At 69.4% G+C, this 56,252-nt stretch carries 54 protein-coding genes (1 of these 54 running past the window's edge); 34 read left to right on the top strand and 20 right to left on the bottom strand.

Features of this window, described 5'->3' with window-relative positions; genetic code table 11:
* The first annotated feature begins 58 nt into the window (after positions 1–58).
* Positions 59–688: a TrmH family RNA methyltransferase gene (locus tag QU603_RS14470; RefSeq protein WP_308492079.1), complete on the top strand. Its 630-nt coding sequence runs from the start codon at positions 59–61 to the stop codon at positions 686–688.
* 52 nt (positions 689–740) lie between these two features.
* Entirely contained in the window at positions 741–1,157 is a 417-nt protein-coding gene (locus QU603_RS14465; protein WP_308492078.1) for a nitroreductase/quinone reductase family protein, read from the top strand.
* A gap of 40 nt (positions 1,158–1,197) precedes the next feature.
* Here QU603_RS14465 and QU603_RS14460 read toward each other — a convergent pair whose 3' ends face one another.
* Positions 1,198–2,520, bottom strand: a complete 1,323-nt coding sequence (locus tag QU603_RS14460) for an MATE family efflux transporter (RefSeq protein WP_308492077.1) — start codon at positions 2,518–2,520, stop codon at positions 1,198–1,200.
* A gap of 334 nt (positions 2,521–2,854) precedes the next feature.
* Here QU603_RS14460 and QU603_RS14455 point away from each other — a divergent pair, with 334 nt between their 5' ends.
* Both QU603_RS14455 and QU603_RS14450 read left to right on the top strand, forming a co-directional pair.
* The gene (locus QU603_RS14455; protein ID WP_308492076.1) at positions 2,855–4,819 is read left to right on the top strand and encodes a M13 family metallopeptidase; all 1,965 of its coding nucleotides are present in this window, start codon (positions 2,855–2,857) and stop codon (positions 4,817–4,819) included.
* Positions 4,820–4,998: 179 nt separating this feature from the next.
* Positions 4,999–5,850 carry a serine hydrolase gene (locus QU603_RS14450; protein WP_308492075.1) on the top strand — a complete coding sequence of 284 codons (852 nt, stop codon included), beginning with the start codon at positions 4,999–5,001 and terminating at the stop codon, positions 5,848–5,850.
* Here QU603_RS14450 and purU (QU603_RS14445) read toward each other — a convergent pair.
* The gene (purU, locus tag QU603_RS14445; RefSeq protein ID WP_308492074.1) at positions 5,847–6,722 is read right to left on the bottom strand and encodes a formyltetrahydrofolate deformylase; all 876 of its coding nucleotides are present in this window, start codon (positions 6,720–6,722) and stop codon (positions 5,847–5,849) included. The two genes, QU603_RS14450 and purU (QU603_RS14445), sit on opposite strands and share 4 nt — an antisense overlap.
* A 225-nt stretch (positions 6,723–6,947) precedes the next feature.
* Here purU (QU603_RS14445) and QU603_RS14440 point away from each other — a divergent pair, with 225 nt between their 5' ends.
* Positions 6,948–8,435 carry an MFS transporter gene (locus tag QU603_RS14440; RefSeq protein ID WP_308492073.1) on the top strand — a complete coding sequence of 496 codons (1,488 nt, stop codon included), beginning with the start codon at positions 6,948–6,950 and terminating at the stop codon, positions 8,433–8,435.
* 45 nt (positions 8,436–8,480) lie between these two features.
* Here the strand turns inward: QU603_RS14440 and QU603_RS14435 are convergent, their stop codons facing one another.
* The 5 genes from QU603_RS14435 to QU603_RS14415 form a co-directional block, all read right to left on the bottom strand.
* Positions 8,481–9,068, bottom strand: coding sequence for a PadR family transcriptional regulator (locus QU603_RS14435; RefSeq protein ID WP_308492072.1), 588 nt, complete (start codon positions 9,066–9,068; stop codon positions 8,481–8,483).
* Positions 9,069–9,265: 197 nt separating this feature from the next.
* Positions 9,266–10,669, bottom strand: a complete 1,404-nt coding sequence (gene ligM, locus QU603_RS14430; RefSeq protein ID WP_308492071.1) for a vanillate/3-O-methylgallate O-demethylase — start codon at positions 10,667–10,669, stop codon at positions 9,266–9,268.
* Positions 10,670–10,739: 70 nt separating this feature from the next.
* Positions 10,740–11,615 carry a formyltetrahydrofolate deformylase gene (purU, locus tag QU603_RS14425; protein WP_308492070.1) on the bottom strand — a complete coding sequence of 292 codons (876 nt, stop codon included), beginning with the start codon at positions 11,613–11,615 and terminating at the stop codon, positions 10,740–10,742.
* A gap of 9 nt (positions 11,616–11,624) precedes the next feature.
* Positions 11,625–12,431: a methylenetetrahydrofolate reductase gene (locus QU603_RS14420; RefSeq protein ID WP_308494036.1), complete on the bottom strand. Its 807-nt coding sequence runs from the start codon at positions 12,429–12,431 to the stop codon at positions 11,625–11,627.
* Positions 12,432–12,663: 232 nt separating this feature from the next.
* Positions 12,664–14,052 carry an alpha/beta fold hydrolase gene (locus tag QU603_RS14415; protein WP_308492069.1) on the bottom strand — a complete coding sequence of 463 codons (1,389 nt, stop codon included), beginning with the start codon at positions 14,050–14,052 and terminating at the stop codon, positions 12,664–12,666.
* Between the two features lie 207 nt (positions 14,053–14,259).
* Here QU603_RS14415 and QU603_RS14410 point away from each other — a divergent pair, with 207 nt between their 5' ends.
* From QU603_RS14410 to QU603_RS14385, 6 genes are read left to right on the top strand one after another with little or no spacing between them, the layout of a single operon-like run.
* A complete protein-coding gene (locus tag QU603_RS14410) occupies positions 14,260–15,474 on the top strand; it encodes an ABC transporter substrate-binding protein (protein ID WP_308492068.1) in 1,215 nt (404 codons plus the stop codon).
* Between the two features lie 2 nt (positions 15,475–15,476).
* Complete coding sequence (locus tag QU603_RS14405; RefSeq protein ID WP_308492067.1) at positions 15,477–16,238, top strand: ABC transporter ATP-binding protein; 762 nt, start codon at positions 15,477–15,479, stop codon at positions 16,236–16,238.
* Positions 16,235–16,912 (top strand): ABC transporter ATP-binding protein, encoded by a 678-nt coding sequence (locus QU603_RS14400; RefSeq protein ID WP_308492066.1) that lies wholly within the window; start codon positions 16,235–16,237, stop codon positions 16,910–16,912. Before QU603_RS14405 ends, QU603_RS14400 begins: the two co-directional genes overlap by 4 nt.
* A gap of 1 nt (position 16,913) precedes the next feature.
* Entirely contained in the window at positions 16,914–17,771 is an 858-nt protein-coding gene (locus tag QU603_RS14395; protein WP_308492065.1) for a branched-chain amino acid ABC transporter permease, read from the top strand.
* On the top strand, positions 17,768–18,820 hold the full coding sequence (locus QU603_RS14390; protein ID WP_308492064.1) for a branched-chain amino acid ABC transporter permease: 1,053 nt from the start codon (positions 17,768–17,770) through the stop codon (positions 18,818–18,820). Before QU603_RS14395 ends, QU603_RS14390 begins: the two co-directional genes overlap by 4 nt.
* Positions 18,810–19,280, top strand: coding sequence for a MarR family winged helix-turn-helix transcriptional regulator (locus tag QU603_RS14385; RefSeq protein ID WP_308492063.1), 471 nt, complete (start codon positions 18,810–18,812; stop codon positions 19,278–19,280). The genes QU603_RS14390 and QU603_RS14385 overlap by 11 nt, the downstream gene beginning before the upstream one ends.
* Before the next feature lie 183 nt (positions 19,281–19,463).
* On the opposite strand, the gene menE is transcribed toward QU603_RS14385, so the two are convergent.
* The 5 genes from menE to QU603_RS14360 are packed head-to-tail and all read right to left on the bottom strand — an operon-like array spanning position 19,464 to position 24,515.
* Positions 19,464–20,984 carry an o-succinylbenzoate--CoA ligase gene (menE, locus tag QU603_RS14380; protein ID WP_308492062.1) on the bottom strand — a complete coding sequence of 507 codons (1,521 nt, stop codon included), beginning with the start codon at positions 20,982–20,984 and terminating at the stop codon, positions 19,464–19,466.
* Between the two features lie 45 nt (positions 20,985–21,029).
* On the bottom strand, positions 21,030–21,482 hold the full coding sequence (locus tag QU603_RS14375; protein WP_308492061.1) for a MaoC family dehydratase: 453 nt from the start codon (positions 21,480–21,482) through the stop codon (positions 21,030–21,032).
* Between the two features lie 39 nt (positions 21,483–21,521).
* Positions 21,522–22,712 (bottom strand): acyl-CoA dehydrogenase family protein, encoded by a 1,191-nt coding sequence (locus QU603_RS14370; RefSeq protein WP_308492060.1) that lies wholly within the window; start codon positions 22,710–22,712, stop codon positions 21,522–21,524.
* Position 22,713: 1 nt separating this feature from the next.
* Complete coding sequence (locus tag QU603_RS14365) at positions 22,714–23,601, bottom strand: amidohydrolase family protein (protein ID WP_308492059.1); 888 nt, start codon at positions 23,599–23,601, stop codon at positions 22,714–22,716.
* Complete coding sequence (locus tag QU603_RS14360) at positions 23,598–24,515, bottom strand: SDR family NAD(P)-dependent oxidoreductase (RefSeq protein WP_308492058.1); 918 nt, start codon at positions 24,513–24,515, stop codon at positions 23,598–23,600. Before QU603_RS14360 ends, QU603_RS14365 begins: the two co-directional genes overlap by 4 nt.
* A 97-nt stretch (positions 24,516–24,612) precedes the next feature.
* Here QU603_RS14360 and QU603_RS14355 point away from each other — a divergent pair, with 97 nt between their 5' ends.
* The 3 genes from QU603_RS14355 to QU603_RS14345 all read left to right on the top strand — a co-directional run bounded on the left by QU603_RS14355 (position 24,613) and on the right by QU603_RS14345 (position 28,283).
* A complete protein-coding gene (locus QU603_RS14355) occupies positions 24,613–25,059 on the top strand; it encodes a MarR family winged helix-turn-helix transcriptional regulator (RefSeq protein ID WP_308492057.1) in 447 nt (148 codons plus the stop codon).
* 74 nt (positions 25,060–25,133) lie between these two features.
* Positions 25,134–26,333: an MFS transporter gene (locus QU603_RS14350; RefSeq protein ID WP_308492056.1), complete on the top strand. Its 1,200-nt coding sequence runs from the start codon at positions 25,134–25,136 to the stop codon at positions 26,331–26,333.
* Positions 26,334–26,342: 9 nt separating this feature from the next.
* Positions 26,343–28,283: a M3 family metallopeptidase gene (locus tag QU603_RS14345; RefSeq protein ID WP_308492055.1), complete on the top strand. Its 1,941-nt coding sequence runs from the start codon at positions 26,343–26,345 to the stop codon at positions 28,281–28,283.
* A gap of 66 nt (positions 28,284–28,349) precedes the next feature.
* Here QU603_RS14345 and QU603_RS14340 read toward each other — a convergent pair whose 3' ends face one another.
* Together QU603_RS14340 and QU603_RS14335 are read right to left on the bottom strand one after the other, a co-directional pair.
* Positions 28,350–29,537, bottom strand: a complete 1,188-nt coding sequence (locus QU603_RS14340) for a 4-hydroxybenzoate 3-monooxygenase (RefSeq protein ID WP_308492054.1) — start codon at positions 29,535–29,537, stop codon at positions 28,350–28,352.
* Positions 29,538–29,652: 115 nt separating this feature from the next.
* Complete coding sequence (locus QU603_RS14335; RefSeq protein WP_308492053.1) at positions 29,653–30,396, bottom strand: IclR family transcriptional regulator; 744 nt, start codon at positions 30,394–30,396, stop codon at positions 29,653–29,655.
* An 89-nt stretch (positions 30,397–30,485) separates the two neighbouring features.
* On the opposite strand from QU603_RS14335, the gene QU603_RS14330 reads away from it, so the two are divergent.
* The 8 genes from QU603_RS14330 to pcaC all read left to right on the top strand — a co-directional run bounded on the left by QU603_RS14330 (position 30,486) and on the right by pcaC (position 37,808).
* Positions 30,486–32,402: an FAD-dependent monooxygenase gene (locus tag QU603_RS14330; RefSeq protein WP_308492052.1), complete on the top strand. Its 1,917-nt coding sequence runs from the start codon at positions 30,486–30,488 to the stop codon at positions 32,400–32,402.
* A gap of 8 nt (positions 32,403–32,410) precedes the next feature.
* The gene (locus tag QU603_RS14325; RefSeq protein ID WP_308492051.1) at positions 32,411–32,917 is read left to right on the top strand and encodes a MarR family winged helix-turn-helix transcriptional regulator; all 507 of its coding nucleotides are present in this window, start codon (positions 32,411–32,413) and stop codon (positions 32,915–32,917) included.
* Complete coding sequence (locus QU603_RS14320; protein ID WP_308492050.1) at positions 32,917–33,672, top strand: IclR family transcriptional regulator; 756 nt, start codon at positions 32,917–32,919, stop codon at positions 33,670–33,672. The genes QU603_RS14325 and QU603_RS14320 overlap by 1 nt, the downstream gene beginning before the upstream one ends.
* Before the next feature lie 105 nt (positions 33,673–33,777).
* On the top strand, positions 33,778–34,617 hold the full coding sequence (pcaH, locus tag QU603_RS14315) for a protocatechuate 3,4-dioxygenase subunit beta (protein WP_308492048.1): 840 nt from the start codon (positions 33,778–33,780) through the stop codon (positions 34,615–34,617).
* Positions 34,617–35,186 carry a protocatechuate 3,4-dioxygenase subunit alpha gene (gene pcaG / locus QU603_RS14310; protein ID WP_308492047.1) on the top strand — a complete coding sequence of 190 codons (570 nt, stop codon included), beginning with the start codon at positions 34,617–34,619 and terminating at the stop codon, positions 35,184–35,186. The genes pcaH and pcaG overlap by 1 nt, the downstream gene beginning before the upstream one ends.
* 36 nt (positions 35,187–35,222) lie before the next feature.
* Entirely contained in the window at positions 35,223–36,596 is a 1,374-nt protein-coding gene (locus QU603_RS14305) for a lyase family protein (protein WP_308492046.1), read from the top strand.
* Positions 36,593–37,369 carry an alpha/beta fold hydrolase gene (locus tag QU603_RS14300; RefSeq protein WP_308492045.1) on the top strand — a complete coding sequence of 259 codons (777 nt, stop codon included), beginning with the start codon at positions 36,593–36,595 and terminating at the stop codon, positions 37,367–37,369. Before QU603_RS14305 ends, QU603_RS14300 begins: the two co-directional genes overlap by 4 nt.
* 49 nt (positions 37,370–37,418) lie before the next feature.
* Positions 37,419–37,808, top strand: a complete 390-nt coding sequence (pcaC, locus tag QU603_RS14295) for a 4-carboxymuconolactone decarboxylase (RefSeq protein WP_308492044.1) — start codon at positions 37,419–37,421, stop codon at positions 37,806–37,808.
* 4 nt (positions 37,809–37,812) lie between these two features.
* Here the strand turns inward: pcaC and QU603_RS14290 are convergent, their stop codons facing one another.
* The gene (locus tag QU603_RS14290) at positions 37,813–39,036 is read right to left on the bottom strand and encodes a cobalamin-independent methionine synthase II family protein (RefSeq protein ID WP_308492043.1); all 1,224 of its coding nucleotides are present in this window, start codon (positions 39,034–39,036) and stop codon (positions 37,813–37,815) included.
* Positions 39,037–39,204: 168 nt separating this feature from the next.
* Here QU603_RS14290 and QU603_RS14285 point away from each other — a divergent pair, with 168 nt between their 5' ends.
* From QU603_RS14285 to QU603_RS14265, 5 genes are all read left to right on the top strand, one after another.
* A complete protein-coding gene (locus QU603_RS14285) occupies positions 39,205–39,966 on the top strand; it encodes a 3-oxoacid CoA-transferase subunit A (RefSeq protein WP_308492042.1) in 762 nt (253 codons plus the stop codon).
* Positions 39,963–40,628: a 3-oxoacid CoA-transferase subunit B gene (locus QU603_RS14280; protein ID WP_308492041.1), complete on the top strand. Its 666-nt coding sequence runs from the start codon at positions 39,963–39,965 to the stop codon at positions 40,626–40,628. The genes QU603_RS14285 and QU603_RS14280 overlap by 4 nt, the downstream gene beginning before the upstream one ends.
* Positions 40,625–41,800 (top strand): thiolase family protein, encoded by a 1,176-nt coding sequence (locus QU603_RS14275; protein ID WP_308492040.1) that lies wholly within the window; start codon positions 40,625–40,627, stop codon positions 41,798–41,800. The genes QU603_RS14280 and QU603_RS14275 overlap by 4 nt, the downstream gene beginning before the upstream one ends.
* Before the next feature lie 13 nt (positions 41,801–41,813).
* Positions 41,814–42,617, top strand: a complete 804-nt coding sequence (locus QU603_RS14270) for an IclR family transcriptional regulator domain-containing protein (protein WP_308492039.1) — start codon at positions 41,814–41,816, stop codon at positions 42,615–42,617.
* Positions 42,618–42,747: 130 nt separating this feature from the next.
* Complete coding sequence (locus tag QU603_RS14265; RefSeq protein WP_308492038.1) at positions 42,748–43,974, top strand: MFS transporter; 1,227 nt, start codon at positions 42,748–42,750, stop codon at positions 43,972–43,974.
* 13 nt (positions 43,975–43,987) lie between these two features.
* On the opposite strand, the gene QU603_RS14260 is transcribed toward QU603_RS14265, so the two are convergent.
* Positions 43,988–44,926, bottom strand: coding sequence for a LysR family transcriptional regulator (locus tag QU603_RS14260; protein ID WP_308492037.1), 939 nt, complete (start codon positions 44,924–44,926; stop codon positions 43,988–43,990).
* Positions 44,927–45,045: 119 nt separating this feature from the next.
* Between QU603_RS14260 and QU603_RS14255 the strand changes: the two genes are divergently transcribed.
* From QU603_RS14255 to QU603_RS14230, 6 genes are read left to right on the top strand one after another with little or no spacing between them, the layout of a single operon-like run.
* Positions 45,046–46,062 carry a VOC family protein gene (locus QU603_RS14255; protein ID WP_308492036.1) on the top strand — a complete coding sequence of 339 codons (1,017 nt, stop codon included), beginning with the start codon at positions 45,046–45,048 and terminating at the stop codon, positions 46,060–46,062.
* A gap of 1 nt (position 46,063) precedes the next feature.
* Positions 46,064–47,026 carry a fumarylacetoacetate hydrolase family protein gene (locus QU603_RS14250; RefSeq protein ID WP_308492035.1) on the top strand — a complete coding sequence of 321 codons (963 nt, stop codon included), beginning with the start codon at positions 46,064–46,066 and terminating at the stop codon, positions 47,024–47,026.
* 53 nt (positions 47,027–47,079) lie between these two features.
* Positions 47,080–48,213 carry an FAD-dependent monooxygenase gene (locus tag QU603_RS14245; RefSeq protein ID WP_308492034.1) on the top strand — a complete coding sequence of 378 codons (1,134 nt, stop codon included), beginning with the start codon at positions 47,080–47,082 and terminating at the stop codon, positions 48,211–48,213.
* A complete protein-coding gene (locus QU603_RS14240; protein WP_308492033.1) occupies positions 48,210–49,217 on the top strand; it encodes an amidohydrolase family protein in 1,008 nt (335 codons plus the stop codon). The genes QU603_RS14245 and QU603_RS14240 overlap by 4 nt, the downstream gene beginning before the upstream one ends.
* 31 nt (positions 49,218–49,248) lie before the next feature.
* Positions 49,249–50,145, top strand: coding sequence for an MBL fold metallo-hydrolase (locus tag QU603_RS14235; protein ID WP_308492032.1), 897 nt, complete (start codon positions 49,249–49,251; stop codon positions 50,143–50,145).
* Entirely contained in the window at positions 50,142–51,161 is a 1,020-nt protein-coding gene (locus QU603_RS14230; protein WP_308492031.1) for a fumarylacetoacetate hydrolase family protein, read from the top strand. Before QU603_RS14235 ends, QU603_RS14230 begins: the two co-directional genes overlap by 4 nt.
* Positions 51,162–51,167: 6 nt before the next feature.
* On the opposite strand, the gene QU603_RS14225 is transcribed toward QU603_RS14230, so the two are convergent.
* The 4 genes from QU603_RS14225 to QU603_RS14210 all read right to left on the bottom strand — a co-directional run bounded on the left by QU603_RS14225 (position 51,168) and on the right by QU603_RS14210 (position 55,379).
* A complete protein-coding gene (locus QU603_RS14225; RefSeq protein WP_308492030.1) occupies positions 51,168–51,350 on the bottom strand; it encodes a hypothetical protein in 183 nt (60 codons plus the stop codon).
* Positions 51,351–51,596: 246 nt separating this feature from the next.
* Positions 51,597–52,778 (bottom strand): ROK family protein, encoded by a 1,182-nt coding sequence (locus tag QU603_RS14220; protein ID WP_308492029.1) that lies wholly within the window; start codon positions 52,776–52,778, stop codon positions 51,597–51,599.
* Positions 52,779–52,869: 91 nt separating this feature from the next.
* Entirely contained in the window at positions 52,870–53,907 is a 1,038-nt protein-coding gene (locus QU603_RS14215) for an ABC transporter permease (protein ID WP_308492028.1), read from the bottom strand.
* Positions 53,904–55,379: a sugar ABC transporter ATP-binding protein gene (locus QU603_RS14210; protein ID WP_308494035.1), complete on the bottom strand. Its 1,476-nt coding sequence runs from the start codon at positions 55,377–55,379 to the stop codon at positions 53,904–53,906. The genes QU603_RS14215 and QU603_RS14210 overlap by 4 nt, the downstream gene beginning before the upstream one ends.
* Before the next feature lie 290 nt (positions 55,380–55,669).
* Here QU603_RS14210 and QU603_RS14205 point away from each other — a divergent pair, with 290 nt between their 5' ends.
* Positions 55,670–56,252: the 5' portion of a substrate-binding domain-containing protein gene (locus tag QU603_RS14205; protein WP_308492027.1), read on the top strand. 464 nt of this gene lie beyond the right edge of the window; the window shows 583 of its 1,047 coding nt (coding positions 1–583); its start codon is at positions 55,670–55,672; the stop codon falls past the right edge of the window.

Genomic DNA, 56,252 nt, shown 5'->3' with positions numbered 1-56,252 from the left:
AAAGATTGGTGGTCCTCGCCCGGGGCGAGGGGCAGCCGGGGGCGACTAGCCTGGATCGGTGACTGCTGAGCCCGACGCGCCCGAACCCGACTACGGCGTCGGGCCGTGGCCGGGCGGCAAGGCCGAGTGGCCGGACGACCCGCGATACGACCCCGATCTGCTCGCCCACGGCGACCGCCGCAACGTGATCGACCGCTACCGGTACTGGAGCATGGAGGCCATCGTCGCCGACCTCGACACGCGGCGCCACCCGTTCCACGTCGCGATCGAGAACTGGCAGCACGACATGAACATCGGCTCGATCGTGCGCAGCGCCAATGCGTTCGGCGCTGAGGCGGTGCACATCATCGGGCGCCGGCGGTGGAACCGGCGCGGTGCGATGGTGACCGACCGCTACCAGCACATCGAGCATCATGACGACATCGCCGCCTTCGCGCAGTGGGCGGATGCCGCATCCCTACCGATCGTCGCGGTCGACAACGTCACCGGGTCGCGGTCGCTGTACGACGCCGACCTGCCGGAGAAGTGCGTGCTGCTGTTCGGGCAGGAGGGCCCCGGGCTCTCGGACGAGGCGCTGGCCGCGGCATCCGGTCACGTCGAGATCATCCAGTACGGCTCGACGCGCTCGATCAATGCCGGGGCGGCCGCCGCGGTGATCATGTACGAGTGGTGCCGCCGCTGGGCTTGACCGGGAGCTCGGGTGAGATGCTCGAATCTGAGACGTGAACGAGAGGAATCCCATGAGCAGTCCGTACGCGGGACACAATGACGCGATCATCGAGGAGTTCCACCGCACCGGTGGAACCGTGGCGAACTTCGGTCGCAGCCTTGTGCTGCTGCACCACGTCGGGGCGCGCAGCGGCGCGTCGCGCGTGACGCCGGTCAGGGGCATCCGTGAACAGGGCGGCTGGCTGGTCGCCGCGTCCAAGGCGGGCGCCGACGACAATCCGGGGTGGTTCCACAATCTCGTCGCCCACCCCGACGTCGAGATCGAGACGGCCGACGACGGTACCGTCGCGGTGCACGCCACAGTGCTCGAGGGCGCCGAGCGCGATGCCGCCTGGAAGCAGTTCACCACCGCGTCCCCCGGCTTCGCAGAGTATGAGAAGCGCACGTCGCGGGTGATCCCCGTCGTACGGCTGAGGCCGCGCGACTGAGGCCGCGCGACTGAGTCCGCGGCAGCGCAGTCTCGCGCGGTCATGCTGGCTGGCGCATCCACTCCGGACGACGGATGCGCCACCCCAGTGTCACCAGCCGCGCGAGCATGTATACGCCGAAGAACGCGACGGCAAGCCACGTGAGTCCGGCCGCGCCGCCGGGATGCCACAGCCAGAGCGCGATCAGGGTCGGTACATATACGACGAGGTTCAGGCCGCCCGCGATTGCGAGGTAGCGAGCGTCGTTGGCGCCCATCAGCACGCCGTCGAGCACGAACACGACGCCGCACACCGGCTGGGCGACCGCCAGCACCATCAGCGCGGGCTGTGCGAGGGCGGCCAGGACAGGATCGCCGGTGAACAGCATCCCGATCCAGCCGGACAGGCCGCCGATGACGACCCCGACCACTACGCCGAAGCCCGCACCCCACGCGAGGGTGCGTCGCAGCACGAGGCGCACACTGGATGTCGCCCCGGCCCCCAGCTGCTTGCCGATCAGGGCCTGTGCGGCGATGGCCAGCGCGTCCAGCGCGAACGCCGCCGTCGAGAAGATCGTGAACGCGACCTGCCAGCCGGCGAGCTCCGGTGTGCCGAATGCGGTGGCCACCGCGACCGTGGCCAGCAGCGCGACGCGCAGCGACACTGTGCGCAGGAACAGCCAACCGCCCGCACGGGCGGTGTTGCGCACTCCTTCGCGTTGAGGACGCAGGGATGCCTCGTGCCGGCGTGCGAGCCTTCCCACTACGACTGCGTAGGCGGCGACCATGCCCCACTGGGCGACGACGGTTCCGGCGGCGGAGCCGGCGATGCCCCAGCGGAGTCCGTAGATGAACAGCGCGTTCAGGGCGGCGTTGGCGGCGAAGCCGATGCCGGCGATCCACAGGGGCGTCACCGTGTCTTGCATGCCGCGCAGCAGACCTGTCGCCGCGAACACGATGAGCATCGCCGGCAGCCCCCACATCGAGATGCCGAGGTAGATGCGGGCTTCGGCGGCCACCTCGGGCCCCGGCCCGAACAGCGCCACCAGCCCCGGTGCGGCGAGGTAACCGACGAGGGCGAGCAGGGCGCCCAGGCCCAGCGCCAGCCACATGCCGTCGATGCCCGCCGACACGGCGCGTGACCGATCGCCCGCACCGAACCGGCGGGCGACGGCGGGAGTCGTCGAATAGGCGAGGAACACCATGAGCCCGACGATCGTCTGCAAGACGGCCGAGGCGATGCCCAGCGCTGCCAGCGGCACGACGCCGAGGTGCCCGACCAGTGCGGAGTCGACGATCAGGAACATCGGCTCGGCGATCAGGGCACCCAGCGCCGGCACCGCGAGGCGCAGGATGTCGCGGTTCACGGCGCCGGGAGTGCTCACTGTTCGAGCCTAGGTGAGTCCTCAGACAGTCCTGGGTGAGTCCTGGGCACGTCCTGGGCACGTCCGGTGGAGCCATGGGGGCCGCCGCATCCGTTGCATCCGCAGCGCGCAGAGAGCCCCGGCGTCGAGCGAGCGCTACGACGAGTGCCGGCCCGGCAGCCAGCAGCAGACGGTGCCGCCGACGGCGGAGCACATGGTCGCGCACACGCACTCCCGCCCGCCGGCTGCCACCGGGAACGCGCATCGCCTGACGGCCGATCACGATGCGATCACGACCAGGATGCGGCATCCCGAGCGTGCATGGGCGGGTGCCCGGCGGCCTATCCTGGAGAGCATGACCGATTCCCCCCACTCGGGCCTCGAGGTCGACGCATTCGACCCGCAGATCCGGCCGCAGGATGACCTGTTCCGCCACGTGAACGGCACGTGGATCCAGAACACCGAGATCCCTGACGACAAGGCCCGCTGGGGCTCGTTCCACTTCTTGGCCGAGCAGGCCGAGAAAGACGTCCGGGCGATCGTCGAAGAGTCGCAGCAGGCCGAGGCCGGCAGTGAGGCCCGCAAGATCGGCGACCTGTACACGAGCTTCATGGACACCGAGCGCATCGCACAGCGGGGAATCGCGCCCATCGTCGAACAGCTCGCCGCCGTCGACGCGATCGACTCGGTGCCGTCGCTGCTGGCGACCATCGGCCGCCTCGAACGCGACGGCGTGGGCGGACTGATCGACGTGTACGTCGAGCCCGACCCGGGCAATCCCGAGCGGTACGTGCCGTTCCTCGTGCAGAGCGGCATCACGCTGCCCGACGAGAGCTACTTCCGGCTCGACGGCTTCGCCGAGGTGCGCGATCAGTATCGTGCGCACATCGCCACCATGCTCGACCTGGCCGGCATCGCCGGGGCGTCCGACGCCGCCGAGCGGATCTTCGCGCTCGAGACCGACGTCGCATCGCACCACTGGGACAACGTGCGCAGCCGCGATGCGGTGGCCACCTACAACCTCAAGACCTGGGACGAGCTGCAGCAGCTGGCAGGCCTGGACCTCGGGCCCTGGCGCGCGGCTCTCGCGCCCGGCCGCGAGAGCGCGTTCGACGAGGTCGATGTGACCCAGCCGAGCTTCTTCGAAGCACTCGGGGCGCTGGTGACCGAACAGCGCCTGGCCGACTGGAAGGACTGGCTGCGCTTCAAGATCGTGCACTCCGCCGCCCCGTTCCTGCCCGACGCGTTCATCGAGGCGAACTTCGCGTTCTATGGCACGGCCCTGACGGGCGTGCCGGTCAACCGCGAGCGGTGGAAGCGCGGTGTCGGCATCGTCCAGGCGGCGATGGGCGAAGGCGTCGGCAAGGTGTACGTCCAGCGGCACTTCCCGCCGGCGGCCAAAGAGGCGATGGACGCGCTGGTGGGCAACCTCATCGAGGCCTACCGCCAGTCGATCTCGCAGCTGGAGTGGATGAGCCCCGACACCCGTGAGCGCGCGCTGGCCAAGCTCGACTCGTTCACGCCCAAGATCGGCTACCCGGTCAGCTGGCGCGACTACTCGTCGCTGCAGATCGACGCGACCGATCTGGTGGGCAACGTGCGGCGCGCGCACGTGTTCGAGCACGACCGGCAGCTGGGGAAGGTCGGCGGACCCATCGACCGCGACGAGTGGTTCATGACGCCGCAGACGGTGAACGCGTACTACAACCCGCTCATGAACGAGATCGTGTTCCCGGCGGCGATCCTGCAGTACCCGTTCTTCGACGCCGAGCGCGATGCCGCGGCCAACTACGGCGGCATCGGCTCGGTCATCGGCCACGAGATCGGGCACGGCTTCGACGACCAGGGCAGCCGCTACGACGGCGACGGCAAGCTGCAGGACTGGTGGACCGACGAGGACCGGGCGGCGTTCGAAAAGCGCACGAAGAACCTCATCGCCCAGTACGACGCGCTCGTGCCGCAGGGTCTGTCCGACGAGCACCACGTCAACGGTGCGCTGACGATCGGCGAGAACATCGGCGACCTCGGCGGACTGGGCATCGCCCTCAAGGCCTACGCGCTGGCCACCGCCGGCGAACCGACGGGTGAGCTCGACGGCTACACGGCCCCGCAACGGCTGCTGCTGAGCTGGGGGCAGGTCTGGCGGCAGAAGAGCCGGGATGCCGAGACCATCCGCCTGCTGACGATCGACCCGCACTCGCCGAACGAGTTCCGGTGCAATCAGATCGTCCGCAACGTCGACGCGTTCTATGATGCATTCGATGTGACGGAGTCCGACGCGCTCTGGCTGCCAGAGCAGCAGCGCGTCACCATCTGGTGAGCGGATGCCGCAGTCCTCGTCTGGGACATCAGGTCGCGGCATCCTGCAGACACAACTGAATACTCGTGCGCGCGCCGTGCGCATGAGCCCTGCGCAGTGGAAGGAATGCCGTGGGCACGCCCCCAGAGCCCAAACGGGACACAGCGTCGCTTCGGGGGTCGCGACGCAGCAACAGGCGATTGCCGAGGAGGGCGGCGGTCGGCAGACGAACGTTCACATCCACGCTGAAGGCGCTGGATGACCTCGCCCAGGCCGGCGCGAAGGTCTCGGTGCGCATCAATGACCTCGACCGCGGCAGCACCGTCCTGCGCGGCGACGACTTCGTCACCCTGCCGGTGGCGGGCCTGGGCATGGTGCCGCTGCTGATCGAGGTGGCGGCCGCCATCGAGGCGGGAACCCTCGATCCGCTCGAGATCATCGACCGCTCCTCGATCGAGCGCGTCGAGGTCGGCGGTGTCTGGCAGCACCTGAAGGCGCCGGCGCTGCCGGTGGTCGATCTTGCCGTGCTCGCGGCCTCCTCGGGCGATGCCGCGGCATCCAACGCGCTGATCAATCGCGTCGGACTGCCCGCCGTGCGCGCGCGCATCGAACAGCTCGGGATGTCGCATTCCGCGCTGCTGGACCGCTTCCGCGATCACCGCGGGCCGGATGACGCGCCCCAGGTGGCCCTCGGATCCACACGGGAGCTCGCGCAGATGTTCGCCGCGCTGGTGAACTCCGAGGCGGTCACCGCCGGGGTCAGCGCCCAGGTCGCCGAGTGGCTCAGCCTCAATCAGGACCTGTCGCTGGTGGCATCGGCGACGGGCCTGGACCCGTTCGCACACTTCAACGACGAGCACGGGCTGCTGTTCATCAACAAGACCGGCCGGGACGACGGCATCCGTGTCGAAGCAGGGGTGCTCGCCGGACCTCGGGCGGGGGTCGCGTATGCGCTGATCGTGTGCTTCGACGACCTGTCGATCATGCACCGGCTGCGCGCGCACGAAGCGTTCCGCACGCTGGGCGTCGAGCTGATGGAGTACGTGTTCTAGAACACGATCGTGTGGTTGCCGTGGCGGATCACTCGGTCCTGCGCATGCCACAGCACAGCGCGTGAGAGCACCTGTCGCTCGACGTCGGCGCCGCGACGGGCCAATTCGGCGGCCGAGTCGGCGTGCGTGACGCGAACAGTGTCCTGCTCGATGATCGGTCCCTCGTCCAGGTCGCCGGTCACGTAGTGGCTGGTGGCGCCGATGAGCTTCACACCGCGCTCCTTGGCCCTGCGGTAGGGCTCTGCGCCCACGAACGCCGGCAGGAACGAGTGGTGGATGTTGATGACCGGCACCCCGAGCTTGTCGAGGAAGTCCTGCGAGAGGATCTGCATGTAGCGCGCCAGCACGACGAAGTCGACGTTGCCGACCAGCAGCTCGAGCAGCTCTGCCTCGGAGGCGGACTTGTCGGGGCCGGGCGTTGAGGCCACGTGGTGGAACGGGATGCCGAAACTGCGCACGTCGTCGGCCGCGTCGGTGTGGTTGGAGATGACCATGGGCACGGTCACCGGCAGGTCGCCCCGGCGATGCCGCCACAGCAGGTCGAGCAGGCAGTGGTCCTGCTGGGAGGCGAGGACCGCCATGCGCTTGGGCACCGACTGGTCTCTCAGCCGCCAGTTCAGGTCGAATCCGGCGCCCAGCGTGGCATCGAGGTCGGCTTCGATCTCGGGCGCCGCCGCCGCGAAGCCGGGCCGGTGAAACACCACCCGCTGGAAGTACGCGCCGCCGATCGGGTCGTCGCTGTACTGGTCCAGTGCGACGATGTTGCCGCCGTTGCGGGTGATCAGCGCCGAGACGGCGGCGACGATCCCCGGCCGGTCCCGGCCGTACACGATGAGGCAGGCGTGGTCGGAGGGGAGAGGGTGCAGGGGCATGGTTCGATTCTGCCGTGCCTGAGCGAACCGAGCGTTCTCGATGAATATCCTATGAGCCGATTTCCGCTGCGGGCCCGGTGGTAAGTTGCCAACCGCCAGGCGCGCGCTGTGTCGCCGGCGATGTCCGACTCGCATCCCTCACCGCCCTCGCCCCGCCGCACCGGACGGAACCGATCACAGAGCTGTGAAATGGGGCAAGGTCATGGTCTGTACACGGAGGGCATCATGAGCGGCATGGCGGCACAGCCGCCGAGCGCCGCAGACAATCGCCGGCGGGGCCGCGGCGAGCAGGGCGAGCCGATACCCGAGGAGTCGCGTCGGGTGATGGCGCGGCTGGACAGGATCCGCACCTGGTCGCTGTCGCCGGCGTTCCTGGTGATCATCGGGCTGGGGTTCCTGTTCACGTTCTACGACATCTTCGACATCAACGTGTCGTTCGTCCAGACGTGCACGCAGCTGGTGCCGGGGTGCACGCCGGAGACGGCGCTGAACTACCTGGCGCTGCCGACGATCCTCAACCTGCTCGGCTACGTCGTGGGCACGCTCGTGCTCAGCCCGCTGTCGGACCGCATCGGCCGGCGCAACATGCTGCTGATCACGATGCTGATCACCGGACTCGGCTCGCTGTACACGGCGCTCTCGCCCGACTACGCCAACTTCGTGGTCTCGCGGGCGGTCACCGGCATCGGCATCGGCGCCGACCTCGCGATCGTGAACACGTATGTCGGCGAGGTGGCGCCCAAGCAGTCGCGGGCGAAGTTCACGACCGTCGTGTTCATCATGTCGGCCGTGGGGGCGTTCGTGGGCATCTGGCTCGGGCTGATCCTCACTACCCCGCCCACACCGTGGCCCACCGGCCTGCCGTTCGCGGTGGGAGCCGAGAGCGGCTGGCGATGGATGTACGTGGTCGGCGCCGCCCTCGCCATCATCGCGATCATCCTGCGGTTCCAGCTGCCGGAGTCCGTGCGGTGGCTGCTGCAGAGGGGGCGTGCGACGGACGCCGCAGTCCTCGCGGACCAGATGGAGCAGCGCGCATTGCGCAGGGGCCCGCTCGCCGAGCTGAGCCTGGCCGGCACACCCACGCACTGGCCGCCGGCCCGGCGCGTGCCCTACGGCGACATCTTCCGCAACCCGGTGTACCTGCGCCGCGTGATCCTGCTGTTCTTCATGTGGTTCGTGGGCTACATCACCGTCTACGCCTACGCCGCCGGATTCACCACGGTGCTCACATCGCTGAAGTACAGCCCGCCCGAAGCGGGCATCATCGCCGCGGTCGGCTCGATCGGATTCATCATCGAAGCGGTCGTGATGTCGTTCATCGTCGAGAAGCTCGAACGGCGCTACTGGCTGCCGATCGGCACGGTGGTGACCTTCATCGGTGCGGTCGTGGTCGCGGTGGGCGGCGACTCGCTGCTGGTCGTGTTCCTGGGCGCGATGATCATCTTCGCCGGCTTCAACCTGTGGGTCTCGCCGAGCTACGCGATGACCGTCGAGAGCTTCCCCACCCGGGCGCGCTCGACGGGCTTCGCGATCGTCGACGGTGTCGGCCACATCGGCGGCGGGATCGGCATCCTGATCCTCGCCCCGCTGATTCCGCACCTGTCGGTCATTGGGGCGCTGCTGCTGATCTCGTCGTTCCTGATCATCGCGTCGATCCTGGCCCAGTTCGCCCCGCACACGCGCAACCGCGTGTTCGAGGAGGTCTCGCCCTGACCCGTCGCGGCGCTGAGTTCGGGATGCCGCGGCCGCGGCATCCCGTCAGCCCGCGGACTCGAGCCGGTCGACCAGCGCCAGACCCTGTTGCGCCCAGGCGATCTCGCCGCGGGCGCGTTCGGCCAGGCCTTCGTAGGAGAACTGCTTGTAGGCGATGGTGCGCTCGCGCGCCTCATCGGCGGTGACGGCCAGACGGCGATTGAGCATCGCGCTGTCCATGCGCTGGATATGGTCCAGTTCGCCCTGGAACTGCTCGAGCTCGCTCTGCCAGTAGGCGATGTGCCGGCGCAGGAAGTCGCGGGCGGCCTCCGGTGACGTGTTCTCGAGGTATGCGGCGCGCAGGTGTGCGGGATCGCGGACCCGTTGATAGTCCAGCGGGGTCCGCATCCACTCCTCGTACGCGGCATCCCCCGCGGCCGTCACGTGATACACGCGCCGCGTGCCGCGGGCGCCGCGCACCTGCTCTTCTCCTTCGATCAGGCCCGCCGTCTGCATCTTGCGCAGCTCGGGGTAGATCTGGGAGTCGGGTGCGTGCCAGACGTGCCCCACCGACTGCGAGAACTGCTTCTGCAGGTCGTAGCCCGACAGCGGTCCCACACGCAGGATGGCCAGCAGGGCATAGCGCAGACTCATGCATCTCCTTCTGTGTCGAGGCTACCGGGCGGCGGCACGACCGCCGTGTTCGCCGTCACCGGCCGTCACGGCCCACGTCCGCCGCACGCGCCGACCGTGTGGCACCGACCCCGAGAGAACAGCGGGCGGACGAGAGGATGGGAAAACCCCACGCTCTCGTCCGCCACATGTTCTCTCGCGGACGGGCCGCGGGCGGGTCAGGACTCGGTGTAGCCGGTGCGCCATCCTCCGTGGTAGCTCTGGCGCGCCACCGTCGAGTACGGCACGGGGCTCACGACGGCGCGCATCGGCACCTGCACGTGAGGCTCCACCGTCGCCTTCGAGGTGTTCGGGTCCTCGCCCCACAGCACCGTGACCTCGGCGCCCTCGGGCACATCGGGGTTCACCGTCGCCAGCGACAGGGCGCGGCGCTCGTTCGAGCTGTAGCCGGTGAACATCGAGTAGCCGACGGTGTTGCCCGCGGCATCCTGCACCGCGTCGTAGTTCGCCGAGCCGTAGTTGGCCAGCGGCAGGTCGAAGAACTTGTAGCTGGGGCCCTCGACATCGAACAGCGACGCGTACAGCTTGGCCATGTCGTCGGCGTTCCACGCCAGGGTGACCTTCTTGCGCTGCGAGGCCGGGTCGATCTTCTCCAGCGCGTCGCGGCCGATGAAGTCGTGGTCGAACTTGACGAACGAGCCGTAGCCCAGCTCCCACGGGGTCAGGTAGTAGTCCTCGATGTTGTCGGAGACGAACGACCCGGCCAGGGTTCCGGTGGCCTCATAGCTGTCGGTGCCGAGCCACTCGCGGTAGCCGCGCTCGCCCTCACCGGTGTAGATGGCCGGCAGCGGCGAGGGGATCCAGCCCGACTCGAGCGTGTTCGACGGGTAGGCGCGCGAGCCCACCGGCAGCATGCCGAACTCGGCGCCGGCCTCGACGATCGCAGCGGCGATGGCGTCGTGGTCCTCGTAGGGGCCCCAGACCTCCAGGCCCGGAGCGCCGGCCATGCCGTGCCGCAGCGTGCGCACGGTGCGCCCCGCGATGGTCATGGTCGACATGCTGAAGAAGCGCAGCTGCTCGAGCGGGCCGCCGTTGAGCTTCTCGATGACCTGCCAGGCGGCCGGTCCCTGGATCTGGAAGCGGTAGTACCCGCGTGAGACCGCGTGTCCATAGGGGCGCGAGGGCGAGCGACGGTCGACGGTGAGGTCGAGGTTGGCGTAACCGCCGGTCTCGCCCTGGTACATCAGCCAGTTCGACACGGGCGCACGGCCCACGTAGACGTATTCGTCCTCGGCCTCGTGGAAGAGGATGCCGTCACCGATGACGTAGCCCTGTGAGGTCGTGGGCACGTACTGCTTGGCGCGGTTGACGGGGAAGGTGGCGACCGAGTTGATGGCGGTGTCGCTGATGAGCTTGATCGCGTCAGAGCCCTTCAGGAACACGTTGTCCATGTGGTGGGTCTGGTCGTAGAGGACCGCGGTGTCGCGCCACGCCCTCTGCTCCTTGATCCAGTTCGTGAAGTCGGCCGGCACGACCGGGTAGATGTACGACCCGATCTGCGAGTTGCGCAGCAGGTCGACGGGGTTGGTCGCGTCGATGAGCTGCTGAAGGTTGTCAGCCATGGGAACCTCTCTGTTTCATGATGTTGGGTTGTGGTGGGAGGACGGGATGCCGCGGGCTGCGGCGTCCCGGTCACGAGAAGACGATGGTGTGGTTGCCCTGGCGGATCACCCGGTCTTCGGCGTGCCATTGCACAGCGCGCGAGAGCACGGCACGCTCGACGTAGGCGCCGCGGGCCTGCAGATCGGCGGCGGTCATCGAGTGGTCGACGCGGGCGACGTCCTGCTCGATGATCGGGCCCTCGTCCAGGTCCTTCGTGACGTAGTGGCTCGTGGCGCCGATGAGCTTCACCCCGCGCTCCTTGGCCTTGCGGTAAGGAGCGGCGCCGATGAAGGCCGGCAGGAACGAGTGATGGATGTTGATCACCGGCACGCCGACCGCCTCGAGGAAGTCCTCGCTGATGATCTGCATGTAGCGGGCCAGCACCAGGAAGTCGACGTTGCCGCGCACCAGTTCGATGATCTTGGCTTCGGCCTCGGCCTTGTCGGGCCCCTGCGAGGGCACGTGGAAGAAGGGGACCGAGAAGCTGCGCACGTCCTCGGCGGTGTTCGTGTGGTTGCTGATGACCATCGGGATGGTCACCGGCAGCTCACCCCGACGGTGCCGCCAGAGCAGTTCGAGCAGGCAATGGTCGCTCGTGGAGACGAGAATGCCCATGCGCTTGGGGATCGACTGGTCGGTCAGGCGCCACTGCATGCCGTACGGCGAGAGCGTCGTGTCGAGGTCGGCCTCGATGTCGCCGATCGCGGCCGCCAGATCTGCGCGGTGGAACACCACCCGCTGGAAGAACGCCCCGCCCTGCGGGTTGTCGGAGTACTGGTCCAGGCTGATGATATTGCCCTCGTTGCGGGTGATCAGCGATGTGATCGCGGCCACCAGGCCCGCCTGGTCGGGGCCGTGCACGATCAGGCAGGCGCGGTCGTGGTTCAACTCGATGTGTGGTGACATGTTCGGTCCTCAGGACTGTGCGAACCGGTATTCGTGCACCCATTCGGCGCTGGCTCGCAGCCCGCCGAACGTATAGAAGTGCAGCTTGACGGGCTCCCGGGCCGGGTCTGCGCCGGTCAGCGACGACAGGTCCGACACGAAGCGCTCGGGGCCGGCGGTGCCCATCAGGTTCGTCAGGCTGAAACCGTACTTCTTGACGATCATGGCGTTGGCGCCGATCCCGAACCGGCGGGCGAACCCCAGCAGGCGCTTGATGCCGGCCGGTCCCGGAGTGCCGATGCGGATCTCGCTGGCGATGCCGCGTGAGCGCACCTGGTCGATCCACGTCGTGACCGGGTCGGTGTCGAACGAGAACTGCGTGAGGACCACGGCATCCAGCCCGTGCTCTTTCAGCGCTTGCGACTTGTCTTCGAGGTGCCGCCACAGCACGTCGTCGGCGATGTCGGGGTGGCCCTCGGGGTAGCCGGCGATCGAGACCTCTTTGGCGCCGTACTTCTGCAGCAGGCCGGTGCGGATCACGCTCAGCGAGTCGGGGTAGGGGCCGGCGGGCTCACTCGGGTCGCCGCCCACGCTGAACACGTGCTCGGTGGCGCCGATCTGCTGAAGCCGGTCGAGGAACTCCTCGAGCTGGGCCTGGCTCTCCAGCCGCCGAGCCGAGATGTGCGGCACGGGCGTGAAGCCGAGATCCTTCACGGCCTTCGCGGCCGCGACCCGCATCTCGAGGTCTTCGTTGCCGAGGAATGTCACGTTGATCTTCGTCCCCGCGGGGATCGAGGATGCCGCATCCTGCAGGCTGGGAATGTCTTTGCCGGTCATCTCCAACGAGAAACCGTCGACCAGCCGCAGGGCTGCAGTCTGGTCGGGCGCGGGCGCGATGTGTGCCACGGAGGGTCCTTCCTCGGGTGGAGCGCTGCGTTGCGCTCCTGTGCCACACATTACCTATGCGCATAGGTAAAGGCAAGAGGGAAATTCGTCATGAACGGCGAAAGGGCTGTGGCAGGACCGAAGTCTGGCCACAGCCCTCACGCGTCGGCCGGTGTCGGAGGGGTCAGCGCACGAGCGTGGCGCCGGCTACCGTGTAGGTGCGGGCGTTGATGAACTTCGCCGGCTTGTAGTGGATGAAGCTGCTGTCGCCGAAGCCGGTGGCATCGGCCGCACGCGTGAGCGCCTGCGCGGTCGTGCTCGGCCAGTGGCCGCTGACCACCCGCTGGTGCACCGTGTTCAGCGCCCCGACGATCTCGGCCGGGGTGAAGTTGCAGTGCCCGATCGACTGGGTGAACGCCTGCCGCAGCAGGTGTCCGTTGCCGGTCTTGACGACCTGGTCGCGGTACAGGTTCTCGTACGTGATCGGGGCGAGCTGGTCGCTGATGGTGTGCATCGTCAGCTCAGGCACCGTGATCCGCCCGGTGAGGGTGGATGTCGCCGTCAACGACGCGAGGGCGTTTGTGTCGGGCGTGATGTCCGCGGTGCGGGTGAGCTTGGCGAGGTCCGCATCGAGGTTCAGTCCTGCCTCGCGGTAGAGCGCGCGGACCTGCGGGTAGTGCGCCGACTGGCGGATGAGCTGGGCATAGTCCACGCCCACGTTCCACGAGGCGTTGCCGCCCGCGGATGCCTCGATCCAGGGGCGTCCGGAGATGACGAACTGCAGCATCGGCGGCAGCCACGCGGCCTCCTGTGCCTCCTGCTCGGCGAACGACGTGGGCGGCTGGTCGCCGCGGAACCAGTCGGGCACCTGCAGGAGGGCGGCGGCCAAGGCGATGCGCGCGCGGCCTTCGGCGGTCTGCTGCCCGGCGGTCACGGCGTCTGACAGCGCCGCTGTGGCGGCCTGTGCCTCGTCGAAGTTGGCGTAGTCGACGAGCTTGATGTCGGGGTCGGTGGCCAGCAGCTGCGCGATGGCATGCTCGCCGTCCAGCTGATAGTTGTTCAGGTTGACGCCGCCGCCGAGCAGGCCGCAGGTGGTCAGCGCCCCGTCGATGCGGCCGTCGCCGCGCTCGGCCTCCTGTGCGCTGATGAGCCCGCCCATCGAGGTGCCGAGCGCCAGGACGTGCTCGGGTTGGCCGATGACCTTCTTCGCGGCGCTCAGCGAGGCGAACTGGTCGTCCACGGCGGATGCCAGAGCCCACAGGGACGGGCCGCTGTAGGAGGATCCGACCAGCGCGTAGCCGGAGTCCAGCAGCGCCTGCTTCGTCGTGGGGTCGGGGGCATCGACCGGAGCAAGCGGGCCGAAGCCGTGACTGTACAGCACCAGCACGCCGTTCCAATGTGCGGGCTTGTCGGCGATCCAGGTCGCGCCGTCGGAAAGGTCGCCGCTGTAGTGCGTCGCCGTCGGCGCACTCGGGGCTTGGAGGGGGGCTGCCTGGGCGGCCAGGCTTCCGGTGAGCACGAGGGCCGCCGAGGCGGTGATCGTGGTGAGGGCGCGTGCGATCCTTCTGGTCATGCGAACTCCTTCCGGGCGAGGTGATGCGGTTCAGGGATATCAGCCAGCCTGATGAATCCGCAAGGGGGGTGCGGTGATCAATGTCACATCCCGGCATCGTTCGCACATGGGGTATTGACGTGCCGGGTCTCGGCGGTGATACTTCCTGATAGTCAGGATTCCTGACAATTACCCGGCACCTGCATTCACCGATGAATCGGAGCGACGATGAAGTCCAAGACCCTGCATGCCCTCGCTGCCCTGGCGACGGTATCCGTCACAGTCCTCGCGCTGGCCGGCTGTTCCGGCGGCGGAGGCACGTCACCGTCCGGCAACGCCGGCGGCGTCATCAAGATCGGCGCGGTCATGCCGCTGACCGGGCCGCTCGCCGCGCTCGGCACCGGTGACAAAGAGGCCGCCGAACAGACGGTGGCCGACATCAACAAGGCCGGCGGCATCGACGGCAAGAAGATCGAGCTGACCGTCGCCGACGACAAGACCGACCCGACCGAGTCCGTCAAGCAGTTCAACCAGATGGCGGCCGACAAGAGCTACTCGGCGATGCTGGCAAGCTCGATGACCTCGGCGGCCGCCGCGGTCAGCTCGAGCATCCTGCAGTACAAGATCCCCACGATCGCGCTGAGCCCGGTCGACCAGTACGTCGACGGCAGCAACGCCTACGCGTTCACCTCACCCGGCAGCACCAAGATCTACGCCGCCGCGCTGGTGAACTACTGGAAGACGCAGGACGTGAAGAACGTCGCCGTCGCCTACACCGGCACCGACCTGTACGGACAGACCGGTGCGGCCTCGACCAAGCAGCTCGCCGAGGCTGCGGGCATGAAGATCGTGCTCAGCGAGGCGTATGACCCGGCGGCCACCGACTTCACGCCGCTGATCACCAAGGTGGTCGCCGCTCACCCCGACGCGTTCGTGCAGTGGGGATCGGGCCCGGCCCCCGTCATCATCACGAAGCAGATCGCCGGCAAGGGAGTGCCCTTCTATGTCACCGGCTCGCAGGCCTCGAACCTGTGGCTGCAGCCCTCGGGCGCGGCAGCCGAAGGCGTGATCGGTGCGACCACCGCAGCGCTGGACCCTGACGCACTGCCCGCCGGAGCGTACAAGGACCTCGTCGAGGCTGTGGCGACACCGTGGCGTGCGGCCAACAAGAACGTCAACCCGCCGGAGTTCGCCTACGGCGGCGCGACGGCCATCCAGCTGCTGAAGAACGCGATCGAGAAGGCCGGTTCGACCGACCGCGGCAAGATCCGGGATGCGCTGGAGCAGACCGATCTGCTCACCCCCAACGGGCACTACCACTACTCCAAGACCGACCACATGGGTCTGGACGCCAGCGCGATCGGCATCATGATCGTCAAGGACGGCGTGTGGAAGGCCACCGACTGGCAGATCGACAAGTTCAAGACGGACGCGCCGAAGTAGTCATGCTCGAGGTGGACCGGCTCTCCCGGGCGTTCGGCGGCGTGTACGCGAACCGGGATGTGACACTCAGCGTCGCCGACGGCGAACTGCGGGGTGTGATCGGCCCGAACGGTGCGGGCAAGTCGACGCTGTTCACGATGATCAGCGGACACTTGCACGCCAATTCGGGTCGCATCACCCTCGACGGCGAGCACATCGACCGGCTTGCCCCGCACCAGCGGGCCCGGTTGGGCGTCGCGATCGTGTTCCAGGGGGCGCGGCTGTTCCCCGGGATGTCGGTCCTGGCCAATGTCGCGGTGGGCGCGAATGCCCGCACCCGCGCGGGCGCGGTCAGCGCCGCCCTGCGCCTGCCGCGGCACCGGCGGGAGGAGCGCGAGATCTTCGCCGACGCGCACGAGGCACTCGCGCGCGTCGGGCTGAGCGACTGGGCCGACCGCGATGCCGAGCAGCTGCCCCTCGGACAGCAGCGCAGGCTTCAGCTGGCCCGTGCGCTGACCGCACGGCCGAAGCTGCTGCTGCTGGACGAGCCGGCCTCGGGGCTGAGATCGGGCGAGCGGCGCGAACTGTCGCACCTGATCCGCGAGCTGCACCGCGACGGGATGACGATCATGCTGATCGAGCACGACGTGTCGATGGTCACGAGTCTGGCCGATCGGATCACGGTGCTCGACCTCGGTGAGGTCATCGCCGACGGCACGCCCGACGAGATCCGGCGCAACCCGAAGGTGATCTCCGCATATCTGGGGACGGCGGCGGCGACATGATGCTCGACATCGCGGACCTCGTCGTCCGCTACGGCGCAGCGACAGCGCTCGACGGCGTGTCGCTGACCGTCGACGACTCCGAGCTGGTGGCTCTGGTCGGCCCCAACGGGGCCGGCAAGACCTCGCTGGTCAACGCGATCTCGGGCATCGTCAAGCCGGCATCGGGCCGCATCCAGGTCGGCGGCCGCGTCGCCCAGGTGCCCGAGGGCCGGCAGATGTTCGGTGAGCTCAGCGTCGAAGACAACCTGCGCCTGGGTGCCTGGCGGCACCGCCCGAAGGACACGGCCCCGGTCTACGAACTGCTGCCGGATCTGCAGCGCCTGCGCAAGCAGCGCGCCGACACGCTCTCGGGCGGGCAGCAGCAGATGGTCGCAGTGGGCCGGGCGCTGATGGCCCAGCCCGACCTGCTGGTCGTCGACGAGCTGTCGCTGGGGCTGGCGCCGATGGTGGCCGCCCAGCTCGTCGAGCACCTCGCAACGCTCAACCGCACCCGCGGCACCGCGGTGCTGCTCATCGAACAGGAGATCGGCTTGGCGTTCGAACTGTGCTCGCGCGCGTACGTGCTCGAGACGGGCCACATCAAGGCTCAGGGCCCCACCGGCGAACTGCGCAACGCACCCGAATTGCAGGACGCCTACTTCGGCGGCCTGGACCTGTCCGGGGCGGGGGAGTGACATGCAGGCCTTCCTGACGTATGTGATCTCCGGCCTCGCGCTGGCCGGTTCGTTCGCCCTCGTGGGCAGCGGCATGGTCGTGGTCTACCGGGTCACCCACGTGCTCAACTTCGCCCAGGGCATGCTGGCCGTCTTCGGTGCGATGATCTCGTTCTCGCTGCTGGGCGGCGGGCTGCTCCCGCACGGCGTCGCAGAACTGGTCGCCGTGCTGTGCTGCGGCGTGATCGGACTGATCATCGGCATCATCACGATCGGCAAGCCCGGCACGCCGCCGATGATCTCGCTGCTGATCACGCTGGGCCTGGGCATGATCGCCGAGGCCGTGGTCGTGGCGATCTGGGGGCAGAACCCCATCTCGCCGCCCGGTGTGACCGGCAGCATCCAGATCCTCGGCGTCAACCTCGCCACCCAGCGCATCCTCGTCTTCCTCGTGGCGCTGGTCACCTTCGCGCTGCTGAGCCTGTTCTTCGCGCGCACCGACATCGGCAAGGCGCTGACCGCGGCCGCATCCAACCCGCATGCGGCGCGGCTGGTCGGCATCAACACGCTCGCGATGGGCTTGGTCGCCTTCGCGATCGCGGGCGTGCTGGGAGGTCTGGCCGGCGTCCTCATCGCCCCGACCACGGCGGTGTCGGTCTCATCGGACCTGCCGCTGGTGCTCAGCGGGTTCGCCGCGGCCATCTTCGGCGGACTGCGAAGCCCATGGATGACCTTCCTCGGGGCGGTGATCCTCGGGGTGGTCGGGCAGCTCGTGGCCGCGTACGGCAACGGGTCGTACCAGACTCCGGTCGCGCTGCTGATGATGCTCATCATCATGATCGTGCGTGCGGGACGGATGACGACGGAGGAGGCGAAATGAGTACGACAGCCATTCGGGTGCGCCCGGTGCTGCGCCGCGCCCGCTGGATCGCGGCGATCGTCGTGTTCGTGATCCTCGGCGTGATCCCGCTGATGCTGAACGACCTGACGTTCTTCGTGCAGACAGTGCTGGCCGCGGTCGTGGTGACCGGTCTGTCGCTGTTCATGGGGTACGCCGGCCAGGTCTCACTCGGCCAGAGCGCGTTCGTCGCCGTCGGCGGGCTGACCGTCGCCGCCCTCACCGTCAACCTCGGTGTGCCGCCGCTGGTGACGCTGGTGCTCGCGCCGGTCCTCGGCGCGGCCGTGGCCGCGCTGATCGGCTGGCCGCTGCTGCGACTGCGCGGACACTACCTCGCCTTCGGCACCCTTGCGGTGCTGCTGATCATCCAGACCGTCATGGCGACGGTGCCCTTCCTCGGCGGCGGCATCGGGATCTTCGGCATTCCGCCGCTGTCGGTCGGGCCGATCGTCTTCAGCGGACAGCTGCCGTATGCGTACCTGGCGCTGGCCGTGCTGGCGGGAGCCATGGCGGTCGCGCACAACCTGGTGAACTCGCGGTTCGGCCGCGGCATCCGTGCCATCGCCGGCAGTGAGAGCGCTGCGGCCTCCAGCGGCGTGCCGGTGCTGCGCAGCAAGATCGTCGTCTTCGCCATCGCGGGCGCGTTCGCGGGCCTGGCCGGCGGGATCGGTGCGTTCTTCACGCCGTTCGTCAGCCAGGACACCTACCCGCCGCTGGCCTCGTTCGGCTACGTCATCATGGCGATGGTCGGCGGGCTGGGCACGCTCTGGGGCGGTGTGGTCGGCGCGGTCGTGCTGAGCCTGTGGCTGCAGCTGCTCAGCGCCCTGGCGGCGCTGCCCGGCCTGCCGCCGACGGCAGGTCCGATCCTGCAGTACGCCGGCTACGGCCTGGTGCTGGTCGTGGTCCTGCTGCTCCTGCCGCGTGGGATCGTGCCGTCGGTGTCGAGCGTGGTGGACCGATGGGCCCTCCGCCGCCAGATTCCGCCGCTCCCGGCCGACGAACATGAGGAGACGCCTGTCGATGCCCGATAGCGCACGGTCGACCGTCACCTCGGCGACCGACGCGCCACCGGTGACCCTGTTGTACCTCATCAAGCAGGTGGAGCTCGCGGTGCGCTCCCGACTGGACGAGCTGGCCACGGCCCATGGCATCACGACGATCCAGTACACGGCGCTGACCGTGCTCGAGCGGCACCCCGGAGTGATCGCGGCGCAGCTGGCGCGCACATCGTTCGTGCGCGCGCAGAGCATGACGCAGCTGCTGGACGCGCTTGAGCGCCGTGGGCTGGTCGAGCGCGTGCCCGATCCGTCGTCGCGGCGTCAGCAGCGCATCTTCTTGACACCGGCCGCCCACGACCTGCTGGACGAGATGCGCCAACCGGCCGCCGACATCGAGCACGAGATGACGGCGGCCCTCACCGGCGACGACGTCGAACTGCTGCGTGAGCTGCTGCACGCCTGCCGCGTCACGCTGGCGGCCGCCGCGTCCTGACGACAGGCCGGCTCGCTCACATCCGCGCCCGGTTCAGCAGTCGCGTTCTGCGGGTCGATCGCCGCCGTGCCCGCAGATCTTGACTGCTGATTCTCGCGCGCCGGGTTCAGCAGTCGCTTTCTGCGGTCGGGCCGTGGGCGCGCTTGCAGATACTGACTGCTGGACGGGAGGGTCTCGGTTCGGTCAGGAGGCGTATGCCTTGCGCAGCTCGGCCTTGCGGATCTTGCCGCTGGCCGTGCGCGGCAGCTCGTCGACGAACACGACCTCGCGCGGGATCTTGTATTTCGCGAGACGCCCCTGCAGCCGCGCGATCACGTCGGCCGGGGTGATCGTGGCGCCCGGGTCGAGCGTCGCGACCGCCAGCGGCACCTCGCCCCACTTGGCGTCGGGCACCCCGATCAGCGCGACCGCCGAGACCTCCGGGATCTGCATGATCGCGCCCTCCACCTCGGCGGAGTAGATGTTCTCGCCGCCGGAGATGATCATGTCCTTGAGGCGGTCCACCACGAACAGGTATCCGTCCTCGTCGAGGTAGCCGAGGTCTCCGGTGTGCAGCCAGCCGTCGACGATCGCCTCGGCCGTGGCCTCCGGCCGCAGCCAGTACTCGTGGATCACGTTCGGCCCGCTCACCAGGATCTCGCCGACCTCGCCGGGCGGCAGCATCCCGCCGTCTTCGTCGACGACCTTCACATCGGTGAAGAACTGCTTCAGACCCGAAGACCCCATCTTCTCGATGCTCATGTGCGGCGGCATCGCCGTCGCCCCGGGCGAGGTCTCGGTCATGCCGTACCCGCAGGAGAAGTGCAGTCCGCGCTTCTCGTAGGCCTCCAGCATCCGCTGCGGCATCGTCGAGCCGCCGCAGGTCAGGTGCCGCAGGCTCGACAGGTCGGTGGCGGCCCAGTCGGGGTGCTCCTCGATCATCTGGTACGTGGTGGGCACGCCCGAGAGCATCGTGACGCCCTCGCTCTCGATGGTGTGCAGCACATCGCCGGGATCGAACTTCTCGCGAAGGATGACGGTGCCGCCCTGCAGCAGGATCGGCAGCGCCCCCATCCCGAGCGAGGCGACGTGGAACATCGGCGAGATGAGCAGCACCACCTCACCCGAGCCCAGGCCGTAGTCCACGAGCGCGTTGAACGTGTTCCAGGTGAGGTTGCCGTGCGTGAGCACGGCGCCCTTCGGGTACCCGGTCGTCCCCGACGTGTACAGGATCAGCGCGGCATCGTCGAGCGACACCGCGTTGTCGCGGTATTCGGCGGCGCCCGAGGCGACCACTGCGTCGTAGTCCTCCACGCCCGGCAGATCGGTCTCGCCCACGCAGATGCGACGGGTGGCCGCCGTCGACCATGTGCCCGCGCGGGCGAGCTCGCCCAGAGTGTTCTGGAAGATCAGGGTCTCGGCGCCCGAGTTGTCCACGGCGAACTCGATCTCGGGGGCGGCCAGGCGCGTGTTCAGCGGCACGAAGATCGCCCCGAGCATGGTGGTCGCGAACAGCGCCTCCACGAACGAGGGGTGGTTGTTGCCCAGGTAGGCCACCCGGTCGCCGTGCTGCACGCCACGCGTGCGCAGGGCATCGGCGAGCCGCAGGATGCGCTCATCGAGTTCGTTGTAGCCGATCCGCTGGTCGCGGAACGCGATCGCCGCGTCTTCGCGCATGCGCTGCGCACGCCGATTCACCCAGGTGCCGATGCCGTAGTTGAGCATGTGTGTCCTTCGTCGTTGAAGAGTGGATGCCGGATCCGCCGTGGCTCAGGCGTACAGGCGCTGCAGACTGCGCGCGACGACGGCGGGCTTCGTGCCGCCCTCGGTCTCGATCGTCGCGTCGACCACCAGCTGGTAGCCGCCGGTGACCTCGTGCGCCTCGGCGATGGTCGCGGTCATCCGGATGCGCGCGCCGACCTTGACCGGCGAGACGAACCGCACCTTGTCGAGCCCGTAGTTGACCTTGGTGGACACCCCCTCGACCTCCAGCAGCTGGGTCCACAGCGGGATCAGCAGCGACAGGGTGAGGAAGCCGTGCGCGATCGCGCCGCCGAACGGTCCGTCCTTCGCGCGCTCGGGGTCGGTGTGGATCCACTGGTGGTCATCGGTCGCGTCGGCGAACGTGTTCACCTGCTCCTGCGTGATCTCGAGCCAATCGGTGTAGCCGAGGTCCTTCCCGACGAGGCTGGGCAGATCGGCGTAGTCGACGGTGGTGGTCATGTTCTCTCCTGATTCGAGCGGATGTGGGGATGTCTGACCTCAGACGAAGGCGGACGAGCCGGTCAGGGCCCGTCCCACGATGAGGGAATTGATCTCGTGCGTGCCCTCGTACGAGTACACGGCTTCGGCGTCGGCGAAGTAGCGCGCGACGTCGGAGGAGAGCAGGATGCCGTTGCCGCCGCAGACCTCCCGGCCCAGCGCCACCGTCTCGCGCGCCAGGCGAGCGGTCTGCATCTTGGCCAGCGCGGAGTTCTCGTCGCGGTAGTCGCCGGCATCCTGCCGAGCCGACAGCTGCACGGCCATCGCCAGCGACGCGGTGGCGTTGCCCAGCATGCGCGCGAGCTTCTCCTGCACGAGCTGGAACGCGGCGATGGGCCGTCCGAACTGCTCACGCTCGCGCACGTAGCGGGTCGCGGCCTCGACGGCTCCGGCCTGCAGGCCCGCCGCGATCCAGGCGACATCCGACCTCATCATGCGCAGGACTGCGGCAACGTCGCGCCAGCCGTTGATCTTCTGCAGGCGGGCGGATTCGGGCACCCGCACGCCTTCGAGGGTGATGTGCGCGTTCTGCATCGGGCGCAGCGACACCTTGCCGGTGATCGTGCGGATCGTCACGCCTTCTGCGTCGCGCGGCACGAGGAAGACCTTGACCGCGCGGTCGGCGTCGTCGCGGGCGAACACGGCCATGACGTCGGCAGTGATCGCGCCGCCGATCCAGCGCTTCGCGCCGTCCAGCACCCACTCCTCGCCTACCCGGCGGGCGCGGGTGGCAAGGCCTCCGGCGATGTCGGAGCCGTGGTCGGGCTCGGTGAGGGCGAACACGCCCCTCAGGTCGAACGAGCGAATGCGCGGCTCGAGCTCGGCGACCTGCGCGGCCGATCCGCCCTGCTCGACGATCGCCCGGAACAGCCCCGACTGCGCGTTGTACATCGTCGCCACCGATGCGTCCGTGCGCGCGAGCACGTAGGTGCGGAAGCCGGAGTACAGGGACGAGGTGGCTTCGGCCTCGTCGACCCCGTCGGGGTCCATCAGGTGCAGCGGCACCAGCGTCTGAAGCACCGCGTCGGGCATCGTCGCCGTCTCCCACGCCTCGGCCAGCAGGGGGTGGATGTCGCGCTCGAGCACCTCGCGCAGTCCGCCCAGCGCAGCCTGGGCGGGCTCGCTCAGTCGCGTCTGGGCGAAGCCGAACGGGTCGATGCCGATGGCGGAGTCCGCGTCGATCGAGGACATGTCAGCCTCGCAGCCCCAGCAGACGCACGGCGTTGCCCTTCATGATCCCCGGCAGCGCCTCCGGCTTGAACAGCTCGGTCTTCTCGGCGTCTGCGATCCACCGGTCGGGTGTGATCAGGGGGAAGTCGGAGCCGAACAGGATGCGATCGCGCAGATACGAGTTCGCCGCACGCACGAGGGGCGCGGGGAAGTACTTCGGGCTCCACCCCGACAGGTCGATCCACGTGTTGTGCTTGTGCGTGGCCACCGACAGCGCCTCGTCCTGCCAGGGCACCGAGGGGTGGGCCATGATGATCTGCAGCGTCGGGAAGTCAGCGGCGACACCGTCCAGCAGCATGGGGTTGGACAGCCCGAGGCGGAAGCCGTACCCGCCCGGCATGCCGGCGCCGATTCCCGTCTGGCCGGTGTGGAACAGGGCCGGGACCCCGGCATCCTGAACCGCGGCATAGACGGGGTAGTACCGCTCGTCGCTCGGGTCGAAGCCCTGCACCGTCGGGTGGAACTTGAATCCGCGCACGCCGCTGTCTTCGACCAGCCGGTGGATGCGGTCGACCGCATCCGTCCTGCGCGGATCGACCGACCCGAACGGGATCAGGATGTCGTTGTTGCGGGCGGCTCCCTCGGCGATGTCGGCGCTGTCGACGGGGGCGTGGTGCAGCTGCGTCTCGGCGTCGACCGTGAACACGACTGCGGCCGTCTTGCGCTGACGGTAGTACGCGGCGATCGAATCGAGATCGGGACGCGGACCGCTCGTGCTGAAGTACTTCGATGCGGCCTCGCTGAGCTCGGCAGGCATCGAGGAGTGTCCGTGCGCGTCGACCTCGATGTGCACGTGCGTGTCGATCGCGTCGAGCGCGTCGACGTCGATCGCGGGCTCGTAGTGGGTCACCGCTGCAGGTCCTCGGGCAGCGGCGGGAAGGTCTCGCCGACCGACTGCCGGTGCGCGTCGATGATGTCGCCGAACGCGTCCTCGAGCGATGCGACGTCCCAGCCGCCCTCGTGGTAGGCGCTGAAGACGGCCTCGGGGTGCGACCAGATCTGCAGCCGGTCCCCGCCGACGCCGACGGCCTGACCGGTGACGCCGGCTGCGGCATCCGATGCGAGGTAGGCGACCAGTCCTGCGACATCGCCGGCGGTGCCGAAGCCCAGGTCGTGGCGGAAGAACGCCGGCAGCTGCCGGCCGGACTGCTCGGCCTCGACCGCGGCGGCGAAGTAGGGGATCGTGGCGGTCATGGCGGTGGAGGCTACGGGGATGACGGCGTTCGCGGTGATCCCGGCCTTCTTCAGCTCCATCGACCACGTGCGCACCATGCCGACGATGGCGGCCTTCACGCCCGAGTAGTTCGTCTGGCCGAAGTTGCCGCGCTGGCCGGCCGGCGAGCCGATGCAGATGATCCGGCCGGCGATCTCATGCTCGCGCATGTAGGAGGCCGCTTCACGCACACACGTGAACGTTCCGCGCAGGTGCACATTCACGACGGTGTCGAAGTCGTCGTCGCTCATCTTCCACAGCACACGGTCGCGCAGCACGCCGGCGTTGGTCACCAGGATGTCCAGGCGCCCGTACGTGTCGACTGCGGTCTTCACGAGCAGCTGTGCGGTCTCGGTCGATCCCACCGGCGCGACGACGGCGGTCGCCTGGCCGCCGGCGGCGGTGATGGATGCCACGGCCTCGGTGGCCGTCACCTCGTCGACGTCGTTGACCACGACGTCGGCGCCCTGCCGGGCGAGTTCCTGCGCGTAGGCGAGCCCCAGCCCGCGGCCCGATCCGGTGACGATGGCGACTTTGCCGTGAAGTGACATCCCTGCTCCTTCGCTCTTGCGTTACTCAGATGAAATCGCACATCATTGAAAATGTCAATGATTGCCGTCTGGCAGTATTGGCCCAAGGGGAGGTGCCATGCAAGACACGACGACATCGCTGTGGGAGACGTCGGTGGGCAGCGATCCCGCGTTCCTGCTCGCGCGCGCCAACGCGCTCTCGCTCGCGGATGCCGCCGCCGCCCTCGCCTCGCACGGACTGAAGGTGCGCTCGTACTCGGTGCTCGCGCTCGCGTGCGGCGACCTGCGCCCCACCCAGCGTGAGCTCAGCGAGTTCCTGCGCCTGGATCCGAGCCAGGTCGTGAGCCTGCTCGATGACCTCGAGCGGCGCGGCTGGGTCAGCCGTGAGCCCGACCCCCGCGATCGCCGCGTGAACGTCGTGGTGGCAACCGCGGCGGGACGCACCGCCTGCGCACGGGCGCGCGAAGCTGTGGAGGCAGCTCAGCGCGCGCACTTCGCCGTGTTCGACGACGAGGAGTTCGACACCTTCACCGCATTGCTGCGTCGCCTCGCCATCGGTCCCTGAGCGGACGGGCCCGAACGGACCGGCATGGGCGACGTGGAGTGGTCGCCGCCTTAGCCGGGGTAGCGTTGTCGCCCATGGCCGACCGCACCGCAGCATCCCGTTCCCTGCCGCTGCTGGTCGTGGTCATCGTGCTGGCGGCGGCGATGCTGCGCGGACCGATCCTCGCGGTCGCGCCGGTCGCCGGAGAGATCGGCGACGACCTGCACGTGGGTGCCGGGGTGGTCGGACTGCTCACGACGATCCCGGTGCTGTGCTTCGCGGCGTGCGCGCCGCTGGCGATCGCGATCATCCGCCGGGCGGGGGCGGATGTCGCGCTCTCGCTGACCCTTACCGGCGTCGTGATCGGCAGCGTGCTGCGCTCGCTGGACGGCATCGTGCTCGCGCTGATCGGCACCGCGGTGCTGGGCGCGTTCGTCACGATCGGCAACGTCGTGCTGCCGATCATCATCGCCCGCGAGTTCAGCCCGCGCCGCGCGCACACCATGACGGGCGTCTACACCGCGGCACTGAACGTCGGCACGATGACCGTGACGTTGGGCACGGCTCCCTTCTCGGATGCGGTGGGCTGGCGCTGGGCGATCGCCTCGTGGTCGGTGTTCGCCCTGGTCGCACTGCTGGCATGGGTCGCGCTGCGAGGCGTGCGCGCGGCATTCGCTCCGACGCCCGGCACCCGCCCCGACGCCGACGCGCCGCGTGTCTCGGTCCTGCGGCACGGGCCGACCTGGCTGCTGGCGGCGGCGTTCTGCGGGCAGGCGTTCGCGTTCTATGCGATCACCGCCTGGTTGCCCACGATGCTGTCGGCCCAGGGGTTCGACACCACCGCCGCCGGAGCCATCGCGTCGCTCTTCCAGGTCGGCGGCATGATCGGCAGTCTGCTGCTGCCGATCGTCACGCTGCGCTCGTCGATCCTGGTGGGGACGCTCTACGTCGGCATCGGCTGGCTGGCGGTGCCGCTCGGGTTCCTGTTCGCGCCGTCACTGTGGCTGGCCTGGTGCATCGTCGGCGGCCTGGCGCAGGGCGGTGGCATCACGATCGTGTTCATCATGATCAACGCGTTCGGCGACGACGAGCACACCACCGCCGGCCGCTCGGGCGTCGTCCAGGGGTTCGGCTATGCCGTGGCGGCGACCGGTCCTCTCGTGCTGGGCGCCCTGCACGAGGCGACGGGCGCGTGGACCGTGCCGCTGCTGGTCGAACTCGTGGCCGTCCTGCTCTTCCTCGGCCCCGGCGTGGCGGTCGCCCGACACCTGCGTGCGGCGCGACCCGTGTCGTAGTCTCATCCGGTGACGACTCTCGAGCCCCTCCGCCTGCCCGCTGCCTCTTCGGCCCTCGCCTGGATCGGCGAGCGCTGCGACGGCGAACTCGCCCGCGCCGCCGAGCTGGTCGCACGCCTGCGCGCCGAGCCCCGGCGTGACGCGCGTGCCGTGCTGAATGCCTGGAACGAGATCGAGATCGCGTCGGCCAACGCCGCAGCTGCGGCATCCCTCTACGCGCAGACCCACCCCGACGCGGCCGTGCGCGACGCCGCCGACGAAGCTCTGCAGCGCGTTGAGGCGTTCGGCACCGACCTGGGTCTGGACCGCGAGCTCTACGAGATCGTGAGCGCCGTCGACGGCGCCGAGCTCGACGGCGACGCCGATGCCGCGCGGCTGCTGGCGAGGATACTGCGCGACTTCCGTCGCGCGGGCGTGGACCGCGACGAGGCCACGCGGGACCGGCTCCGCGAGCTCGCCCAGAGCGAGGTGCTGGCCGGCCAGGAGTTCAGCAAGAACATCCGCGCCGGGGTGCGCACGATGCACGTGCGTCCCGACGAGCTGGCGGGAATGCCCGAGGACTGGATGGCCTCCCATCGGCCCGGCGAGGACGGGCTGATCGCGGTGACCACCGACTACCCCGACTCGGTGCCGCTGAGCACGTACTGCACCGTGTCATCGACGCGCCGCACCATGACGCACGAGCGACTGAACATCGCCTGGCCCGAGAACGACGGCGTGCTGCACCGGCTGCTCACGCTGCGCGCCGAGCACGCGCGGCTGCTCGGCTATGCCGACTGGGCCGACTACGACGCCGAGGTCAAGATGATCGGCGACGGCGGGGCGATCGGCACGTTCATCGACAGGATCTCGGATGCCGCGGCCGACAGCGCGCTGCGCGACAAGGCCGTGCTGGTGCGCAGGCTGCAGCAGGATGTGCCTGAGGCCACCGACATCGACGCCGTCGATGTGCCGTACTACTCCGAACTCGTGCGCAAGGAGCAGTTCGCCGTCGACGCGCAGCGCATCCGCACGTTCTTCGCCTTCGAGAAGGTGCGTCAGGGGCTGCTCGATGTCACCGGGCGCCTGTTCGGCCTGACCTGGCAGCGCGTGGACGTGCCGGTCTGGCACGAGGCCGTCGCCTCGTACGACGTGCTGCGCGGAGGCGAGCGCATCGGCCGCATCCACCTCGACCTGCACCCGCGTGAGGGCAAGTACACGCACGCCGCGCAGTTCGACCTGGTGCCGGGCGTGCGCGGTCGCCAGCTGCCCGAGGGCGTGCTGGTGTGCAACTTCAGCACCGGGCTCATGGAGCACGACGAGGTCGTCACGCTGTTCCACGAGTTCGGTCATCTCATCCACCACGTGCTCGGCGGCGACCAGCAGTGGGTGCGCTTCTCGGGCGTTGCGACCGAGTGGGACTTCGTCGAGGCGCCGAGCCAGATGCTCGAAGAATGGGCGTGGGATGCCGCCGTTCTGGCGACCTTCGCGACCGACGCTGAGGGGCGCACGATCCCTGCCGATCTGGTCGCGCGCATGCGCACCGCCGACGACTTCGGCAAGGGCTTCCTCGCGCGCACCCAGATGTTCTATGCGGCGCTGTCGCTCGAGATCCATCGCGAGGTCCCCGACGATCTCACGCAGGCGGTGCGCGAGGCGCAGGCGCGCTACTCCGTGTTCCCGTACGTCGACGATACGCACTTCCACTGCGCATTCGGCCACCTCGACGGCTACGGCTCGGGCTACTACACCTACATGTGGTCGCTCGTGATCGCCAAGGACATGTTCAGCGCGTTCGACACCGCCGACCTGTTCGCCCTCGACGTCGCCGCGCGTTATCGCGACCGCGTGCTCGCGCCGGGAGGGTCGCAGGATGCCGCAGCCCTGGTCGCCGACTTCCTCGGCCGCCCGTACACCTTCGACGCGTACGCCGCCTGGCTGGCCACCGAGGGGGTCAGTGGCGCTCGGTGAGCATGCCGAGCGCGTCGCAGCGACGTTCGCGCGACTCATCCCGACTGGTCGGCTGCGCCGCCTCGCTCAACGAACGAGCGACTCCATCGGCCAACCCGTGTAGGCCTCGGCGAGGTAGGTGCGCCCGGCGTGCGAGTCGGTGACGCTGCGCAGCTCGCCGAGCTGGCGCATGTGGTCGAACTCGGAGGCTCCCGGCATCCGGTGCAGCATGCTCGTCATCCACCACGAGAAGTTCTGCGCCTTCCAGATGCGATGCAGCGCCGCCTGCTCGTAGCCCTCGAGCGGGCCGGCGTCCTGTGAGAGCAGGAAGGCTTCGAGCGCGCGGTGCAGCAGCAGCACATCGGCGATGGCCAGGTTCATCCCCTTCGCGCCCGTGGGCGGCACCGTGTGCGCGGCATCCCCCACCAGCACGATCCGGTCGCGGCGCAGCTCCCGGGCCACGAAGCTGCGGAACTGCAGCACGTCGCGCTGGAAGATCGGCCCCTCGTGCAGCGTCGTGCCCGGCACCCTCGACTGCAGGATCTCCCACAGCTGCTCCTGCGTGTACGCGTCGGGGTCGACGTCGGGGTCGCACTGGAAGTACATCCGCTGCACGGTGTCGCTGCGCTGGCTGATCAGGGCGAAGCCGTTCGGGGAGTTGCTGTAGATCAGCTCGGGGGCGCTGGGCGGTGCCTCGCACAGGATGCCGAACCAGGCGAACGGGTACTCGCGGTACAGGCCGGCGCGCGAGCCCGACATGGCCTTGCGCACGACCGAATGCGACCCGTCGGCGCCCACGACGATCTCGGCGCAGATCTCGACCTCGGCGCCCTCGGCGTCGGTGGCGATGACGCGCGGCCGGTCGCCGTCGATGTCTTCGATGCGCACGGCGGCGGTCTCGAAGCGGATGTCGGCGCCGGCCGGCACGAGGGTCGCCAGCAGGTCCTGCAGCACCAGGTGCTGCGGGTAGAGCCACACGCCGCGGCCGACGAGCTCGGCGAAGTCGATGCGGTGCCCGACCCCGTCGAAGCGCAGTTCGATGCCGTCGTGGCGTTGGCCGACCTGGTGCGCGTGCGTGTCGACACCGGCGGCCAGCAGCGCCTGCACTGTGCCCTCTTCGAGGATGCCGGCGCGGATGGTCTGCTCGATGTCGGCGCGCGAGCGGCTGTCGATCACGACCGATTCGATGCCGGCCTGTCGCAGCAGCTGCGCGAGCAGCAGCCCGGCGGGACCGGCGCCGACGATGGCAACGCGCGTACGGACGGTGGTGGTCATGGGCGTCTCCTTCGACGGGCACAGCGGGTGACTTCATTGTGGCCGACTCCCTGTGCCGTCGACTGCTGGTTGCCCATTCAATGGGAATCAAGATGGCCGCCGAGCAGCGGGCGGGTCAGCTGTCGAGGCGAGAGTGGATGTCGCGGGCCGCGCGATGCAGGGCATCCAGGCCGGGCTCCACCGGGGCGTGGCGCTCGATGATCACCGACAGTGCGGCCACGACGCCTACCCGGTCCCGCACCGGCACGGCCAGGCCGGTTGCCACGTCTTCGATGTAGCCGGGCGCGACCACGTGGCCCAGTCGGCGGATCTCGGCGAGCTTGCGCCGCAGCGCGGCCGGGTCGGTGATCGTCGCCCGGGTGAGAGCGACCAGGGGCCCCGCCAGCACGCGCTCCTGCAGTTCGGCGGCACCGAACGCCAGCAGCACCAAGCCGGAGCTCGACGCGTGCAGTGGCAGCCGGCCGGCGATCCGCGTCACGTTGGAGGTGGCATCCGGGCTCGACAGCCGCTCGAGGAACAGCGCCTCGTCCTGCTCGAGGATCGCGAGCTGGGTGTGCTCGCCGATCCGGGCCTGCACGCGCTCCATCGCCGGCATCGCCGCCTGCCGCAGTCGGAGCGCCGCCGAGGATCGGGTCGCCAGCTCCCAGAGGCGCATTCCCACCCGCACCCTCCGACCCTCGTCGATCTCGAGCAGGCCGGTCTGGACGAGCTCGCCGATGAACCGGTGCGCCGTCGACGAGGGAAGGCCCGCGCGGCGCCCGATCTCGGACGCGGTCTGCACGGTGCGCGTCGGGGTGAACGTCTCGAGCACCCGCAGCAGTCGTTCGGTGACCGATTCACCCGACGGGGAATTCGCCATGGGGCTACCTTCTCACGCGCATCCCGGCTACAATCGTTGGGGACCCAACTAATTCAGATCCGTTCCACACGCCGGTCGAAGGAGATCACGTGCAGTTCTACCGCGAGGGATACCGTCCGGGCGACCCCGACCTGCAGCAGCCCGCCGCCGAAGCGCTGGCCCGTGCCGCCGAGATCGGCGAGAGCGTGGATGTGCTCATCGTCGGCACCGGACCTGCCGGCACCGTGCTGGCCGCGCAGCTGGCGGCCTTCCCCGACATCGACACGCGCATCATCGAACGACGCGGCGGACCGCTGCAGGTCGGGCAGGCCGACGGCGTCGCGTGCCGCACGGTCGAGATGTTCCAGGCCTTCGGACTGGCCGAGAGACTGCTGCGCGAGGCGTACTGGGTGAACGAGGTGCGATTCTGGGGACCGGGAGAGACCGATCGCGACAGCATCGTGCGCACCGGATGGGTGCAGGACACCCCGCCCGGGCTCAGCGAGTTCCCGCATGTCATCGTCAATCAGGCGCGCATGCAGCAGTTCCTGCTCGAGCGCGCCGCGACCTCGGCCTCCCGGCTCGAGCCCGACTACGGCATCGAGTTCGTCGGGTACACGCGCGGCGACGGCGAGTATCCGCTGACGGTGACCCTGCGGCGCACCGGGGGAGACCATGCCGGTGACGAATTCACCGTCCGGGCGAAGTACGTCGTCGGGTGCGACGGCGCCCGCAGCGCCGTGCGGCACGCCCTGGGCCGCGAACTGCGCGGTGACACCGCCAATCACGCCTGGGGCGTCATGGATGTGCTGGCCGTCACCGACTTCCCGGACTGGCGCACCAAGAACGTCGTCCAGTCCGCAGGCAAAGGCTCGCTGCTGATGATCCCCCGTGAGGGCGGCAACATGGTGCGCTGCTACGTGGACCTGGGCACCGCGCCCGCCGGCGACAAGACGATCCGCGACACGACGGTCGAGCACATCACTGCGGTGGCAAGCGCCATCCTGCACCCGTACCGGATCGACGTGCGCTCGGTGGCATGGTCCAGCGTCTACGAGGTGGGCCAGAGACTGGCCGACCGGTTCGACGATCTGTCTGCCGACGCGCCTGCCGGTGCCTCGGCCCGGGTGTTCCTGGCCGGTGACGCGTGCCACACGCACAGCGCGAAGGCGGGCCAGGGGATGAACGTGTCGATGCAGGACGCGTTCAACCTGGGCTGGAAGCTCGCCGCCGTGCTGCAGGGGCGATCGGGAGAGGGGCTGCTGCGCACGTACTCCGAGGAGCGGCACGCGGTGGCCCACGACCTCATCGAGTTCGACAAGTTCTGGTCGGCGTTCATCGCGCAGCCGGCGCTGGATCCCGCCCACCCCGAGCGCGGAGGCGTGGCGAGCGTCGACATGCAGGCGGAATTCGCGCGGCAGGGGAGATACACGGCGGGGCTGGCCACGATGTACACGCCGTCGGTGCTCACCGGCACCGGAGAGCACCAGGCTGCGGCATCCGGATTCGCCATCGGCACCCGCTTCCACTCCGCGCCGGTGCAGCGTGTGGCCGACGCGCGGCGCACACAGCTCGGACACACCCACCTCGCCGACGGGCGCTGGCGGCTGTATGCCTTCGCCGATGCGGCCGGCACCGGGCTGCCGGCGCTCGCGCGATGGCTGGCGGATGCCGCAGGCTCGCCGATCCGCCGATTCACACCGGTCGGAGCCGACCTTGACAGCGTGATCGACGTGCACGGCGTGTTCCGCGGCTCGTGCCACGACCTCGAGGTCACCGACCTGCCCGAGATCCTGCTGCCGCGCACTGGGCCGCTCGGACTGCAGGACTGGGAGAAGGCCTGGGCGGCCGACCCCGACGTCGACGTCTTCGACCTGCGCGGCATCGCCGATGAGGGGGCGATCGTGATCGTGCGCCCCGACCAATACGTCGCGACGGTGCTGCCGCTGTCGGCGCGCGAAGAGCTCACTGCCTTCTTCGCCGGTTTCATGCTTCCGGTGCGGGTGCCGCAACCCGGTAGGAGATGATGGATGCCGTGTCCACCGCTGCGCCGCTGCCCGAGCCGCAGGCCCACGTCGGCAATCTCATCCGGCGCGCGCAGCAGCTGCACCTGGCGATGTGGGCGCAGCTGGTCTCGACCGAGACCACCAGCGCGCAGTACAGCATTCTGCTCGTGCTCGAACGGCGCGGAGAGGCGAGCCAGCGCGAGCTGTGCGATGACGTGGACCTGGATCGGTCGACGGTGGCCGACCTCGTGCGGCGCATGCAGCACGGCGGCCTGATCGAGCGCCGTCGCTCCGCCGAGGACGCGCGACGCAACGTGGTCACGCTCACCGCGGCGGGGGCGGCCGAGCGCACTCGGCTCGCTCCGCGGGTGGATGATCTGCAGCGTCGGTTGACGGCGCACATGGCGACCGGGGATGCGGAGGGACTGCACCGCGGTCTGCGCGGGCTGCTGGATCGGCCGGCGGACAGGTCTGCCGATGAGCCGCCGGTTTCGTCGGTCACCCCGCCGGCCGGGCCGATCGCTCGGGGGCGATGATGGCCGACGGCATGCTCGCGCGCACGATGAGCGTGCTGTCGTGCTTCACCGACGACGAGCCGGCGGTCGGCGCCGCCCGCATCGGGCAGCGCACCGGCATCCCGGACTCGACGCTGTACCGGCTGCTGTCCGACCTGGTCGCCGAGGGCTTATTGGCTCGCGCGCCCGGTCGCACTTACACGATCGGCGCGCGCCTGTGGGAGCTGGGCGAGCTCTCGCCGCTGTCGCTGCGGCTGCGCGAGACCGCGCTGCCGCACATGGCCCGGCTGTACGACGCCACCGGCGAGAACGTGCACCTCGCGGTGCTCGATGGTCCTGGACCCGAGGCATCCGTCGCCCTGTTCGTCGGGCGCGTCTCGGGCAGCGACTCCATTCCGACCCTCAGCCGCATGGGCGGGCGCCAGCCCCTGCACACCACGGGTGTCGGCAAGGCGCTGCTGTCCACGCGTGACGACGAGTGGCTGGACCGCTTCGTGAACGCGCCGCTGCAGCGCGAGACGACCCGGTCGATCACCGACCCGGCGGTCCTTCGGGCCGAGATCGTCCGCGCCCGTGCGCGCGGGTACGCGACCACCCGCGAAGAGATGACGCTCGGCAATGTGTCGGTGGCAGCCCCGGTCCCCCCGGTGCAGGGTCTGCCCCCGATCGCACTGGGAGTGGTCGTGCACCTCGATCACGCCGACGTGCGCAGGCTGTCTCCGCTGGTGGTGCAGGCGGCGCGCGATCTGCACCATGATCTGCGAGACTCTCACTGAGTGAGACTCGACGCGGCTGTGGATGCCGTGCCCTGCCACTCTGGGACACAGTGACGCCCACGATGGAGCTGCTTCATGACTCACGGGCGCGTCGAAGGAGACACCATGACCGATGCCGATACCGAGCGGCCCCGCGCGCAGAGCACCGCAGCAGCACCCGAGTCGCTGCTGGCTTCGCAGGACTTCCCGCCGCAGGCGCAGATCACCCGTGAGATCCAGGACCTGCACGCCGACTACGCGCGCCGCGAGGCGGCCGGTGAGCAGCTGCCCCTCACGATGCACGACTTCCCGCCGTACCGGTCGAGCCTGCTGCGCCACCCCACCAAGAACCCGAAGCTGGTCGACCCCGAGACCATCGAGCTGTACTCGCCGGCATTCGGGCAGCGCGATGTGGCCGCGATCGAATCCGACCTGACGCTGCAGCACTCCGGCGAGCCGCTGGGCGAGCGCATCACGGTGCGCGGACGCCTGCTCGACTCGTGGGGACGCCCGGTGCCCAATCAGCTGCTGGAGATCTGGCAGGCCAACTCGGCCGGCCGCTACATCCACCAGCGCGACCAGCATCCTGCCCCGCTCGACCCGAACTTCACCGGCGCCGGCCGCGTGATCACGAACGACAACGGCGAGTACCTGTTCACGACGATCAAGCCCGGCCCCTACCCGTGGAAGAACCACCAGAACGCCTGGCGTCCGGCCCACATCCACTTCTCGGTGTTCGGCAGTGCGTTCACGCAGCGGATCATCACGCAGATGTACTTCCCCGGCGACCCGCTGTTCGCGCTGGACCCGATCTACAACTCGATCCGTCGGCAGTCCGACCGCGAGCGACTGATCAGCACGTACGACCACGACCTGACCGTCCCGGAGTTCTCGATGGCGTACCGCTGGGACATCGTGATCGACGGCCCCGACGCCACCTGGAGCGAGCCCGAGGGGGAGCACTGATGACCGAGAACACGTCACCCGAGAAGGTGCTGACCAAGACCGCAGGCCAGACGATCGGCCCGTTCTACGCGTACGGCACGGTGTATCCGAAGATGCACGAGGTCGCCCACCCGCACAGCCCCGGCGCGGTCGTGCTCGGCGGCACCGTGTACGACGGCGCGGACGCTCCCGTACCGGACTCGATGGTCGAGATCTTCGGCGCCGACGGCGACGGCAGCGTGCCGCGGGCACGGGGGTCGTTCCACCGCGACGACCACACGTTCACAGGGTTCGGCCGCTCCTTCACGAACGATGAGGGTCACTACGAGTTCTGGACGCGCAACCCCGGCGCGGCCGCGGGCAAGGCGCCCTTCTTCGCTGTGGTCGTGTTCGCCCGAGGTCTGCCCGACAAGCTGCACACGCGCATCTACCTGCCCGATGATGAGGCGGCGCTGGCCGCCGACCCGCTGCTGGCGACGCTGTCACCGCAGGAGCGCGCTACGCTCATCGCGACGCGCCTGCCCGACGGGTCCCTGCAGCACGACATCCGTCTGCAGGGCGAGCGCGAGACGGTGTTCCTCACCTTCTAGCCGATGGCGGCGGGTGAGACGCAAGAGGGGACTGCCGTGGCGGTTGTGGATGCGGGGTTGCTCTCACCGGTGACGGTCGGCCACGACGAGGTCGTCTCCGACGCGATCGTCGTGGATGCGCTGGTCACGGCCGAGGCGGCGCTCTCGCGCGCCTGGCACACGGTGGGAGTGGCGCCGGATGCCGCAGCTGCGGCGATCTCGCAGGCGTTGGGGTGGCGACGCGCCGGCGCCCGGGTGCGCGGCCACGGCATCGAGGTCGATGCGCTGGCGGCGGCATCCCCCGCCGGTGGCAATCCCGTGATCCCGCTGGTCGGGCTCCTGCGCGAGCGCGTTGCCGACGAGGCCCGCATCTGGGTGCATCGCGGGGCGACCAGCCAAGACATCGTCGACACCGCGCTGATGATCGTCGCCCGCGGCGCGCTCACGCGCATCGCCCTCTCGCTCGAAGAGGTCGCGTGCGCGCTGGGCGGCATCGCACGCGAGCGCCGCGACGAGGTCGCCGCCGGCCGCACCCTGACCCAGCAGGCGGTGCCCACCACGGTCGGCCTGCGTGCGGCCGTGTGGCTGCGCGCAGTTCGCCGGGCCATGCAGCGGCTGCAAGAAGCCGTGCTGCCGGTGCAATTGGGGGGTGCGGCCGGAACCCTGGCCGCGTTCGTCGAGGTGGGAGGCGAGGATGCCGCCGCCGCGCTGCCGGCCGCATTCGCGAAAGAGCTGCGCCTTGCCGCGCCCGACGCCCCGTGGCACACCACCCGGTGGCCGATCACCGAACTCGGCGACGCGCTCGTGCAGTCGATCGACGCGGTCGGCACGATCGCCGCCGACATCGCCACCTACAGCCGCACCGAGATCGGCGAGATGGCCGAGGGTGAAGGCGGCGGCTCTTCTGCCATGCCGCAGAAGCACAACCCCGTGCGCTCCGTGCTCATCCGCTCGGCGGCTCTGCGCGCCCCGCAGCTGGGTGCGACGCTGCACCTGGCCGCCGCCCTCACCGTCGACGAGCGCCCCGACGGCGCCTGGCACGCCGAGTGGCCGACGCTGCGCGAACTGCTGCGGCTGGCACTGGGCACGAGCGCCCACGCCGAACAACTCGTGCGCGGACTGCAGATCGACTCCGCAGCCGTCGCCCGCAATGCGCAGGGGGTGGGCATGCTCGCCGAACGCCTGTCGATCGTGCTCGGCCCGCTCATCGGCCGCCCGCGGGTGGCCGAGCTCGTCGCGGCAGCCGCCGATCGCGCGCAGCTCGCCGAGGCCGTGCGTGCACTGCCCGAAGCGGCCGGACTCGACGTCGATGCCCTGCTCGACCCCGCCGGCTACACGGGGCTCGCCCGCCGTCTGGTCGACGAGGCAGCGCCTGTGACCGACTCCACCGAAGCCGACTCCGCCGCCGACACCGCCGAAGGATACGCATGACCCCCGCACTGGCCGTGACCGAACCGATCGGAGCAGTCGATGCCCCGCTGCTGCTGCTCGGTCCGTCGCTGGGCACCTCGACGATCCTGTGGGAGGCGGTGACTCCCGCCCTCACGGAGCGCTTCCGGGTCGCGGCGTGGGACCTGCCCGGGCACGGGGCATCGCCTGCGGCCGGCGCGGAGTTCAGCGTCGCCGAGCTGGCCGACGCCGTCGCCGAGGCCGCCGCGCGCTTGGGCGCGTCGCGCGTGCACTACGCCGGGGTGTCGCTGGGCGGTGCGGTCGGACTCGAGCTGCTGCTGCGGCATCCCGACCTCGTCGAGGCGGCGGCCGTCTTCGCATCGGGCGCAGTCATCGCCACCGCCCAGAGCTGGCATGAGCGTGCCGCGAAAGTGCGGGCCGAGAGCACGTCGTCGATGATCATCGGCTCGGCCCAGCGCTGGTTCGCCCCCGAGACCATGGCGCGGCATCCCGAACTGACTGGCCGGTTGCTGCACTCCCTGCAGGACGCCGACGACGAGAGCTATGCACTCTGCTGCGAAGCGCTCGCCGGCCATGACGTGCGCTCGCGCCTCGGCGAGATCGCCACCCCGCTGCTGGCGGTGTGGGGCGCGCACGACCTCGTCACGCCCGAGGCTTCGGCCCGCGAGATCGCCGACGGCGTGCAGCGAGGCAGCGCCACCGGGATCGAGGATGCCTCGCACCTCGCGCCCGTCGACGATCCCGACACCGTCATCCGTCTGCTGCTCGACTTCTTCACCCCCGCCGGTCGTTGAGCGCGCGCAGCGCGTGGGAACGACCTCCTCGAACGAACGGACATCGATCATGACCACCGAGCGCCTCACCGACCAGGAGCGATTCGACCAGGGCATGACCGTGCGTCGCGCGGTGCTCTCGGACGAGCATGTCGATCGCGCGAACGCGAACCTCACCGAGTTGACCGCCGACTTCCAGGACTTCATCACGCGCGTGGCGTGGGGCGACGTGTGGTCACGGCCCGGCCTTGACCGCCGGTCGCGCTCGGTGGCCGTCATCACGTCGCTGATCGCGCATGGCCATCACGAAGAGCTCGCGATGCACCTGCGTGCCGGTCTGCGCAACGGCCTCACCGTCGATGAGATCAAGGAGGTCATCCTGCAGTCCGCGATCTATTCGGGCGTGCCGGCCGCCAACACGGCGTTCCGCATCGCGCAGCAGGTCTTCACCGAGGGCTGAATGCTCAGCTCGCGCGGCGGGCGCCCTCGCCGAGTGAGGCCAGCTTCGCCCACGCGATGTCGGGGTGCACACGCCCGCCCAGCCCGCAGTCGGTCGAGGCGATCACCCGGTCCGGGCCGACGATGTCGGCGAAGCGGCGGATGCGCTCGGCCACCAGATCGGGGTGCTCGACCACGTTCGTCGCGTGGCTGACGACACCGGGCGCCAGCACCAGGTCGGCCGGGACGGCGGCATCCTTCCACACCGACCATTCGTGTTCGTGCCGCACGTTGCCCGCTTCGAACGAGATCGTGCCCACTTTCGCCTGCAGCACCACGGGGAGGATGTGGCGCAGCTCGATGTCGGTCGTGTGCGGACCGTGCCACGAGCCCCAGCACAGGTGCAGCCGCACCTGCTCCTTGGGCAGCCCCTCGATGGCGCGGTTGAGCGCGTCGATGCGGATCTGCGTGAACGCCTGATAGTCCTCGACGCTGGGCTCGGGGTTGATCTGGTCCCAGTTCTCGGCCAGCGACGGATCATCGATCTGCAGCACGAGTCCGGCGTCGGTGATGGCCCGGTACTCCTCACGCAGCGCGTCGGCCCACGCGGTGATGTGCTCGTGCTCGCTGCTGTAGAACGTGTTCACGACGCGGGCGGCGCTGCCCGGCGAGATCGCGGTGAGAAAGCCCTGCTCGCCCGGCTGCAGCGCGGCCTTCAGGTGCCGGATGTCGGCGGCGACCGCGTCCTGCCCGCGATACGAGATCGGCCCGGTCGTGGTCGGGAACCTGGTCGCGATCCGTCCGGCGGGCACCGTCTCGGCGTCGCGGTAGACGGCGGGGAAGCGCTGCCGATCGCGGCGGTCGACGAACGAGGTCAGTCGGATCTTGCCGGGCTCGGAGCGCACGGCGCGCTGGCCGGCCAGGTCTGTGCCCGCGTCGGGGGCGGCGGTGATGGGGTTCACGTCCGTCAAGGACAGACCGTTCACCCGCTGGAACGAGTACGACCACCATGCGCCGTAGTCCACGGCGCTGGACATGGCCTTGCCGAACTCACCATCGCCGACGAGGGTGATGCCGGCCTCGCGCTGGCGGCTGACGACGTCAGCGACGGCGGCGGTGACCAGCCGGTCGAACTCCGGCGTGACCTTCAGCGTGAACCCGTCGTCGGCGAGCTCGCGCGCGCCGTTCGCATCGATGAGCGCCTGCGTGCGCGGCAGGCTCCCGGCCGTCGTCGTGGCGATCTGTGACATGGTGCCTCTTTTCGTCCGCCGTGAGCCTATCCCGCCGCCGCGTGCGGCCGCATCGCGGATGACTCCGCGTGACGGGGAGGGATGACCTGCGCTCGTCGGCCGTTCGCGGTACAATGGTCGTAGTTCGCACACCTGTTCGCAGAGCGAACAACGCATCGAGGAGGATCTGTGATCGACAAGACCGTGGCGGATGTCGCATCCGCCGTGGCGGGAATCCCCGACGGGGCGACTGTCATGATCGGCGGGTTCGGCCGCGCAGGCCAGCCCGTCGAGCTCATCGATGCGCTCATCGGCTCCGGCGCCACCGGCCTGACCATCGTCAGCAACAACGCGGGCAACGGCGACGTAGGGCTGGCCGCCCTCTTAGCCGAGAAGCGGGTGCGCAAGATCATCTGCTCGTTCCCGCGGCAGTCCGACTCGTGGGTGTTCGACGGGCTCTACCGTGCCGGCGAGATCGAGCTCGAGCTTGTGCCGCAGGGCAACCTCGCCGAGCGCATCCGCGCCGCCGGCGCCGGCATCGGCGCGTTCTTCTCGCCGACCGGGGTGGGCACCCAGCTGGCCGAGGGCAAGGAGCACCGCACCATCGAGGGTCGCGACTACGTGCTCGAGTACCCGATCACCGCCGACGTCGCGCTCGTCAGCGCACTGAAGGCAGACAGGTGGGGCAACGTCGTCTACCGTGAGACGGCCCGCAACTTCGGTCCGGTGATGGCATCGGCCGCCGCCGTCACCGTCGTCCAGGTCGATGAGGTGGTGCCCTTGGGCGCGCTGGACCCCGAGGCCGTCGTCACCCCCGGCATCTTCGTCGACCGGGTCGTCTCGGTCGGCGAGCGGCGCTGGCTGCACAGGGGTGCATTCGTCGGCGGGGTCGATCTGGAGGGCGCGCCGCGAGAAGCGGATGCCGCGACCGGCGAGGAGGCAGTGCGATGACGTCGATCACCACGATCACCCGCAAACAGCTGGCTGCACGCATCGCCGCCGACATCCCCGAGGGTTCATATGTGAACCTCGGCATCGGCGCGCCGACCCTCGTGGCGAACTATCTGCCGGCCGATCAGGAGATCATCCTGCACACCGAAAACGGTCTGCTGGGCATGGGACCCGCTCCCGAAGCCGACAGCGTCGACCCCGACCTGATCAACGCCGGCAAGCAGGCTGTCACCGCCCTGCCCGGCGCCGCGTACTTCCACCACGCCGACTCGTTCGGCATGATGCGCGGCGGCCACCTCGACGTGTGTGTGCTCGGGGCGTTCCAGGTCTCGCAGACCGGCGATCTCGCCAACTGGTCCACCGGTGCGCCCGGCGCGATCCCCGCCGTCGGCGGTGCCATGGACCTGGCCATCGGCGCCAAGAGCGTCTACGTCATGACCGATCTACTCACCAAGACCGGCGAGGCCAAGCTTGTCGCGGCGTGCAGCTATCCGCTGACAGGTGTCGGCTGCGTCACCCGTGTCTACACCGACCACGCCGTCTTCGACGTCACCTCCGACGGCTTCGCGGTGCGCGAGGCGTTCGGCGAGAACACCGTCGCGGATCTGGAAGAGCTCACCGGCCTCACCCTGGCCGATGCCACGCAAGGAGAAGTGAAGTGACCGCCACCTATGTCTATGACGCCGTCCGCACGCCTTTCGGTCGTGCCGGGGGAGCACTGTCCGGGGTGCGCCCCGACGACCTCGCCGCCGTCGTCATGAAAGCGATCGTCGAGCGCACGGGGGTGGATGCCGCGGCCATCGACGATGTGGTCTTCGGCGATGCGAACCAGGCGGGGGAGGACAACCGCAACGTCGCCCGCATGGGCGCCCTGCTCGCGGGCTTTCCGACGAGCGTGACCGGGGTCACCGTCAACCGGCTGTGCGCGTCCTCGCTCGAGGCGATCGTGCAGGGCTCACGGGCCATCGAGGTCGGCGACTCGCGGTTCGTGCTCGCCGGCGGCGTCGAGTCGATGAGTCGCGCACCGTTCATCGTCGAGAAGTCGGCGAAGCCGTGGCCGGCAACCGGCAATCAGACGATGTGGAACACGTCGATCGGCTGGCGCATGGTCAACAAGAAGCTGCCCGCCGCATGGACGGTCTCCAACGGGCAGTCGGCCGAGAAGGTCGCCCGCGAGGCGGGCCTGTCCCGCCAGGAGCAGGACGCCTATGCGCTGCGCTCGCACCAGCTGGCGGCCAAGGCCTGGGCAGACGGCGTCTACGACGGCGAGATCGTGCAGGTGCCCGGAGCGGAGCTGGCCCGTGATGAGGGCATCCGCGACGACACGTCGATGGAGAAGCTCGGCAAGCTGCGCGCGCTGTTCGCGGACGACGACGCCGGCACCGTGACCGCCGGCAACTCGTCATCGATCAACGACGGCGCCTCGGCCGTGCTGCTGGGCGCGCAGGGTGCTCTGGACATCGAGCCGCTGGCCCGCATCACCGGTCGCGGCGTGCACGGCGTGGAGCCCGACGTCTTCCCGCTCGCGCCGATCGAGGCGGCCAACAAGGCTCTCGCCCGCGCCGGCCGCACGTGGGCCGATGTGGATGTCGTCGAGCTCAACGAGGCCTTCGCATCGCAGGCGCTCGCCGACCTCAAGGGGTGGCCCGAGCTCGACCCCGAGAAGGTCAACATCCACGGCGGGGCGCTTGCCATCGGGCATCCGCTGGGCGCCTCGGGCGGTCGCATCCTCGGCCACGCCGCGCACGAACTGGCCCGGCGGGGCTCCGGCGTCGCGGTCGCTGCGATCTGCATCGGCGTCGGGCAGGGCCTGGCCGTCGTCCTCGAGCGGTGAGGGCTCTCGTTCGTTGAGCGAGCGCAGCGAGCCGAAACGCCCGGCACCGCAGCCCGAACCGGCTTCGGCCGACTTCGTCCAGTCGCTCGCCCGCGGCCTGGCCGTCATCCGCGCGTTCGACGCCGATCACGCCCACCTGTCGCTGAGCGAGGTCGCCGCCCGGGCGGGCATCCCCCGCGCGGCGGCCCGACGATTCCTGCGCACGCTCGAGACGCTGGGCTATGTCCGCAGCGGCGACCGGTCGTTCGCGCTGACCCCGCGCGTGCTCGAGCTGGGGTTCAGCTACCTGTCCGGGCTGTCACTGCCCGAGATCGTGCAGCCGCACCTCGAGAGGCTCTCGCGCCGGGTGGACGAATCCGTGTCGGCCGCCGTGCTCGACGGCGGTGACATCGTCTATGTCGCCCGCGTGCACACCCGCCGCATCATGAGCGTGCGGATCACCATCGGCACGCGGTTCCCCGCTCACGCCACGAGCATGGGCCGGGTGCTGCTGGCGGGGATGACGGGGGCCGAGCGTGACGCGGCGGTTGCCGCGTCCTTGGAACATCACCTCGTCGAGGGGGCGCTGGTCGGCGATGCGCTGTCGGCAGAGCTCGATCGCGTGCGCGCGCAGGGGTGGGCGATGGTCGACGGCGAGCTGGAGCCGGGCCTGCGCTCCATCGCCGCGCCCGTGCGTGATCGCACCGGTGCGGTGGTGGCTGCGCTGAACGTGTCCACGAGCACGCACCGGATCACCGCCGAGCGCGTGCGGGGCGAGTTCCTCTCCGCGCTGCGTGAGACCGCCGCAGCGGCCACCGCCGAGCTGCGCCTGGTGTGATCGGTGGGGCAGGATGCGATGATCCTGCAGCGGTATCATCCAGGCTGATATCGCGAATAACAGATCTCAGCTTCGCTTATGGTTCTGCATGGAGTTGAATCAGGGCACCCATCCTGCCCGAGGAGATTCAATGTCGAATGTCACATCCGACGCGTCCGCACGCGTCACCCATCGAGCCGGCGTCTGGCAGGCAGTTCTGCTGCTGGCCGGCAGTTGCATGCCTGTGCTCGGCTCGGTGCTGATCACGCCGGTGCTCCCGCAGCTGTCCGAGCACTTCGCCGGCTTCCCCGGCGCCGAGGTGCTCGTGCCGATGATCGTCGCCATTCCGGCGCTGATGATCGCCATCTTCGCGCCGTTCGCCGGCCAGGTCGTCGACCGGCTCGGCCGCAAACCGCTGCTGATCATCGCCATGTTCGCCTACGCGGTGGTCGGTACCGCTCCGGGGTGGCTCGAGGCTCTGCCGGCGATCCTCGTCAGCCGGGTGCTGGTGGGCGTCTGCGAGGCCGCGATCATGACGGTGTGCACGGCCCTGATCATCGACTACTTCCATGAGGAGCGACGCCGCGACAAGTACCTCGGCCTGCAGACGGTCACCACGACGCTGGCGGCGACCGTGTTCATCATCGTCGGCGGCGCGCTGGGTGTCGGCGGATGGCACACCCCGTTCTGGGTGTACGCCCTGAGCCTCGTGATCGTGGTGCCGATGATCTTCTCGCTGTGGGAGCCGAAGGCGGCCGACAGCGGCGAGGAGCGCGTGCCGGCCGAGAAGGTGCGCACGCCGTGGCGGCGCATCTGGGTGCGACTGCTGGTGGGGCTGTTCGCGGGCTTCACGTTCTATGTGCTGGTCATCGAAGTCAGCTACCTCGTGGTCGGCACCGGAATCGATGCCGGCGACACGGCGGCCATCGGTGCCGTCGCGGCCGTCGCCTCGCTGTTCACCGCGTTCGGCGGTCTGACGTTCGCCCGCCTGGGGAAGATCGGCGCCGTCCGGCTGCTGCCCTACGCGTTCGGCCTCCAGGCGCTGGGCATGATCATCGTCTGGATCGTCCCCGCGCTGGCGGGTGTGATCATCGGCGCGGTGGTCGCCGGGTTCGGATCGGGCCTCCTCCTTCCCTCGCTGGTGGTGTGGGTGGTCGCCCCGAGCCGGTTCGCCGAACGCGGCCGGGTCACCGGCTGGTGGACGGCGGCGTTCTTCTTCGGCCAATTCCTGACGCCGATCCTGATGGGCGGCCTGGCCGCGGCGACCGGCCAGCTGGCGTTCGCGGTGGGAGTGGTCGGCATCGCCGCCGCGGTCATGGCGATCGTCTTGGCCCTGGTGCAGCGCCGCAGCGTCCCTGAAGTGGCCGCCGAGGCCTAGATCGAGACCGCCCTCACCTGGATGCGTGCTCTGCCCCGAGGACCTGACCGGCCTCGCGGAACAGGGCACGCATCCAGGCGTGCTCGGGGTCGTTGCGATGCGAGGGATGCCACCACAGCGCGTTCAGCAGCGGCGTCACGTCGAACGGCGGCTCGACCGCGATGACATCGCCGGATTCCGTGGCGAACGGCACGAGCGCCCCCTGCACCAGGCCCAGCCGGGCGGTGCCGACCAGATACCGCGGCAGGGCGAGGAAGCTCTCCACGACGGCATCCACCGTCGTCTCCAGGCCCAGCTGCTGCAGCTGCCGCGTGGCCGAGGTGAAGGAGGTCAGCGATTGGTAGGTGAACACCCAGTGCGCCATCGCGAGATCGTCCATCGTCAGCCCCGACTGCGCCCTCTCGTTCGAGGCCGCGGCCACGATCACCCAGCGGTCGCTCCACAGGTCCTCGTAGGGCAGGTCGCTGAGGAACCCATGCGGCATCAGCAGGCCGTCGACGGATCGCAGCCGGTTCGCGGCATCCTCCACCACCGGCGGCGTGTGCAGCATGAAGCGGAACCGCACGCCCGGCGCGCGCTGTGCTGCCAGCCGGGACGCCACCGCCCCGACGGTCGAGAACGCATAGTCCGAGCCGTAGAGCGTGAACTCGCGCGTGGAGCTGTCGGCCTGCCACTCGGACTGGCTGTCGAACACGCGGCGCGCCGTCTCCAGCGCCGTGGGCGTGTATTCGGCCAGCCGCTGTGCCAGCGGCGTCAGCTCATAGGTGTTGCCGCGCCGCGCGAGAATCGGGTCGTTGAAGTGCGTGCGCAGACGGGCCAGTGCGGCACTGAGCGCCGGCTGGCTCAGCCGCAGCCTCTCGGCCGCCCGCGTGACGCTGCGTTCGGTCAGCAGCGCGTCCAGCGGAACGAGCAGGTTCAGGTCGAGGCGCGCGAGCGAGGGCTTCTCTGCCATGACTCGAGCATAAGCCGCAGTGATGCACCATATCCAGGATGTCAGCTTCCCTGATGAGCAGTCACCGCTCAGACTGGGAGCACGGGGAGCGGTTCGCTCCGCACTCGAAAGGATCGAAGATGACCAACCTGCTGTCCCACCTCTCGTACATCGCGGTGACCAGCCCGGACGTCGAGGCATCCGTCCGCTTCTACGAAGAACGCGTCGGACTGACCGTCGTCGACCGCGTCGACGGCGCGGTCTACCTGCGCTGCTGGGGCGACTACTACGCCTATTCGGTGGTCGTGACCCCGGGCGACCAGCCGTCCCTCGCCACGATGGCGTGGCGCACATCGACCGCCGAAGCCCTCGATGAGGCAGCGCAGCGCATCGAGGCCGCAGGCGTGCACGGCGAGTGGATCGATGTGCACAAGATCGGTCGCGCATATCGGTTCACCGGCCCGTGGGGCCACAGCATGACCCTGCACTGGGATGTCACCCGATACGGTGCCGCGCCGGCCGAGGCATCCATCTACCCCGACCGTCCCTCCAAGCGCAGCAGCTTCGCCGGCGCACCGCGCCAGCTCGACCACGTGACGGTGGCCTGCAGCGACGTCGACGCGTTCGCGCAGTGGTACCGCGACGTGCTCGGCTTCAGGATCATGGCCCGCACGATCCTCGACGAGGCTCCCATCTCGGTGTTCTCGGTGCTGACCACCAACGAGAAGTCGCACGATCTCGGCGTCGTCCTGGACGGGTCGAGCGTCGCCGGCCGCATCAACCACTACGCGTTCTGGGTCGACACCCGCGAAGAGCTGCTCATCGCCGCCGACACCCTCATGGAGAACGGCGTGCCCATCGAGTACGGCCCGTCGATCCACGGCATCGGCGAGCAGAACTTCCTGTATTACCGTGAGCCGTCGACGATGCGCATCGAGCTGAACACCGGCGGCTACCGCAACTACGTTCCCGACTGGGAGCCGAACACCTGGAAGCCGTCGATGGGCTCGAACAACTTCTACCGCAACAGCTCGATGCCGATGTCGCTGACCGAGTCGTTCCCGCCCGCCGATGCGCCCACCGCGACCGAGGAAGGCGTGCCCGACGAGATCAAGGACGCCTTGCTCAATCCTTACGCGAAGCAGGGACGCGGCTGAGGTGCGCACCGCACACCTGGACGCCCCGTTCGCGCTGGCCCGCCGGCGCGACGGGGACGTCGTGCGCCTCGCCCTGGTCGCCGGCGATCGCATCCGCGACCTCGCCCCCGCCGACCTGGGGGCAGCCGATCTGAATGCGTTCCTCGCCGGCGGAGACTGGGCCCGGGTGGCAGCGCTCGCCGCGGCCGAGGGCGATTGGATGCCGCTGGCCGAGGCGGTGCTGACCGCCCCGGTGACACCGCGCCAGGTGCTGCAGACCGGCGCCAACTACCGGCAGCACGTCATCGAACTGGTCGCTGCCGGACTGTCGAAGGGCGGCGACCGCACACCGGAAGAGGCCCGCCAATGGGCCGCGCAGATGATGGACGAGCGCAAGGCGCACGGCGAACCGTACTTCTTCATCGGCCTGCCCGCCTGCGTCACAGGCAACGACGAGCCGCTCGTGCTGCCCGGATACAGCGACGTGCACGACTGGGAGCTCGAGCTCGCCGTCGTCATCGGCCGCGAGGCGTTCCGCGTCTCGCGCGAGGACGCGATGGACCACGTCGCCGGCTACACCATCTGCAACGACATCACCACGCGCGACCTCGTCTTCCGTCCCGACATGAAAGAGATCGGAACCGACTGGTACCGTGCCAAGAACGCACCGGGCTTTCTGCCCACCGGCCCGTTCCTGGTCCCCGCCGAATACGTCGATGGCCCCGACACGCAGGTCAGACTCGAGCTCAACGGCGAGGTGATGCAGGATGCCACGACCGCCGATCTGCTCTTCGACATCCCCGCGCTCATCTCGGGCGCGTCGCAGACGATGCCGCTGCTGCCCGGTGACCTGCTGCTCACCGGCAGCCCGGCCGGCAACGGCCAGCACTGGAAGCGATTCCTCCGGGACGGCGATGTGATGACCGGCAGCATCCGGGGCCTGGGCACCCAGATCGTGCGCTGCGTGGCAGAGCAGGCCGGCTGAGGCATCCCCAAACACTGAACGACCAACGAGCAACGAACAGAGAGGTTCAGATCATGACGGCAGTGCGCAAGGTCGCCATCGCCGGCAGCGGTGTGGCAGGACTGGCCGCGGCCATTCAGCTGGCGAAAGCCGGCGTCGAGGTGGACGTGTTCGAATCCGAGCCGGTGCCCAGCCCCCTGGGTTCGGGCATCAGCCTGCAGGGCAACGCGCTTCGGGTCTTCGACGCCCTCGGCGTGTGGGAGAAGGTGCGCCCCGCCGGGTACCCTTTCGAGGGCCTCACCCTGCGCGCCCCCGGCCCCGACGCGACGATCGTGGCCGAGCTGCCCGATGTGAAGACCGGCGGCCCGGATTACCCGGCAGGCATGGGCATGGAGCGGCCGGTGCTGGCCGAGATCCTTCTCGCCCACGCACAGGCGGTGGGGGCGCGCGTGCGCTTCGGCGCGAAGGTGACCGGTGCCGCAGCCGACGCCGACGGCGTGGACGTGCAGGTGAACGACGCACCGGCCGGGCGCTACGATCTGCTGATCGGGGCCGACGGCCTGCACTCCACGGTGCGGCGGCTCATCGGCATCGCCACCGAGCCCCAGCCGACCGGAATGGGCATCTGGCGCGCCTTCGTGTCGCGCCCGGCCGACGTCGAGCGCACTGCGCTCTACTACGGCGGACCGATGTACATCGCCGGCTACACCCCCACCGGTGAACACACCATGTACGCCTTCTTGGTCGGCAAGGCCCAGGAGCGCTTCTCGGTGACCGATGAAGAGGCCGCCCGCGTCATGTGCGAGGAATCGCAGGCCTACCACGGGCCGTGGGAGAGCATCCGCGCCGATCTGGCCGCGGGCACGCACGTGAACTACACGTGGTTCACGCAGCACATCGTGGATGCGCCGTGGAACCGCGGTCGGATCGTCGTGATCGGCGACGCCGCCCACTCGTGCCCGCCCACGATCGCGCAGGGTGCTGCACAAGGACTGGAGGATGCGGCGGTGCTCACCGAGCTGCTGATCGCGGCCGATGCCGTCGACCAGTCGCTCTGGGACGCGTTCCATGCTCGACGTCTGCCCCGTGCACAGGCGGTGGTCGATGCCTCCGTGCAGCTCGGGCAGTGGCAGATCGACGGCGACCGCGACGCCGACGCCGGCGGGCTGATCTTCGGCATCGCGCAGCAGATGGCGCAGCCGGCATGAGCGTGACGGATGTGCACGCGCACGTGCTGCTGCCGACGCTGCAAGACGACGTGCGTCGGCGCGACCCCGAAGGGTTCGCCGCCGCCGAGGCGCTGGACCTGCGTCGCAACGGCGCGACCAGCCAGGCGGTGTCGGGCCCGATGGTCGGAGCCCGCATCCCGAAGCTGACCGACGTCGGTGAGCGCCTCGCCGCGATGGACGCCCAGGGCGTCGACCGGCAGTGGGTGAGTGCGTCGCCGAGCCACTTCTACCCGTGGGCCGGTGAGCAGCTGGCGGTCTGGATCGCCGTGGAGGCGAACCGGCTGGTCGCCGAGCACGTCGCCCACGCGCCCGAGCGGATGACCGGTCTCGGGCTCGTGCCGCTGCAGCACCCCTCGCGCATCCGCGAGTGCCTCGATGACGCGATGCTCGGGCGCGGCCTGGCGGGCGTGGAGATCTCGTCGTTCGCCGGGGACGTGGAACTCTCGGACGAGCGGCTGGAGCCGTTCTGGGCGCGCGCCGAGGAGCTGGGCGCCATCGTGTTCCTGCACCCGTTCGGCTGCAGCCTCGATGAGCGGCTCGATCGGTTCTACCTCGCCAACACGGTGGGTCAGCCCGTGGAGAACGCCGTGGCGCTGTCGCATCTGATCTTCGCGGGCGTGCTGGACCGGCATCCCGACCTGAAGATCGTCGCCGCCCACGGAGGCGGGTACCTCCCCACCTCCATCGGCCGCTCCGACCACGCGTGGCGGGTGCGCCCCGACGCGCAGGGCTGTGCGCACGAGCCCTCCAGCTACCTGCGTCGCATCTGGTTCGACACCGTCGTGCACGACCACTCCGTGCTGCGTCACCTCGTCGAGGTCGCCGGGCCGTCGCAGGTCGTGCTGGGCAGCGACTTCCCGTTCGACATGGGACCCGAAGACCCCGTCGGGTTCGTGCGCGGTGCGGGGCTGGACGACGACGACGTGCAGCGCATTCTGACAGACACCGCCGATACGCTGCTGGGCGCCGTGCGCACGGTGTGACCGCGCGCGACGCTCACGTGAGAGGGACGACATGAACTCCGCACCCGACCTGAAAGAAGTGGCTGCCGGCGTCTGGGCCTACATCCAGCCCGACGGAGGCTGGATGGTCAACAACATGGGGCTGGTGGTCGGCCCGAACGGGGCCACCGCGATCGACGCGACCTCCACGCAGCGGCGCATGCGCAGCTACCTGGATGCGATCGCCGCTGCCACGCCGGCGCCCGTTCGGCGCGTCGTGCTCACCCACTCGCATCCCGATCACTGCAACGGCCTGTCACTCCTGCCCGAGGCCGAGGTCGTCGCGCATCGGGTCGCCGCCGACGAGCTGCGGCAGCCGCACATCCCGGCCGCGCACATCTTCGAGCCCTACGAGCGCGGCAGCGTGCACGCCCGGCAGCCCACCATCGTGTTCGACGATGCGCTCACCCTCGACGCCGACGCGCGTCCCATCGAGGTGCGTCACCCCGGTCGGCCCGCCCACACGCAGGGCGACGCATATGTGTGGCTTGCCGACGACGGAGTGCTGTTCGCCGGAGACCTGGTCTTCAGCGGGGGCACCCCGTTCGCCCTGTCGGGCTCGCCCGCGGGCTGGGTGCAGACGCTCGAGCAGCTGACGCGCCTGCAGCCCGCCGTCGTCGTGCCGGGGCACGGACCGCTGGGCGGACCCGAGCTGCTGCAGCCGGTCGCGGACTACCTGCAGTTCCTGACCGAGGTGGCCCGCGACGCGCACGAGCGCGGACTGACCGCGCTGCAGGCAGCGCGTGAAGCCGACCTCGGCCGGTTCGCAGGGCTTCTGGAGCCCGAGCGCATCGCCGGCAATCTGCACCGCGCCTTGGCCGACCTCGACGGAACGAACGTCGACTTCGCCGCGGCCTGGCAGGACATGTACGACTACAACGGCTCTCGCGCACTGGAGGTGCACGCATGAAGATCGCGCGCTGGAGGTCCCCCGCCGACACCGATGTCCACGAGGGCTTCGTGATCGACGATCGCGTCGTCGCGTTCCCCGACGGACTGACTGTCGCCGCTGTGCTCGCGCGGGGCCTGGCGGCCGCGCACGCGCTGTATGAGCGCGTGGCGGATGCTGCGCCCCGGGCGCAGGCGCTGTCGTCGGTGCGGCTGCTGGCACCGCTCGCGCCGGCGTCGATCCGGGACTTCGTCGCCTTCGAAGAGCACGTGGAGGGTGTGAGTGCGGGAGTGGAGGGCAAGAGCGACGTCGCCCCCGAGTGGTACCAGGCGCCCACCTTCTATTTCACGAACCCGCACACCGTGCTCGGCCCGGACGAGCCGGTCTCTCCGCCGGTGACCGAGCGCCTCGATTTCGAGCTGGAGCTGGCCGCGATCATCGGCGCCGCACCGGGTGGTGCACCGGGTGCGGGCCAGGGCAGTGCACCGGGTGCGGGCCAGGCGAACCTGACCGCGCAAGAGGCGGCATCCGTCATCTTCGGTTACACGGTCATGAACGATTGGTCGGCGCGCGACGTGCAGGCCCGGGAGATGAAGGTGCGCCTCGGGCCCGCCAAGGGCAAGGACTTCGGCATGAGCCTGGGTCCCTGGATCGTCACCGCCGACGAGCTCGAGCAGTACCTCGACGCCGACGGATTCCTCGCGATCCGCGCCGAGGTGTACGTCAACGACGAGCTGATCGGCGAGGACCTCGTCTCGAACATGGGGTGGCCCTTCCCCGAGCTCGTCGCGTACGCATCCCGCAACTCCCGCGTCGTGCCGGGGGACGTGCTCGGGTCGGGAACGGTCGGAAACGGCGGATGTCTCGGTGAGCTGTGGGGGCGCAACGGATCGCTGACGCCCCCGCCGCTGCAGGCCGGCGACGTCGTGCGCATGGTCATCGAAGGCGTCGGCGAACTCACCGGTGCCGTCGGCCCACAGGTGCCGGCGCCGCAACTGCCCAGCGCACGCCTGCGCAGCCGCGCTCGGCGGCGGTGACGGCCCTCACTCCTCGTCGTCCTCCTCGAGGGAGGCGACACGATCGGCTTCGGCGCTGTCGACGAGATCGTCGTTGACGTCCTCATCGAACACGTCGTCGCCGTCTGCGTCGCGGAGCGGCTCCTCTCGATCACGCTCGAGATCGTCATCGCCGAACGGCAACGGTGGTGGGAAAGCTCCTGTGGACATGGCATCTCCTTGCTTTGGAAGGACGCTACGACCACCTGCGCAGTACGCAGAGGGCCTTGACAGAGGACCGATCGGCTATCGCACACCCTTCATGAGGACGAGCACGGGCTTGGCGCTGAGGATCGTGGCGAACACGCCCGACATCAGCCCGACGCCCACTCCGACGAACCCGGGGAGCAGAGCGAGCGCGAGCGGGCACCGTCCGTGACAGGAGGGGAAGGAGGGGCGCTGTCCGACGGCGTCGGCTCAGGGGCGGGCGAGCAGCCGGGCCAGGCCTTCCGGCGAGAGTGTGTGGTCGATCGCCAGCATCGCGGCGCCGATCACGGCCGCGTCACCGGTTGCCGCTGACGGCACGATGGCCAGGTGCTCCGTCGACAGGGGGAGCGATCGGGTGTAGACGGCTTCGCGGACCCCGGCGATCAGGTGCTCGCCGACGCGGGCCATCGATCCGCCGATGACGATCACCGACGGATTCATCAGGCTGACGCAGGCGGTGAGCACCTCGCCGATGTCACGGCCGGCCTGGCGCACCGCCTGGATCGCATCGATGTTGCCGTGCTTGACGAGTTCGACCACGTCGTTGCCGTCGGCGGCATCCACGCCGATCTCGCGCAGAACCCGCGCGATCGCGGGGCCCGACGCGAGGGCCTCCAGACACCCGCGGTTGCCGCACGTGCAGGGCACGTCGTCGCCGCGCGAGACCCGGATGTGGCCGATGTCGCCCGCCACGCCTTGGGCTCCGCGCACGAGGCGATCCCCGGAGATGACCCCGGCGCCGATGCCCGTGGCGACTTTCACGAACACGAGGTGCTGGACGTCCGGAAAGGCGACGCTGCGCTCGCCGATGGCCATGATGTTCACGTCGTTGTCGACCAGCACCGGCGCATCGAGATGCTCGGCGATCCACGCGGGGATGTCGAAGCGGTCCCAGCCCGGCATGATCGGCGGGTGCACCGGCATCCCCGTCGATACCTCCACCGGCCCCGGCACGCCGATGCCGATCGCGCCGATCTCGCCCGCCGACCGGGCGGTGTCGGCCAGCAGCGCGTGTGCGCGTTCGACCACGTGTGTGAGCACGGCCTCAGGGCCGAGGGCGATGTCAAGGCGATCCGTGCGTTCGGCCAGCACGGTGGCCGCCAGATCTGTCAGCGCGACGGTGACATGCGAGGCGCCGATGTCCACGGCCAGGACGACACGGGCGGCGGGATTCAGCGCGAACTGGGACGACGGCCGCCCGCCGGTGGATGCCGCGTCGGCAACGGGGACGATCAGCCCTCGATGCATGAGGTCATCCACGCGCGACGCGATCGTCGAACGTGCCAGTCCGGTGGACTTCGCCAGCTGCGCGCGGGTGCGCGGGGCGCCGTCGCGCAGAAGCTGCAGGAACTCGGTCACGCCGAGGCTCATGGTCGACGAATCATTCGCCATTTGTGTCACACGTCCAGTCAATCACTCGGCATCATCGGCCGAACACGTATCGCTTCTGGCGGGTGATCACTGACCCACCCGCGGGTAGGCCTCAGGACGATTGTCGTGCGGTCTTGGCGAATCGCTGCTGCAGCAGCACCGCGACGACGATGATCACGCCCTTGGCGACGGCCTGCACCGACGAGGAGAGGTTGTTCTGCACGAACACGTTCGACAGGGTGGCGAAGATCAGCACACCCAGCACCGTGCCGGTGATCGTGCCGCGCCCGCCGATGAGCAGGGTGCCGCCCACGACCACGGCGGCGATCGCGTCCAGCTCGTACAGCGTGCCGTGCGTCGAGGTGCCCGCCGTGGTGCGTCCGAGGATCATCACCGCGGCGATGCCGGCGGTGAACCCGCCGATCACGTAAAGCCACACCATGTGGCGCTTGACGTTGATCCCCGCCAGTCGCGACGCCTCGGGGTTGCCGCCGATCGCGACGGTGCGTCGCCCGAACGTCGTGCGGTTGAGCAGGATCCATCCCGCCACCGCCACGATCGCGAAGATCCAGATCAGGATGTCGACGCCCAGGATGTCCTCGTTGAAGAACGTCACGAACTCGCGCTCCTCGATGACCAGGGTGCGCTTCTCGGCCAGGATCTCGGCCAGCCCGCGGGCGGCGACGAGCATTGCGAGCGTCGCCATGAAGGCGACGACCTGCCCGTAGGCGATCACGATGCCGTTGACCAGGCCGGCCGCCGTGCCGACGGCGAGGGCGAACACGACCATGACGATCCAGTGCGAGCTCGACGCGGTCTGCTGCACGGCATCCAGCGTGGCCACGACCGAGGCGAGGGCCATGACCGCGCCGACCGACAGGTCGATCCCGCCGGCGATGATGACGAATGTCGTCCCGACGCTGATCACGCCGATGATCGAGGCCTGACGCAGGATCGTGAGCGTGTTGTTCCAGGTCATGAAGGTGTCGCCGGCGGTGATCGCGCCGGCCACGACGATGACCAGGAGCGCCACGACGAGGCCGAGGTTGCGGCCCACCGATCCCGAGAGCGTGCGCTGCAGGAGAGATCCGGACGATGGTGGGGTGACCGGCGCCGACTGCTCGGTGCCGGTGGTGGTCTGCTCGCTCACGCGGCGACTCCTCTCATGACCAGATTGAGCACTCCGTGCTCGTCGATGCTCGATGCGGGTGCGGTCGCCAGGACGCGACCCTCCGCGATGACCAGTACGGTGTCGGCCAGGCCCAGGACCTCTTCGATCTCACTGGAGACGACCACGATGGCGTTGCCGGCGGCGGCAAGACGCTGGATCAGGGTATAGATCTCGGTGCGCGCGCCGACGTCGACGCCGCGGGTGGGCTCGTCCAGCAGCAGGACGCGCGTGCCGTGCACGAGCCACCGTGCCAGCAGGATCTTCTGCTGGTTGCCGCCCGACAGCGTGGCGGCCGGTCGATCGGGGTCGGCGGGGCGCAGATCCAGGGCGGCGATCTGCTCGCGCACCGCCGCACGCTCCGACCTCTCGTCGAGGAATCCGGCTTTGGCGAATCGCGACATCGACGACAGCGTCACGTTGACGAAGATCGACTCGTCGAGGATGAGGCCCTGGCTCTTGCGCTCCTCGGGCGAGAGACCCACGCCGGCGGCGACCGCGGCCGAGGTCGACCCCGGGCGCAGTCGTGTGCCGCCCACGCTGACCGCTCCAGCGCCGGACCGTCGTGCACCGTAGATCGTCTCGAGGATCTCCGATCGCCCGGACCCGACCAGACCTGCCAGACCGACGATCTCACCGGCGCGCACCGAGAAAGACACGTCCGTGAAGACGCCGGGCAGGCTCAGCCCCGCGACGTCGAGGACGACGGGCGCGTCCACCGGCACCGGGACGGCCGGCGGGAACACGTTGTCGACCGAGCGCCCGGTCATCAGGCGGATGAGCTCGGGTGTGGGCGTGTCGGCCACCAGCAGGCCGCCGGCGGTGCTCCGACCGTCCTTGAGCACCGTGATGCGATCGCCGATCTGCCTGATCTCCTCGAGTCGATGCGTGATGTAGACCACCGCGATGCCCTGGGAGGTGAGGTCGCGCACGACGTGGAAGAGGTTCTTGACCTCTTCGGAGTCGAGGACGGCCGAGGGCTCGTCCATGATGATCAGCTTGATGTCGTGCGACAGCGCCCGCGCCATGCTGACGATCTGCTTGTTGGCAGCGCTGAGCGTGCCGACCTCGGTGTGCGGTGACAGCGATCCGTGGCCGAGACGCTCCAGCAGCTCGCGCGTCTGACGTGCTGCGGCGCTGCGGCGACTGAAGCCGCCCCGTGCCAGCTCATGCCCCAGGAACACGTTCTCGGCGATCGTGAGACCTTCCACGACATCCAGTTCCTGATACATCGTGGCGATGCCGGCCTCGAGGGCTGCCTGCGGATCGTCGATCGCGATCGCCTGCCCGTTCCAGGTGATCGTGCCACTGTCGGGCTGGTGCACGCCGGCGAGGACCTTGATCAGGGTCGACTTGCCCGCGCCGTTCTGCCCCAGAATGCAGTGCACTTCACCGGGAAGCACCTCGAGGTCGACGCTGCGCAGAGCATGGACACCGGCGAAGGACTTGGTGATCCCTCGCACCTCGAGTATTGGCGGGACATGGTCAGCTTTGATCACACGATAACCATAACATGATGGACTCTCGGCATCCAGACGTCCTCAGCGCCAGGGAGGCATCCGGAAGGGTCCGTGATGACGCCTGAGATTCTGCGTAAATCGACCCTGCGACGGCGAATGAGGCTTTTGCATGGCTTTAAACAGAAGCTGACCAATTGTCGGACACTTCTGCTACGGTGGTCGCGTCAGCGTGTCCGACCGAAGTTCGAGGCGTCGACCTGCACGCGCATTCAAGGAGGAATCACATGTACACCTTCCGTACCAGAGCGTCACGATTCGTCGTCGCCGGCGTTTCGGCGCTCGCCGCCGTCGCACTCCTGGCCGGCTGTACCAGCTCGGGCAACTCGGGCACTGACGGCAAGAAGGGCACCACCAGCGACGAGAACGCCGCATCCGGCGACACCGTCGTGATCGGCTTCTCCGGTCCTGCCGCAGACCACGGCTGGCTCGGCGCGATCAACACCGGCGCGCAGAATGCCGCCGCAGGGTTCGACGATGTGACGCTCAAACTGGCCGAAGGCACGAACGACGCCAACGCCCAGATCGCCGCAGTCGAGACCTTCATCAACGAGAAGGTGGATGCCATCGTGCTGCTGCCCACCGACGGCGCGGCGCTGACCGAGGTCGCGATCAAGGCGATGCAGGCCGGCATTCCGGTGATCAACGTCGACCGCGAGTTCTCGAGTCCGTTCGCCGCGCGCACCACGGTCCTCGGCGACAACTACGGCATGGGTGTCAGCGCGGGAACCTACATCTGCAGCCAGCTGGGTGACAAGCCCGGATCGTTCGTCGCGGAGATCGCCGGCATCGATTCGCTGCCGCTGACGC

The sequence above is a fragment of the Microbacterium terrisoli genome (assembly GCF_030866805.1).
GTDB classification, from domain to species: Bacteria; Actinomycetota; Actinomycetes; order Actinomycetales; family Microbacteriaceae; genus Microbacterium; species Microbacterium terrisoli.
Note: the sequence above shows the minus strand (reverse complement) of the source record. Positions and strands in the feature narration are given on the sequence as shown.

What these genes read in the sequence shown, in the direction of transcription:
- menE (WP_308492062.1), bottom strand. Translation starts at nt 20,984, where the DNA reads ATGCTCAACTACGGCATCGGCACCTGGGTGAATCGGCGTGCGCAGCGC.
- purU (WP_308492074.1), bottom strand. Translation starts at nt 6,722, where the DNA reads ATGCCCCTGCACCCTCTCCCCTCCGACCACGCCTGCCTCATCGTGTAC.
- QU603_RS14395 (WP_308492065.1), top strand. Translation starts at nt 16,914, where the DNA reads ATGCAGGCCTTCCTGACGTATGTGATCTCCGGCCTCGCGCTGGCCGGT.
- QU603_RS14320 (WP_308492050.1), top strand. Translation starts at nt 32,917, where the DNA reads ATGGCCGACGGCATGCTCGCGCGCACGATGAGCGTGCTGTCGTGCTTC.
- QU603_RS14455 (WP_308492076.1), top strand. Translation starts at nt 2,855, where the DNA reads ATGACCGATTCCCCCCACTCGGGCCTCGAGGTCGACGCATTCGACCCG.
- QU603_RS14355 (WP_308492057.1), top strand. Translation starts at nt 24,613, where the DNA reads ATGCAAGACACGACGACATCGCTGTGGGAGACGTCGGTGGGCAGCGAT.
- QU603_RS14405 (WP_308492067.1), top strand. Translation starts at nt 15,477, where the DNA reads ATGCTCGAGGTGGACCGGCTCTCCCGGGCGTTCGGCGGCGTGTACGCG.
- QU603_RS14390 (WP_308492064.1), top strand. Translation starts at nt 17,768, where the DNA reads ATGAGTACGACAGCCATTCGGGTGCGCCCGGTGCTGCGCCGCGCCCGC.
- QU603_RS14370 (WP_308492060.1), bottom strand. Translation starts at nt 22,712, where the DNA reads ATGTCCTCGATCGACGCGGACTCCGCCATCGGCATCGACCCGTTCGGC.
- purU (WP_308492070.1), bottom strand. Translation starts at nt 11,615, where the DNA reads ATGTCACCACACATCGAGTTGAACCACGACCGCGCCTGCCTGATCGTG.
- QU603_RS14420 (WP_308494036.1), bottom strand. Translation starts at nt 12,431, where the DNA reads ATGACCGGCAAAGACATTCCCAGCCTGCAGGATGCGGCATCCTCGATC.
- QU603_RS14415 (WP_308492069.1), bottom strand. Translation starts at nt 14,052, where the DNA reads ATGACCAGAAGGATCGCACGCGCCCTCACCACGATCACCGCCTCGGCG.
- pcaC (WP_308492044.1), top strand. Translation starts at nt 37,419, where the DNA reads ATGACCACCGAGCGCCTCACCGACCAGGAGCGATTCGACCAGGGCATG.
- QU603_RS14385 (WP_308492063.1), top strand. Translation starts at nt 18,810, where the DNA reads ATGCCCGATAGCGCACGGTCGACCGTCACCTCGGCGACCGACGCGCCA.
- QU603_RS14265 (WP_308492038.1), top strand. Translation starts at nt 42,748, where the DNA reads ATGTCGAATGTCACATCCGACGCGTCCGCACGCGTCACCCATCGAGCC.
- QU603_RS14230 (WP_308492031.1), top strand. Translation starts at nt 50,142, where the DNA reads ATGAAGATCGCGCGCTGGAGGTCCCCCGCCGACACCGATGTCCACGAG.
- QU603_RS14220 (WP_308492029.1), bottom strand. Translation starts at nt 52,778, where the DNA reads ATGGCGAATGATTCGTCGACCATGAGCCTCGGCGTGACCGAGTTCCTG.
- QU603_RS14225 (WP_308492030.1), bottom strand. Translation starts at nt 51,350, where the DNA reads ATGTCCACAGGAGCTTTCCCACCACCGTTGCCGTTCGGCGATGACGAT.
- QU603_RS14235 (WP_308492032.1), top strand. Translation starts at nt 49,249, where the DNA reads ATGAACTCCGCACCCGACCTGAAAGAAGTGGCTGCCGGCGTCTGGGCC.
- QU603_RS14290 (WP_308492043.1), bottom strand. Translation starts at nt 39,036, where the DNA reads ATGTCACAGATCGCCACGACGACGGCCGGGAGCCTGCCGCGCACGCAG.
- QU603_RS14245 (WP_308492034.1), top strand. Translation starts at nt 47,080, where the DNA reads ATGACGGCAGTGCGCAAGGTCGCCATCGCCGGCAGCGGTGTGGCAGGA.
- QU603_RS14280 (WP_308492041.1), top strand. Translation starts at nt 39,963, where the DNA reads ATGACGTCGATCACCACGATCACCCGCAAACAGCTGGCTGCACGCATC.
- QU603_RS14300 (WP_308492045.1), top strand. Translation starts at nt 36,593, where the DNA reads ATGACCCCCGCACTGGCCGTGACCGAACCGATCGGAGCAGTCGATGCC.
- pcaH (WP_308492048.1), top strand. Translation starts at nt 33,778, where the DNA reads ATGACCGATGCCGATACCGAGCGGCCCCGCGCGCAGAGCACCGCAGCA.
- QU603_RS14400 (WP_308492066.1), top strand. Translation starts at nt 16,235, where the DNA reads ATGATGCTCGACATCGCGGACCTCGTCGTCCGCTACGGCGCAGCGACA.
- QU603_RS14440 (WP_308492073.1), top strand. Translation starts at nt 6,948, where the DNA reads ATGAGCGGCATGGCGGCACAGCCGCCGAGCGCCGCAGACAATCGCCGG.
- QU603_RS14340 (WP_308492054.1), bottom strand. Translation starts at nt 29,537, where the DNA reads ATGACCACCACCGTCCGTACGCGCGTTGCCATCGTCGGCGCCGGTCCC.
- QU603_RS14375 (WP_308492061.1), bottom strand. Translation starts at nt 21,482, where the DNA reads ATGACCACCACCGTCGACTACGCCGATCTGCCCAGCCTCGTCGGGAAG.
- QU603_RS14260 (WP_308492037.1), bottom strand. Translation starts at nt 44,926, where the DNA reads ATGGCAGAGAAGCCCTCGCTCGCGCGCCTCGACCTGAACCTGCTCGTT.
- QU603_RS14435 (WP_308492072.1), bottom strand. Translation starts at nt 9,068, where the DNA reads ATGAGTCTGCGCTATGCCCTGCTGGCCATCCTGCGTGTGGGACCGCTG.
- ligM (WP_308492071.1), bottom strand. Translation starts at nt 10,669, where the DNA reads ATGGCTGACAACCTTCAGCAGCTCATCGACGCGACCAACCCCGTCGAC.
- QU603_RS14465 (WP_308492078.1), top strand. Translation starts at nt 741, where the DNA reads ATGAGCAGTCCGTACGCGGGACACAATGACGCGATCATCGAGGAGTTC.
- QU603_RS14360 (WP_308492058.1), bottom strand. Translation starts at nt 24,515, where the DNA reads ATGTCACTTCACGGCAAAGTCGCCATCGTCACCGGATCGGGCCGCGGG.
- QU603_RS14255 (WP_308492036.1), top strand. Translation starts at nt 45,046, where the DNA reads ATGACCAACCTGCTGTCCCACCTCTCGTACATCGCGGTGACCAGCCCG.
- QU603_RS14350 (WP_308492056.1), top strand. Translation starts at nt 25,134, where the DNA reads ATGGCCGACCGCACCGCAGCATCCCGTTCCCTGCCGCTGCTGGTCGTG.
- pcaG (WP_308492047.1), top strand. Translation starts at nt 34,617, where the DNA reads ATGACCGAGAACACGTCACCCGAGAAGGTGCTGACCAAGACCGCAGGC.
- QU603_RS14240 (WP_308492033.1), top strand. Translation starts at nt 48,210, where the DNA reads ATGAGCGTGACGGATGTGCACGCGCACGTGCTGCTGCCGACGCTGCAA.
- QU603_RS14410 (WP_308492068.1), top strand. Translation starts at nt 14,260, where the DNA reads ATGAAGTCCAAGACCCTGCATGCCCTCGCTGCCCTGGCGACGGTATCC.
- QU603_RS14335 (WP_308492053.1), bottom strand. Translation starts at nt 30,396, where the DNA reads ATGGCGAATTCCCCGTCGGGTGAATCGGTCACCGAACGACTGCTGCGG.